Origin of the sequence: Kribbella antiqua (genome assembly GCF_004345665.1) — a bacterium.
Lineage (GTDB): Bacteria > Actinomycetota > Actinomycetes > Propionibacteriales > Kribbellaceae > Kribbella > Kribbella antiqua.
In genome coordinates this window covers 1-55,404 of sequence record NZ_SLWR01000003.1, presented here as the reverse complement: position 1 = coordinate 55,404, position 55,404 = coordinate 1, and the positions used below count along the sequence as shown (strand labels likewise).

Sequence of the window (55,404 nt, the reverse complement as noted above, 5' to 3'; positions counted from 1 at the left end):
AGATACCGGGAATCGACAGCAGCGTTACGCCGAGCGGGACCGGCTGCGTTGAGTGCCTGGACGGAGGCGGATGGTGGTTCCACCTTCGTCGGTGTGCGCAGTGTGGGCACATCGGGTGCTGCGACTCGTCGCCGGCGCAGCATGCTTCCGCGCACGCGGCTGAGACTGGCCACCCGATCGTCCAGAGCTTCGAGCCGGACGAGGACTGGTTCTGGCACTACGGGGAGAACGCCTACTACAACGGCCCCGATCTCGCCCCGCCGCAGTCTCACCCCGACGACCAGCCAGCCCCCGGCCCCACCGGCCGTGTCCCGGACGACTGGGCCAGCAAGCTGAACTGACGTCTACAGCACGAAGCCGGCCGGGAACGGGTCCTCCGGGTCCAGAAGGTACTGCGCCATGCCGGTGATCCAGGCTCGGCCCCGGACCGTGGGTACGACGCCCGGGTAGGAGCCGACCGTGGTTTCCTCGAGCAGGCGGCCGGTGAACGTCGTACCGATAAAGGACTCGTTGACGTAGTCGGTGTTCAGGGCCAGTTCGCCGCGGGCGTGGAGCTGGGCCATGCGCGCGCAGGTCCCAGTGCCGCACGGCGAGCGGTCGAACCAGCCGGGGTGGATCGCCATCGCGTTGCGGGAGTGGCTGCCGTTCTGGCCCGGCGCGGTGAACTGGACGTGCTTGCAGCTGTGGATCCCCGGGTCAAGCGGGTGCACCGGCCGGTCGGTGGCGTTGATCGCGGCCATGATGTCCAGCCCGGCCTTCAGGATCCGGTCCTTCTCGGCCCGGTCGAACGGGAGGCCGAGCTGCTCCAGCGGCAGGATCGCGTAGAAGTTGCCGCCGTACGCCATGTCATAGGTCACCGTGCCAAGGCCAGCGACGTCGACGGAAGCGTCCAGGGCATGGCTGTACGCCGGGACGTTCTGCAGCGTGACATGTTCGGCCCGACCGTTGCTCACAGCAACATCGACGACGACCAGGCCGGCCGGCGTGTCCAGCCGCACCTTGGTGATCGGCTCGGTCACCTCCACCATGCCGGACTCGACCAGCACGGTGGCGACGCCGATCGTGCCGTGACCGCACATCGGCAGGCAGCCGGACACCTCGACGTACAGGACTCCCCAGTCCGCGTCCGCCCGGGTCGGCGGCTGCAGGATCGCGCCGCTCATCGCCGAGTGACCGCGCGGCTCGTTCATCAGGTACAGCCGCAGGTCGTCCATGTGCTTGACGAAGTACTCGCGCCGTTCGGCCATCGTCGTACCGGGGATGACACCGACGCCGCCGGTGACGACGCGGGTCGGCATCCCCTCGGTGTGCGAGTCGATCGCGGTGATCGTCCGGACGGACCTCATCGCAAGCTCTCCACGGCCTTCTTCATGTCCTGCTCCAGTTGGGCGAGGTGCTCGGGCACCAGCGGTCCACGCGGCGGGCGGCACGGACCGCCGTACCGGCCGACGTAGTCCATGCCGTACTTGATCGCCTGGACGAACTCGGTCCGCGAGTCCCACCGGAACGCGGCGACCAGCGGCTCGTACAGCGCCCGCGCCTGTTCCAGCTTGCCCTGTACGGCGAGGTCGTACAACCGGACCGATTCCTTCGGGAACACGTTCGGGAACCCGGCGAACCAGCCGGTCGCACCCATCAGCAGCGCCTCCAGCGTCACGTCGTCGGCACCGGCGACGACGGCCAGATCGGGCGCCAGTTCGCGGATCTCGAGCACCCGGCGGACGTCGCCGGAGAACTCCTTCACCGCGACGACGTTCTCGATCTGCGCGATCTCGGCGAGCAGGTCCGGGGTCAGATCGACCTTGGTGTCGATCGGGTTGTTGTAGACCATCACCGGCAGGCCGGCCTTCGCGACCTCGGTGAAGTGGTGGAGGACCTCGCCGCGGTTCGCGCGGTACATGGTCGGCGGCAGGCAGAGTACGCCGTCGGCGCCGTCCTCGGCCGCCTTCTCGGCCCACGCCCGGGCCTGGTGTGCGCCGGCCGCGTGTACGCCGACGACCACGACGCCATCGTTGCCCACGGCCTCGATCGCGGTCCGGGCGACAGCGCGGCGCTCGTCGTCGGTGAGCGACGAGTACTCGCCCAGTGAGCCGTTCGGCCCGACGCCGCGGCAGCCGTTGTCCACCAGCCAGCGGCAGTGCTCGGCGTACTTGTCCAGATCGGGCCGCAACCCGGCCGGCGCCGACGCATCCTCGGCGTACGGCAGTGCGGTGGCGACGATCACGCCGTCCAACTTCTCGCTCACAGCTCCTCCTGAGCCTCGGCCAGATCGCGCAACCTGACGGGCACGGCGATCGGTCGTTTCATTGATGGTTCTGGTACATCGTTCTGTCCGTTGGAGCTGATCGCGGCGACGGTCCGGGAACACACTCGCCCCTGACACAGCCCGAGGCCAGCCCGGCTGGTGAGCTTCAACCCCCGCCCATCGGCCACACCCCGCTCGGCAACAGCCCCTTCGATGTCGCCCCGCGTCACTTCCTCACACCGGCACACCACCGTGTCCGGCCCACTCCAACTCTGCCACCCGTCCCTCACGGGGTACGCCTTCGCCAACGCCGCCGCGAACCGCCGGCCCTCCTTGACCTTCGTCCGTGCGGCATCCGCCGACTTTGTGCACGACGTCCGTACGTCCGACGCCGTTTCATGCGGCAACGGTGCACAAAGTGGGGCCGATGCGTCCGGTGTGGCGGCGGCCAGCGCGTGGTGGGCGGCGGCGGTGCCGGCTACCCGTCCTTCGGCGGCGGCGAGGTCGGCGCCGCCGATTCCGGTGAGTTCGCCGGCGGCGAAGACGCCGGGGGTGGTGGTCTGCTGGTCGGCGTCGACGGTGACGGCTGGGCCGCCATCGGGGCCGGTGGTCAGCCCGCAGCGTGCCGAGACGGCCAATTCCAGTTGGGCCGTGAAGCCGAAGCCGAGACAGACGGCGTCGACCTCGACTTGGCGCTCGGATCCGGAGATCGGCTTCCAGCCGGCATCGAGGCGCGCGATGGTGACGGCCTCGACGTGGTCCTCACCGTGAGCGGCGATCACCGTCCAGCCGTGTTTGAGCGGAATCCGGTGCCGGGCGAGCATCACGCCGTACCGTAAAGCCTCCGAGAGTTTGCCTTTGGCAACCAACGGATCCGTCGCCCACCCCTGCCGGACAGTCTTCACGCTGTTTGCCTCGAGCAACGCGACGACCTTCGCGCCGACGCCGACCAGCGACTCCGCAACCGGCAGCAGGAACGGTCCGGTGCCCGCGACCAGCACTCGCTTGCCTACCGCAACTCGCTGTCCCTTGGCCAGCGCCTGCGCGGCTCCCGCGCTGTAAACCCCCGGCAAATCCCAACCAGGAAAGGGAAGCACGCGGTCGTACGCACCGGTCGCCAACACAACAGCCTTGGCATCAACCGCGAACACCTCACGCCCAACCCCATCAGCCGGCCCCCGCTGCACCCACACCCGGTTGCCTCGCTCAAACGCCCAAACAGACGCCTCCGCCAGATGCGTGATCCGCTGATGCGCGACCAGCCGATCCCGTTTGGCAACAAACCTCTTCCACCCATGCTGAAACCGCTCTGGCCGCTCATCCCGAACCGCCACCTGCCGATTGAACTGCCCACCCACAGCCGGCGCACTGTCAATCAACACCACACTCGCCCCCGCATCCCCCGCCGCCAAAGCCGCCGCCATCCCCGCCGGCCCTGCCCCGACCACAACAACATCCGCTGTCCGATTCGCAGTCGCCGGTGCGCGTTGCACCACAGTCGACGAAGGCAGCACAGCACCTTGCTGGGTGGTGATTGCGTCGTCTTGGCGGACGGTTCTCTGGCAGGCTCGGATGTCTGGGGTGCCGTTGACTACGACCAGGCAGTCGTAGCAGGCGCCAATGCCGCAGAGGACGCCTCGGGGACGGCCTTCGACTCGGGTGGTGCGCCACGACGAGTGGCCGTTGGTGAGTAGGACGGCTGCGACCGTTTGGCCCGGCTCGGCGTCGACTGATTCGCCGTTCACCGTGATCTTCATGCGGCGATCACCGCCGGACGGTCGACGCGGAACGGCTCTGGAGCAACGTGAGGTGCGAGACCGAGGAAGAGTTCGGTGATCAGGCGGCCGGTCGAGGCGGCGAGGCCGATGCCGGCGCCTTCGTGGCCGGTTGCGTGCCAGAGGCCCTCGACGCGTGGGTCCGGCCCGATGACCGGCAGGTGATCCGGGGCGTACGGGCGGAAGCCGCCGTACGCGCGCATCACCGGTACGTCGCCCAGGAACGGGAACAGTCCGACCGCCTTCCGCGCGAGCTCCCGCAAGACCTTCACCCGCACCGAGTCGTCGAACCCGATCCGCTCCCGGCTCGACCCGATCAGCACCGTCCCGGCCCGCGTCGACTCGACCACCGTCGACGTCTGCAGATCCGCGTCGCCGCTCCCGACCGCGCCGACGTAGTCCGCGTCGTACACCTTGTGCCGCACGCATTCCGGCAGCGGCGCCGTCACGAGGATCATCCCGCGCCGCGGCAGCACCTGGATCGGCCCACCCGCCGTCGCACCGAACTCCCCCGCCCACGGCCCGCACGCGTTCAGCACTGCCCCACAAGCGATCTCACCCGCGGAGGTCGACAACCCAATCAGCCGACCTTGGGCGGATCGTCGTACCGACAACCCCGTGACGCCCGACCACACCTCACCCCCACGGTCCCGTACGGCGGTCAGCAAAGCAGTTGCCGCCAGCACCGGTTGCAGCTGCGCGTCCTCCGGATAGTGCACTCCGACGGTCACGTCCCGCGTCAACAGCGGTTCCAACGAGAAAGCCTCCGCCGCCGTGATCACCCGCGCATCGACCCCAGCCGCCTGCTGCTTGGCCGCAAACGCCCGCAGCGGTCCAGGATCGGTCGTCGCCACGACCACCCCGCCCTTGGACTCCCACTCCACGTCCGCCACCCGCGAAGGCAGCCGATCCAGTACGACGCCCCACTCGGCGCGCGACGCGATCGCCAGCTCCAGTTCCGGCCCGGGCTCCTTGTCGGAGACGAGCACGTTGCCCTCCCCGGATGCCGTCGTACCACTGGCAACCGCGCCACGGTCGACCACGATCACGCGCACCCCGGCAGCGGTCAGCGCCTCGGCGCACGCCGCGCCGATGATGCCGGCGCCGACGACAACCACGTCGGCCGTCGCGGCTCGGGGCATGGCAGGTCTCCTCGCAGGTCGTTCACTAAAATGAACGATATTGAGCGTACGGCGCGATCCCGGCCCAGGTCAACGAGATCACCCAGGCAGATGCGGGCTGCCGGGGGTCACCGGGTACGCATCCGGCGGGTACTCCAGCAGCAGCACCGACCGGACTGGCCCGTCGAGCGCCTCGTACTCATGCGGTCCACCGGCCCGGAAGGCGAGGTAGTCCCCCTCGCTCAGCTCCTCGGTCCGGCCCCGTGTCGTCACCCGCAGCCGCCCGCTCAACACGATGTGATGCTCGGTCCCGGGATGACCATCCGAATGCTGGACAGCTCCGGCCCGCACATCCTGGTTGTAGATCTCGAACAGCCCGCCCGGATGCTCGAGCCGCCGCAGCATCCGCAGGTCGATCGCCTCGCCGGACAGTACGTCGATGTCGCCCGACCGCACCACGACCAGATCCGCGGCCGGCGCCTCACTCAGCAGCGCCGAGACCGGCACCCCGAGAGCGTTCGACAGACTGAACACTGTCTCGATCGTCGGATTCCCCGCTCCGGACTCCAGCTGCGACAGGGTCCCCTTCGCGATCCCCGACCGCCGCGCCAGCTCCGACAACGAGATCCCCTGCTCATCCCGCCGAGCGCGCAAGTTCGCCCCGAGCAACCGACCCGCACCCATCGCCACAGCCCGGAGCATGCCACACATCCCGACCCGCTCGCCGCCGTCGCCCTCGATCGCCGGCGTCTTGTTTGGCTCCCGGAGGCCGCGGGCACGCGGAGTTGATGGCAGACGAATCCGACGGCACCGTCCTCCTCGCCGGAGCGGCCAACCTCGCGATCGCAGTCGCCAAGCTGACCGCAGGCCTGCTGTCTGGGTCGACCGCGCTACTCGCCGAGGCCGCACACTCCGTCGCCGACACACTCAACCAGGCGTTCCTGCTGACCGCCCTCCGGCGCAGCCGCAAACCCGCCGATACGCGCCACCCGTTCGGCTACGGAATGGAGCGCTACTTCTGGTCCCTGCTCGCCGCGGTCGGGATCTTCGTGCTCGGCGCCGGATTCTCCATCGCGGAAGGTCTGCGCGCCGTACTCGACCCGGAGCCGATCGCGGCCCTCGCGGTGATCTACCCCGTGCTGGCGCTGTCCTTCGTGTTCGAGGGCATCTCCTGGCTGCGCGCATTCACCCAGGTACGACGCGAAGCCCGCGCCGAAGGGCTGCCGATCCTGACCCACCTGAGGAACGCCGAACCGGCGGTCAAGACGGTGGCCTTCGAGGACTCGGCCGCACTGATCGGGATCCTGATCGCGGCGGCGGGCGTGACCCTGGCGGTCCTCACCGGACACGACTTCTGGGACGGTACGGCGTCGATCGCGATCGGGCTGCTGTTGATCGCGGTCGCGTTCACGCTGGGCCGGGACAACAAGGCGATGCTGATCGGCCAGGCGCTCCCGGTCGACACCCAGCGCCGGATCCGCGAGGTCATCGCGAAGGAGCCAGGCATCGAGGGCGTCCTCGACCTGCTCAGTCTCCGGCTCGCCCCGGACCAGGTCCTAGTGGTGGCGACCGTCGATCTGGTCGACGCACAGACCACCGGTGCCGCGGTCGAGCAACTCGCCGACTCGATCGACCAAGAGGTACGGCGGCAGTACCCGATGGTCCGGCATCTGTACCTGGACCCGTCGTCGGCCCCTAGTCTTGACCCCAGTTCGCAACGATGACCGCGACCGGCGGCAGCACCGCCGCGACCGCGCTCATACCGATCGCGACGGGCACCGAGAACAGCCGCACGACAAACCACGCCAGCCCGATCAGGACCAGGCAACTCCCCATCAGGATGATGTAGAGCTTGCGGTTGTCGTATCGCCGGGCCATCTCAGACCTTCAGCGGCAGGTTGTCCAAGGCGTCGACCAACGGCGCGAGCTCAGGCAGCTCAGCGGCCTTCTCCAGGGCGGCCGTGAGTACTGCGTCATGCGTCGGCTCGGCTTGCTCGAGCAGGTCGCGGCCGGCCTGGGTGACCTCGGTATAGATGCCACGGCGGTCCGTCGGGCACAGGTACCGCTGCAGCAGCTGGCGGTCCTCGAGCCGGTTCACCAGCCGGGTCGTCGCGGACTGGCTCAGCACCACCGCGTTCGACAGTTGGTTCATCCGCAGGTGGTAGTCGTCCTGCCGCGCGAGTACGTCGAGCACGCTGTACTCACTCACCGACAGCCCATGCTGCTTCTGCAGCGCGCGCTCCAGCTCGTCCTCGATCCGGGCATGCAGAGCAGCCAGGGTCCGCCACCCCTGCGCCCGCGCCTCCGCGGCGTCATCCGGTAGTCCCACAGCTCCTCCTCCGACCCGTGCCGCCGCTCACAGCACGCACCGACTTGATCTGACTGATTGCATGAGCAATCATAGCGCTTGTGCAATAGTAAGCGTGTGCAACTATCGCGCACGCCGGTAGCAGTCACCAGACTACATTCGAGGAGCCACACCACGATGCCCGCAGCCGCAACCCCCAACCCCCAAGCGAAGCGAGGGGTTGCACTTCTGGCGTTAGCAATTGGCGCCTTCGGGATCGGCACAACCGAGTTCGTCATCATGGGTCTGCTCCCTGAGGTCGCCACCGACTTCGGCGTCCGCATCCCATCCGCCGGTCTGCTCATCTCCGGCTACGCGCTGGGCGTCGTAGTCGGTGCCCCACTGCTCACCGCGATCGGGTCGAAGGTCTCCCGCAAGACCGTCCTGATTGCGCTGATGGGCGTGTTCATCGCGGGGAACCTGCTCGCCGCGATCGCTCCGTCGTACGGCGTCCTGATGACCGGGCGGATCGTCGCAGCGCTCTCGCACGGCGCCTTCTTCGGCGTCGGCTCGGTCGTCGCCGCGTCGCTGGTCCCGAAGGCCAAGCAGGCAAGCGCGATCGCGCTCATGTTCACTGGCCTCACCATCGCGAACGTCCTGGGCGTTCCCGGCGGTACGGCGCTCGGACAGCACTTCGGCTGGCGATCGACCTTCTGGGCCGTCACCGCGCTGGGCGTGATCGGGCTGCTCGGCATCATCTTCCTGGTGCCGCGCCAGGACACCTCCGAGGGACCCGGCCTGCGCAGCGAACTGGCCGTCTTCAAGAACCTGCAGGTGTGGCTGGCGCTGGCGATGACCGCGCTCGGCTTCGCTGGGGTGTTCGCGTCGTTCACCTACATCGCGCCGATGATGACCGAGGTCGCGGGCTTCTCTGCCGGTGCGGTCACCTGGTTACTGGTGCTGTTCGGCGGCGGTCTCGTAGTCGGCAACCTCCTCGGCGGCAAGGCAGCCGACCGGTCCTTGATGCCGAGCCTGTACGTGATCCTCGCGGTGCTGGCCGCCGTACTGGTCGCGTTCGTCTTCACCTCGCACGGGCAGCTGTCGTCAGCCGTAACCATCGCGCTGTTCGGTGCAGCCGGCTTCGCCACGGTGGCCCCGCTGCAGAAGCGAGTGATGGACAAGGCACAAGGCGCCCCTGCCCTGGCATCTGCGGCGAACATCGCAGCCTTCAACCTGGGCAACGCGATTGGCGCCTACCTCGGCGGTCTGACCATCGAGCACGGCCTCGGCTACACCGCCCCCAACTGGGTAGCCGCAGCCCTAGCCACCTCCGGCCTCGCCGTCGCGCTGCTCTCCGGCCTCATCGACCGTCGGCAGCGGATCTCCACCACTCATCAATCGCACCCGCACCACCCGGTTCACGCTCAGCCATCGGCTCGGACCAATCCCGACGAGAGGTTGGTGAGTGGCACACGTCCGGTCAGCAGGTGACCGGTCTCAGTCGATGGGGGCGGCGATGACGACGGCGTTGCTCAGGTAGGCGGTGCCGTCCCAGTCGTCGCAGGTGATGAGGACCAGCCTGCCGGGAACGCTTTGGCTGAAGACGTTTGTGGCCGCCTTTGCCAGGGCCTTCTTGCGGTAGATGGTCACGGAGGTGACGCGGTAGTCGATCGTGCCGCGTCCGGTGGTCACCTTGACGGTCGCGCCTTTGGCCACCTGCTCGAGGTCGTCGAACACGCCTCCGCCGTAGTGCACGGTATGGCCGGTGATGACGGCTGAACCCTTCGCCGCACCGGGCTGCGCGCCATCGGACCACCATCCAAGCAAGCGCGGATTGGACGGCGGGTTGAGAACGCCGTTGCGAGCGCGAATCCCGAGCACCGGAGCGGAAATCCCCAGGCTGGGCACCGAAACCTTGATCGGGCTCCCGGGCCGCGCCGGCGTCGTACTTCTGATCTCCGAGGGTACGGACTTTGTCGGTTTGGCAGACGTCGTACTCGCCGGAGCTGCCGAAGGGCCGGCAGCTGTCTGCTGCCGGCCCTCGTTGCCCCTGAACTGCAAGTAACCGCCGGTCAGGAGAAGTGCGGCGCCGACCGCCAGGGCCGCGCAGGTCCACCAGGATGGACGAGCACGCCCGGGGCGGCGGCGCTGTGCGGGCATGTCAGGCCGAGTGCTGACCGCGGCGCTGCCGTGCCTTCAGTACACCGGCGAAAATGAGCACGCCACCGAGGCCGAGCAGTGCGAACCCCCAGGCGTTCTGGTGACCGGTGCTCGTGGCCGTGTTCTGGAACTGCTGCCCGCCGTCCATACCGGCGGGAAACTCGGTCGGGATCGCGACCGGGGTGCTCGACGTGCTGGTCGGAGTCACCGACGGCGACGGAGTGCTGGACGACGTCGGTGACTTGGTCGGCGTGTGCGACGTCGTCGGGGTCTTGGTTGGAGTCTTGGTCGGCGTCTTGGTCGGCGTCTTGGTCGGCGTCGGCGTGGGCTTCTTGCCGACGCAGAAGTTTACGTGGCTGATGCCGTAGTACTTCTGGTTGTTCGGGTTCACCGGCGGGTGCAACTTGGAACCCGAGGTCACCCCGGCCGGCCGGTAGTCGTAGAAGTTTGCCGCCGGGCCGCCCTTCACCAGGGCGCCGAACACGACGCCACCCGTGGCGGTGAAGGCAACGATCTGGCCGCCGGTCTGGTCACCGGCGTGCTCGGGGTCGTCCTGCGTCAAGACGCCCTCGGTCCAGTTCACCGTGACGCCGCCGGCGGTCTTCTGACCCGGCGTCGGCGGGTCGAACTTGATCTCGGTCGAGCCTGGGATGACCTGCGCACAGGTTGGGTTGCCGCTGATCACCTTGCCGTCCGCCGAGGCCGACGGCGCCACCGCGAGGGTGATGCCCCCCAGTGCGAGGGCCAGCGTGCCGGCCCCGCCCAGCAGCGCGACCGCGCGGGAGCGCGTCGACTTCACGCGCGCGTCCACCGATGTCTCGTTCACAGTTGTTTCCCCAAAGTCTGAAGGCCGGCCGATGTGACCGGCGTTTCGTCGGTGGTCCCCGGGAGAAACATCCCCCGGCTTGGACCAGGCGGTTCAAGCCATCCGTCGATAACCGGCCTACGCCGGATGTGTGCCGTCATCCCCGGACCGGTCTGTTCCGGTCCGCCCCACAAGAACGAGGGCTGTCGGCATTCTGGTGGCCCGAGGTTGCCTACCGCAAGTAGCAGGTCCGCGACTCGCCGTGGCCCTTACTTTTTGCAACCGAACCGTTTCCGGACAGGACGCAGAGTAGTTGACTTACGCCACTAACACGATGCTGGCCTGACCATCGCGAAGGTGCTGGGTGTTTCCCGGCGGTACGGCGCTCGGACAAGCACTTCGGGCTGGCGATCGACCTTCTGGGCTGTCACCGCGCCCGGCCGGCGCGGTCACCTGGCTGCTCGCGCCGATCGGCGGCGGGATTTTGGTGAGTGGCGCACGTCCGGTCAGCGGGTGAGGTAGAAACCGGGAGACCGCTGGAAGGACTCTTCGGCTGAAGGCGCCGAGGTCGTATCGAGGAATCTGGTCGCGCGACTTTGGTCGCTGTCAGTCGATGGGGGTGGCGATGACGACGGCATTGCTCAAGTACGCCGTACCGTCCCAGTCGTCGCAGGTGATCAGAACCAACCGCCCGGGAACGCTCTGGCTGAACACCTTCGTCGCCGCCGTCGCCAGCGCCTTCTTGCGATAGATGGTCACCGATGAGACCCGGTAGTTGATAGCGCCACGCCCGGTGGTCACCTTGACCGGGTCCCCGGCGGCGAGTTGATCGAGGTCGTCGAACGCGCCACCGCCGTCGTGCACGGTGTGGCCGGTGATCACGGCCGATCCCTCCGCCGCGCCGGGCTGAGCCCCGTCTGACCACCAGCCGACCAGGCGCGGATTGGACGGCGGGATGAGGGCGCCGTCGCGGACGCGAATCCCGAGCACCCGGGCGGAGACGCCCAGAGTGGGCACCGAGACCTTGACCGGGTTGCCCGGCCGGACCGGCGCCGTGCTTCGGATCTCCGGCGGCACCGTGGTCTTTTTGGTCGTCGACGTGGTGGGCTGTTTCGACGGCGGCTTCGTCGGTTTGGCGGACGTCTTACGCGTCGAGTTGGACACAGACGAGGGGCCGGCAGCTGTCTGCTGCCGGCCCTCATCAGCATCGCTTGTCCTGAGCTGCAGGTATCCGCCGGTCAGGAGAAGTGCGGCGCCGGCCGCCAGGGCCGCGCAGGTCCACCAGGATGAACGAGCACGCCCCGGGCGGCGACGCTGTGCGGGCATATCAGGCCGAGTGCTGACCGCGGCGCTGCCGTGCCTTCAGTACACCGGCGGAGACGAGCAGACCACCGAGGCCCAGCAGCGCGATACCCCAGATGCTCTGGCTGCTGTTGCCGGTGCTCGCGGAGGTGCTCTTCAGACCGCCGTCCAGACCCGCGGGAACCTCGGTCGGAACTCCGACCGTCGGGCTCGTGGCGGTGCTCGTCGGGCTCACAGTCGGCGTGGTGGTCGGCGTCTCGGACGGCGTGGTGGTCGGCGTCTCGGACGGCGTAGTCGTCGGTGTCTCAGTCGGCGTCGGCGTAGTCGTCGGTGTCTCAGTCGGCGTCGGCGTAGTCGTCGGCGTCTCAGTCGGCGTCGGCGTAGTCGTCGGCGTCTCAGTCGGCGTCGGCGTAGTCGTCGGCGTCTCAGTCGGCGTCGGCGTGGTGCCCTCGCCGACGCAGAAGCTCACGTGGCTGATGCCGTAGTACTTGCCGTTGTTGTCGTTGACCGGCGTGTGCAGCCCGACTCCAGCGATCGTTCCGCCTGGACGGTAGTCGTAGAAGTTGGCGTTCGGGCCGCCCTTGATGATGGCGCCGAGCACCGATCCACCCGTCGCGGTGAAGTTGACGAGGTCACCGGTCTTGGTCCACGTCACCGTGACCCCGTCGGCTTCCTTGGACCCCGGCGTCGGCGGGTCGAACTTGATCTCCGTCGAGCCCGCAATCAGGTCCGAGCATTTCGGGTTGCCCGGCACCGTGGTCACAGTCTCGGCCGACGCCGACGGAGCAGTTGCCAGGGTGACGCCGCCTAGGGCGAGAGCCAGCGCGCCGGCTCCACCGAGCAGCGCGACCGCGCGTGAACTCTTCGACTTCATGCGCGGGTCCACCGATGTGTCGTTCACAAATCTTCCCCATGTCTGAGGCCGGTCGGTACGACCGGCACGGTCGTCGGTGGTCCAACCGGAAGTCTGTCCCCCGGCTTGGACCAATCGGTTCAAGCCATCAGTCGATGCCGGCATCAGCCGGTGTGCGCCGTCATCCCCAGACCGGTCTGCTCCAGTCCGCCCGCCCCCGCGTAGAACAATCGCCCTCCGCATCTTGGTGGTGCGGCACTCCGTGCGCAAGTAGCAAGCCCGCGCCTCACACATTCCTTACACTTCGCAACCGAGCGTCCTTCTTCCCCGACGCCGTGTAGTTGCTCATAGCAACTGAATCACTGTTTTAGAATCTGAATCGCTGTATTCGCTATGATGCCGCGAGTGGCACGCGAAGCGGATCAGAAGACCGTGCTCGGATCGGTGTGGCTGCGGGCCGAACCGGCCGGTACGCGGGCGCCGTTGAGCCGGGACGACATCGTCCGTACGGCGGTCAAAGTGCTCGACCGGGACGGCTTGGAGACGTTCTCCATGCGGCGGATGGCGGCCGAGCTCGGGACGGCCGCGACATCGGCGTTGTACTGGCGGGTCGCGAACAAGAACGACCTGCTCGAGCTCGCCGTCGACGCCGTACTCGGGGAGGCGCTGGTGCCGGCGGACTCCGGCGATTGGCGCGACCAGGTGACAGTGCTGGCGCGGGCGGCGTACGAGGCGTTGTGGGCGCATCCCTGGGCGCCGCAGTTGCTCGCCTCGCACGCGGGGCTCGGGCCGAACTACCAGGCGCTGGCTGAGCGCGTGCTTACCATCTTGAGCTCAGCGGGCTTCAAAGGCGTGCATCTGGACGCGGCCGTTTCGGCGGTCTTCCACTACGTCATCGGCGCCGCGGTGACCGACGCCGCGTGGACGGCGACCGTACGGCGTAGTGGACTCACCGAAGCGACGTGGGCAACCGAGGCCGGCGACCAGCTCGGCGTCGGGGCGACGACTCTGGCCGCCTACCTCAGCCGCGAAAACCTCGCCGGCCCCGAAGCCCGCTTCACCACCGGCCTCCGCACCATCCTCATCGGCCTACGCCCCCGCCAGCTCTCCTGACCTCACCTTGAGACCCCCTCGACCATTCTGACCGCGCCGGGATGGTCGGTGCGTTCTCAAGGTCAGAGGTCGGCGAAGACCGACGCCGGGTTCTCGAACGCGTCGGCGACGAAGCGGAGGAACGCAGCCGCGGTGCCGCCGTCGCAGACTCGGTGGTCGAAGACGAAGGACAGCTGCGTCAGCTTGCGGATCGCGACTTCGCCGTTGACCACCCACGGGCGGTCGATGATCCGGCCGACGCCGAGGATCGCGACCTGCGGGTGGTTGATGATCGCCGCGCTGCCGTCCACGCCGAAACTGCCGTAGTTGTTCAGCGTGAACGTGCCACAGGACAGCTCGTACGGCGTCAGCCGGCCGGCCCGCGCGGATTGGGTCAGCCGCCGGATCTCGGCGTCCAGCCCGCGCGTCGTCAGCTGGTGAGCGTTCACCACCGCCGGTACGACGAGGCCCCGGTCGGTCTGTGCGGCGAGCCCGAGGTTGATCCCCTCGTACTGGACGAGTTCCTCACGCTCGGTGTCGACGAAGCCGTTCAGCTCTGGGTACTTCTGCAGTCCGGCGACCACGAATCGCGCCATCAACGCGAGCAGCCCCGGCCCGGGATCCGTTGCCGATCGCAACGACTCACGCAGGTCGATCAGCGCGGTCGCGTCGACGTCCACCCAGGTCGTCGCCTCCGGAATTTCCTGCCGGCTCCGGCTCAACGTCGCCGCGACGACCTTCCGGAACCCACTCATCGGAATCCGCCGCAACTCGGCCAGCCCGGTCCGCGAATCCGTCGCCCCCGCGACGCGCTCACCCTCCGCCGGCACCGCCTGCGCGGCGGCGGGCGTCTCCGGCTTTGGCTGCACGGCGGGCGTCTCCGGCTGCGCAGCGGCGGGCGTCGCCGATTGCGCGGTGGCGGGCGTCTGTGTCCGCTCCAGCCGCTGCGCGATCGCCAGCTCCACGTCCCGCCGCACGATCAACCCGTCCGGCCCGGTCCCGGCCAGCTCCCGCAGATCCACCTCGGCATCGCGCGCCAGCCGCCGTACCAGCGGCGAAATCACCAACGGCACCTTAGGCGCGGTTTCCGGAAGATTGTTTGCACTGGCTGGCAGTGATCTTCCGGAAAGGTGCGGCCGCCGCTTACGACGGCGCCCAACCCCAGCGCCGTCACCTGTTCCGTAACCGATGAGGACGTTGCCCGAGCCCGCGCGCTCTTCCTTCCGGTACGCCTCGGCGGCCGGCTCCTGCGACTCCGCGATGGTGATCAGCGGCTTGCCGACCGGGATGGTGGTGCCTGGTTCGCCGTGGAGTTCTTCGACGATCCCGCCGTACGGCGAGGGGAGCTCGACAAGGGACTTGGCGGTTTCGACCTCGGCGACCGGGGTGTCGACGGTGACGACATCACCGACCTTGACCAGCCAGCGGACGATCTCCGCCTCGGTCAGCCCCTCACCAAGGTCCGGGAGAAGGAAAGTGTTCACGAGTCCTCCCACTGCAGGTCGTCCACCGCGTCGAGGATCCGGTCCACTCCCGGCAGCTGGTGCTTCTCCAGCTTCGGCGGCGGATACGGGATGTCGAACCCGGTTACCCGCCGGATCGGCGCGGCCAGCGAGTGGAAGCACCGTTCGGTGACCCGGGCAACGATCTCCGACGACACACTCGCGAACCCGCTCGCCTCCGCGACCACCACAGCCCGGCCAGTACGACGTACGGCGGCACACACCGTCACGTCGTCGAACGGCACGATCGACCGCAGGTCAACCACCGTCAGCTGCCGACCTTCGGCGGCCGCAACCTCGGCGGCCTCCAGCGCCACCGGCACCGTCGGCCCGTACGCGATCAGCGTCGCGTCCGCGCCATCCCGTCGTACGACGGCGGTCCCGATCCCCGGCTGGGATTCGGTCAGGTCCACTTCTTCCTTGGCCCAGTAGAGCTTCTTCGGCTCCATGAAGACGACCGGATCGGGGAACTCGATTGCCTTGCGCAACAACGTGTACGCGTCCGCGACGGTGGCCGGGGCAACGACGGTGAGACCCGGGGTGTGCGCGTAGTAGCTCTCGGAGGAGTCGCAGTGATGCTCGACGCCGCCGATCCCGCCGGCGTACGGCATCCGGATCACCATCGGCAGGGTGATCTTGCCGCGGGTCCGGTTCCGCATCTTCGCCACGTGCGACACGATCTGCTCGAAGGCCGGGTAGCCGAAGGCATCGAACTGCATCTCGACCACCGGCCGCATCCCGTTCATCGCCAGCCCAACCGCCATCCCGACGATGCCGGACTCGGCAAGTGGGGTGTCGAAGCAACGATCCTCGCCGAACTCCGCGGTCAGCCCGTCGGTGATCCGGAAGACCCCGCCGAGCGCACCGACGTCCTCACCGAAGACGAGCACCGTGTCGTCGGCCTTCATCGCGTCGCGCAGGGCCTGATTGAGCGCCTGCGCCATGGTGATCTTTACGTGCGTCATCGCTCAGGCCTCCTCTCGCGCGAGCTCGTCCCGCAGGAATGCGGCCTGCTCCTTCAACTGCGGCGTCGGTTCGGTGTAGAGGTGCTCGAACAGGTCCGCCGGATCGACCACCGGCTCCGGCATCAAACCGTCGCGCAACGCGGTCGCGACCTGCGCCGCGTCTTCCTCTGCCCGCTGCTTGACGGCATCGTCAAGCAACCCCTCCTGCGTGAGGTACGCCTCCAGCCGCTTGATCGGGTCGCGATCCAGCCAAGGGGTCACCTCGTCCTCGTGGCGATACCGGCCGGCGTCGTCCGCGTTGGTGTGTGCCTGCACCCGATAGGTGTGCGCTTCGACAAGCTGCGGACCCTCACCCGCGCGCGCCTTCTCCACCGCTTGCCCGAGTACGGCGAGCAGCCCGGCAAGATCGTTGCCGTCGGCTTGTTCTCCAGGTACGCCGTACCCGATCCCCTTGTGGGCAAGGGATGGTGCGACGCTCTGCTTGGCGAGCGGCACGGAGATCGCGTACTCGTTGTTCTGGATGAAGAACACGACTGGCGCCTTGAAGACGGCGGCGAAGTTCAGCGCCTCGTGGAAGTCGCCCTCGCTGGTGGCACCGTCGCCGCACATCGCCACCACAACGGTGTCCTCGCCCTTCAACCGGGCCGCGTGCGCGACGCCGACCGCGTGGATCAGCTGCGTCGCCAACGGCGTGGTCTGCGGTGCCACGTTGCGCTCGTACGGGTCATAGCCGCAGTGCCAGTCGCCCCGCAGCAGCGTCAGCGCCTCGATCGGGTCGACCCCGCGGCTGACGATCGAGACGATGTCGCGGTACGTCGGGAACAGCCAGTCGCCGTCGCGGAGGACCATGGTGGCCGCGATCTGGCAGGCCTCCTGACCGTGCGACGACGGGTAGACGGCAAGCCGGCCCTGGCGGACGAGCGCGCTCGCCTGGTCGTTGATCCGGCGGCCTTTGACCAACTGTGCGTAGCCATCGACGAGTAGGTCAGAGGCCGGCTTCAAGTACGACGGATGGTCGTGGAAAACCCCGTCCTGGTCGATCAACCGGACGGGTTCAGCGGACGGGAGCAAACGCTCCTCGACGGTAGTCATGGACCCTCCATGCAGGAGACGGACGGTGGCCTCATCGTCGTACTTCTAGCCAATCGGATCCAGACCTGGGAAAATCACGAGACGCTTGGTCTCCAATCCTGCCATTGAGGAGCAGAATGTCCGACGACGTGATGATCAGCCCCTCCGAACCTGGACAGATGGTCGTCGCACCGGCACTGGACGAGATCGACCGGCAGATCGTCGAGGCGCTCTCCCGCGACGGCCGGCTCTCGATCCGGGCGCTGGCCGACCAGGTGCACATCTCCCGGGCGAACGCCTACGCACGGATGGAACGGCTCACCGCCACGGGCGTGATCACCGGCTTCACCGCCACGTTCGACCCGTTGAAGCTCGGCCTGGCGACGTCGGCGTACGTCACTCTCAGTCTCCGGCAGAGCTCCTGGCGGACGCTGAAGGAACAACTCCAGGCGATCCCCGAGGTCAAGCACATGGCCCTCGTTGGCGGCGATTTCGACGCCATCCTGCTGGTCCGGGCCGAGGACAACGAACACCTCCGCAGGGTCGTCCTGGAGAAGCTGCAGGCGATTCCGGAGGTCCTGGCCACTCGCACGGCGCTGATCTTCGAGGACGTCGGGACGCTCTAACAGCCGCAGGACCGCCGCAGGATGAGTTCGGTCGGGTACGTCACCGCCTCCACGGCGTCCTGACCGTCGATCAACCGCGTCACCGCCTCGTGCGCCATGCGCTCCAACGGCTGACGTACGACGCTCAGCGGCGGCCAGCTGTACTCGGTTTCCGCCGTACCGTCGAACGCCAGTACGGCGATGTCCTCGGGAACCCTCAGCCCCGCCTCGTGAATTGCCCGCAGGACGCCGACCGCCTGGAGATCCGAGCTGGCGAAGATGGCCGTCGGAACCTGATCGAGCAACTCCCGGCCGGCGTCGTACCCGCCCTGCCTGCTGAAGCTGGTGCGCGCGATCGGGCCCTCCTCGAGGCCGGCCTGCTCGAGGGCATCGCGCCAGCCGAGTTCGCGGTCCGGCGTACGGCGGCTGTGCCCGATCACGAGGCCGATGCGGCGATGGCCGTGATTGATCAGGTGCTCGACACCGCGGGCCGCGCCTGCGCGGTACTGCGGGCTGACCGAGCTCGCCGCTCGCAGCACCCGGTTGATCGCGATCACGGGGATGTCGACATCGGTCAAATCGGGATCATCGGTGGGCGCGACCAGGAGCAGTCCGCTCACCTGGCGGGCCAGTAGTTCCGCGATCTTCGCCTGCTCGGTCGCCGGATCGCCGTCGGCGCCGGTCTGCAGAACGACGTACCCGCGAGCCGACGCTTCCTTGTCGATCGCCTTGGCGAGCTCTGCGAACAACGGGTTGCCGCCGTCCGGCGTGATCAGGCCGAACGTCCGGGTCGTCCCCATCCGCAGCGCGCGGGCGGTCGCGTTCGGCCGGTAGCCGAGCACGCGGATCGCCTCCAGCACCTTGTCCCGCGTCTCCGGCGCGACCCGCCGCGGCCCTTCGTTCACCACGTAGCTGACGACGGCCGTACTGACGCCGGCGTACATGGCCACGTCGTTGCGGGTGACTGGGTCCTTCGGCATGAGCCGATGGTACGGCCATTGACCGACGTGGAAAACGGTTGCTAGCGTGCTGAGCTACACGAGTAGAAAGGGTCCGTCTTGCCCAGACGCTACGCAGTCGCCGGCACCGGAGGCCGGGCGCGGGAGTACGTCCGCGCGATCTTCCAGGAGCACCCCGAAGAGGCCGAACTGGTCGCGCTGCTCGACCCGAACCCGGGCCGGCTCGCGTTCCACCAGCGCAACGTCAAGGAGCTCGGCGGCTCCGAGCTTCCGCAGTACGGCGCCGACGACCTGGAACGGATGATCAAGGAGCAATCCGTCGACCGGGTGATCGTGACCAGCCCCGACTACACCCACGCCGGCGTCGTCTCCCGGATCCTGCGCGCCGGCGCGGACGTGATCGTGGAGAAGCCGCTCACGATCGATGCCGACGGCACCCGTCAGATCGTCGACGCGATGAACGAGTTCGGCAAGTCGGTCGTTGTCACCTTCAACTACCGCTACTCGCCACGCAACAGCGCGTTGCGGCAACTGATCCTGGACGGCGAGATCGGCGCGGTGACCAGCGTGGAGTTCCAGTGGGTGCTCGACACCCGGCACGGCGCGGACTATTTCCGCCGCTGGCACCGGGAGAAGAGGTTCTCCGGTGGTCTGCTGGTCCACAAGGCGTCGCACCACTTCGACCTGGTGAACTGGTGGATCGCCTCGACTCCTCGCCGGGTCTTCGCCTCCGGCGGCCTGTCCTTCTACGGCGACGAGAACGCGGCAGCTCGTGGCCTTGGGCAACGACCAGCGCGGGGCACGATCGATGGCTCGAGCAACGATCCGTGGTTGCTTGACCTGCGCAACGATGACGTCAACCGGCAGCTGTACCTGGAGAGCGAGCAGTACGACGGCTACATCCGCGACCAGGACGTGTTCGGTCCGGGCATCACGATCGAGGACAACCTGGCGGTAATCGCCGAGTACGCGAGCGGCGCCCGGCTGAGCTACTCGCTCAACGCCCACGCGCCGTGGGAGGGGTACCGCGTCTCGGTCAACGGCACCGAGGGCCGAGCCGAACTGGAGGTCGTCGAGCGGGCCGCTGTGATCGATGATCAGATCGACCCGAGCTACCCGTCCGAGCGCGTGGTCGCCGGCGACGTACGGACGCACGGCGAGCGGCTGGTACTGCAGAAGCACTGGGCATCCGCCGTCGAGGTGGAGATTCCGCAGGGTGTCGGCGGGCACGGCGGCGGCGACCGGCTGCTCTACAACGACCTCTTCCAGGGACCGGGCAATGATCCGCTCGGCCGCGCCGCCGACGTCCACGACGGCGTACGAGCGATCGCGGTCGGCATCGCCGCCAACGAGTCACTCGCCACCGGCCAGCCAGTCACCATCGCCAATCTGAACCTAGGCGGCTGGTCTTAAGCCTGTCTCACTGACGATGCGCTGGACGGTCATCTCCAACTACCTCGCTTGGTCGATGACCGTCCCGCGCGGCTCGTCGAGCACCTCGTCCCGTGATACAAGGTGGCCATCTCCTGAGGTGTGAAGGCATGGCCTTCGGTCGGGTCGCGCGCCGCCGCACCGTCTCTTCCAATATTTGCGTCGAGGTATGTCAGGTTGCTTGACGGCGGGCTGCTCGTTGGCGGCGGAACCAGATGAAGAGGGCCAGGCACGGGATGACGAGGCCGCCGATGCCGAGGACGAAGAAGTCCCATTCGGCACCGATGTGGTCGACCAGCCAGCCGAAGTTCTGCCCGAAGAAGCCGGTCAGGAAGGTCAGTGGCAGGAACACCGTGGCCAGGATGGTGAGCTGCTCGATGGTCGCGTTCTGCTGGACGCTCACCTTGGTCTGCTCGACCGAGATGACCGCCATGTTCGCCTCCAGCACCGTCGCGAGCAGGTCGCGCTGCGCCGCGACTTCCTCGTTCACCAGCACCAGGTGGTCGTGCACGTCGCGGAAGTACGGCAGCAGTTCGGTGTTGCGCGCACTACGTTCGATCGTCGCCAGTACGGCGATCAGCGGATGGACCGCGCGGTAGAAGTCGGTCACCTCGCGGCGGAGGAAGTAGATCCGCTCGGTGGGCGCGACGGAGCCGGCGAACACCGTGTGCTCGACCTGCTCGATATCGCGTTCCAGCTCGGCAACGACCGGACCGTAGCTGTCGACCACCTGGTCCAGGATCGCCCAGAGGACCGAGTTCGTGCCGACCTCCAGCAGTTCGGGGCGTTGTTCCAGCCGGAGACGGGCGCCGTGCAGATCGCTGGCGACTCCCTGCCGGACGGTGATCACGAACGCCGGCCCGACGAACACGCTGACTTCGCCGAAGTCCACCTCCTCCCGCTGCTCGTCGTACCGGGAAGTGCGCAGGATGACGAGGCGGATGTTGCCCTCGTAGGGCTCCACTTTCGGGCGGAGATGGAAGGTCTGCGCATCCTCGACGGCCAGCTCGTGCAGGCCGAAGCTCTCGCTCACCTGCGCGAGTTCCTCGGGGGACGGCTCGAACAGCCCGAGCCACACGAAGCCGCCGGCCTTGCAGCTGGCCGCGGCGTCCTCGACCGACATCGCCTCGACGTGCTGGCGGCGCCCGTCCCGGTAGTAAGCGCAATCGATGATCATGATGACCTCCTCCCCCGATCGTCGTCCCTGCGACCGCCGCGAAATAGGGTGGAGTGGAAAAGCCGCGATGAACTTCGGTGTCAGTTCGGGTCAGGAGGGCGTATGGGTCTGCCGGTGGTGTTGATGCCGGGTCCGATGAACCAGTCGGTGGCGGCCGGGCTGGCCGGGAAGTGCGAGCTGATCCGGCTCTGGGAGGAGAGCGACCCGGATGCCGTACTCGCGGCGCGGAAGGACGAGATCGTTGCCATCGCCACCGGTGGGACGCGGATCGACCGGGCCTTCCTGGAGCGGCTGCCCGCCGTACGGATCGTGGCGAGCTTCGGGGTCGGGTACGACCAGATCGACGCGACCACCGCGGCCGAGCTCGGTGTGGTGGTGACGAACACGCCCGGCGTACTCGACGACGAGGTCGCCGACACCGCGCTCGGATTGCTGCTGATGACGGTCCGCGAGCTGTCGCGGGCCGAGCGCTACCTTCGCGCCGGCCAGTGGCAGGAACGGCCGTACCCGTTGACCAAGGCAACGTTGCACGGCCGCCGGATGGGCATCCTCGGACTCGGCCGGATCGGCCAGGCGATCGCGGACCGGGTCGCCCCGTTCGGCGTCTCCGTTGCCTACCACAACCGTCGCCGCAAGGACGTCGCCTTCCGCTACTACCCGACGCTGGTCGAGATGGCGCACGACGTCGACATCCTGATGATCGTCATCCCGGGCGGCGACGAGACTCGCCACCTGGTCGACGCCGAGGTGCTGGCGGCGCTGGGCCCGGACGGCATCCTGATCAACGTCGCCCGCGGCTCGGTCGTCGACGAAGCGGCTCTGGTCGACGCGCTCCGCGATGGCACCATTTTGAGCGCCGGCCTGGACGTGTTCGAGAACGAACCGGAGGTGCACCCGGGTCTGCTCGAGCTCCCCAACGCCGTACTGCTCCCCCACGTCGGCTCCGCGTCAATCCCCACCCGCGACGCGATGGGCGGCCTCGTGGTGGAGAACCTCACCAACTGGTTCGACTACGGACTTCCGGTGACCCCGGTCGCGGAGTCCGCAGATCTGGTACGACGGCTATCCAGCTGAGCCCTCTGGCAGATCCCAGATGCGGCTGTGGGTCCAGGCGTACTCCCACGCCTGGATGTCGGGCGGCTGGATGCCGAGGCCGGTCAGGATCGCGCAGACCTGCTCGCGGTGGTGGTTGGCGTGGTTGATCGCCTGGGCGATGAAGATGCCGACCCGGGTGCCGCGGGTGCCGTTGTCGACGATGATGACGCGTTCGACGTCGATCGGCTTGGTGAGGAACTCCTCCCAGAGCGCGCCGGCCTCGTCGTTCCAGCGTTCGAGGGTGGCGAAGTCGGGCATCTCCTCGCTGTCCACGTAGTCGAGCGGGCTGTCGGCGATCCGGCGCAGGTAGCCGCCGTCACACCGGACGATGTGGTCGAGCGTGGCGAGGATCCCGCCGTACGTGCCGACGCCGGTGATTTCGAGCTGCTCGGCGGTCAGGTTCTGATCGCGGCAGAACTTGAGCAGGCTCTTCGTCGCCCAGTTGTTGTGCCGGATCGGGTCGTACAAGACGTCGTTGAGTCCCATGCTTTCAAGCTAGCTCTTCGGTCGCGGATGTCGCTGTGAATTTCAGGACGTCGTCCCAGTGCTCCTGCAGTACGGCGAGATGCGTCGTCTGCTCGCGGATCACCAGGGTCGCCTGCGGGATGCGCTCGGCGAGCCACCGGCCGTTGCGGACGGAGGCGTTCGAGTCCAGGTCGCCGTACCAGAGAGTCACGGGGCATCCGACCTGCTCGGGGCGGAAGTCCCAAGTCCGGAAGGAGATCGCGGCGTCGCGGAGGTAGCCGTCCGGGTTCGCGAGGGCTTCCCGGACGGAGGCTGCGATCGCGGCATCCGATCCCAGTGCTCTGCCGTCGACGGTCGGCCCGGGTTGGGTGATGAGTGCGGCGTCCTGTGGGTCCAGCTGGGCGAGGAATCGCCGTACCAGGGCGGTGTCGTCTGGATCGGCCGGGTTGAGCTGGGCGACGTACTGCTCGAAGTCGGGACGCATCTGCTCGACCGCCTCGCGTGGGGTCGTGTGCGCGAGACGGCTGAAGAAGGCCTGCTGCTCGGGGCCGAGGTCATCGCGGTGATACGGCGGCTCCAGCTCGGGCACTGACGCAGGACTCGCGACCACGCCGACCGCTGTCACCCGGTGCGGATGCCGGGCGGCACACGCCAACGCATACGGCCCACCAACCGACATCCCCAGTACGGCGTACTCCCCGACGCCGAGCAGGTCCGCCAGTGCCGCGATGTCGTCCGCCACTGACCCGTGAGTGGACGCCCCGGCATCGGACAGCCCGTATCCAGGCCTGTTTGCAGCGATCAGGCGCACGCCGAGGCGCCGGGCCGCGGCATCGCCGTTGTAGGCGGCGTGCCGCGTGTCCGGGCACCCGTGCAGGAAGAACACGGCGCGACCGTCCGCCGCGCCACCTTCCCACCACTGCACACGCCTGCCATCCGGCAGGCGTTGCTCAGCTGCTGGCGGCGATGTTCACCATCCAGTTGATGCCGAACCTGTCCGTCACCATGCCGAACTCGTCGCCCCACATCTGCTTCTCCAGTGGAACGGAGACCTTGCCGCCTTCGGACAGTTTCTCGTAGTAACCGCGCAGGTCGTCGCCGTCGTCACCGCTCAGGCTGACCGCGATGTTCTCGCCTGGGTTGTACGACATCCCCTGCGGCGTGTCGGCCGCCATCAACGTGAACCCGCTCGGTGTCTCGAGTTGGGCGTGCATGAGCTTCTCGTCGTCGTCCGGGCCGTGGCTCGCGCCGAACTCGGCGAACGTGTTGGTCGTCAGCTCCCCACCGAACACGTCCTTGTAGAACTCCATCGCCTCCCGTGCACTGCCGTCGAACTGGATGTACGGATTGAGCCGAGACGCCATCTGAACTCCCCTTCCCCCAATGAAAACCACTCTTGGCCGCACCCTAGACCCGCCCACCGACAGTCCGCGAGACCCCAGATCCGGCGGTCGATAAATGAGCCGCCGATTGCCCGCCGGCCCGGCTAGGGTCGCGCCATGATCCTGCGACACATCACGATCGATGCCGGCAATCCGTACGTACTCGCGCAGTTCTGGAGCACCGTGACCGGCTGGCCGATCGCGGACGGCGACGTACCCGGTGACGACGAGGTCCTCGTGGTCGCGCCGTCTCCAGTGCCTTCGCTGTTGTTCATCGCCGTACCGGAGTCGAAGTCGGTCAAGAACCGGGTCCACATCGACTGGGTCCCGACCGAACGCACCCGCGACGAGGAGGTCGACCGCCTGCTCACCTTGGGCGCCACCATTCACGAAGACCACCGGACGCCCGAAGGCCCCGGCTGGGTCACCATGCTCGACCCCGAGCACAACGAGTTCTGCATCGAACGCAGCCTTGCCGAGCGCTCAGCCTGAATTCACAGACAGGCCGTGACCGCCGACATGCTCTGCGTCAGCGCGTGCGGAGCAACCTCTCTCAGCGCCGCTTCATGCCGCGGGGATTTCGCGTAGGCGATGGAGCTGAGGCCGGCGTTGTGGGCGAACTGGACGTCGGTCGGCTCGTCTCCGATCATGCAGCAGCTTGCTGGGCCGCGGTCGAGTAATCGGAGCGCCTGGGTCGCGTTGAAGGGGTCGGGCTTCATCAGCTCTGGCCGAGCGTACGGCCGACCGAGGACCGGGGTGACCAGGCCAGTCAGGTCATGGCAGTCAAGGAAGAGTTCGATGGCCGCGGCCGCGTTGTTGCTGATGATGACCACCGGCCGGCCGGTCCGCGCGCACGCGGCGAGAAAGTCCGCGGCGCCGGGCGTGATCGGAGCGGTCCGGGCCGCCTCGATCTCGCCCTGTACGGCAGCCTGCTCAACCTCGTCGAGCACCTCAGCCGCATGCTCCGCCGCGTATCTGAGCACCCTCAGGTGCTCGACGGTGCTGGCGATCGGTTCCGGCATGGCGATCCCAGCCGCAAGAATCGGCGTACGCACGCCGTCCCCGATCCGCGACCCACTCCCACTCGGAAACAGATCACAAACCGGCCCATCGAAGTCGAGCAGAAACGCCTCCACCCCACCCACAACCGCAGCCAACGACTCAGACACCCCGAAACCGTACCCAGCAGGATTCTCCGCATGGCTTTGTACTTGATAACCGGGACGTCTGGAGTTGGGAAGTCGGCGGTTCGGGGGGAGTTGCGGCGGCGGGGGTACGTTGCCTATGGGTCGGATGAGGATGGGCTTGCGCGGTGGTTCGACAACACGAGCGGCGCGGAGGTGCGGCTGCCTGATCAGCGCGGGGACGAGTGGTTCGCTCGGAATACGTATCGGCTGCCACCGGAGACCGTACGGCGGATTGCGGCGGAGCCGGGGCATCGGTTCATCTGTGGGACGGTCGGGAACGAAGGCGAGATCTGGGAGCTGTTCACCGCCGTCGTCTGCCTCACCGTCGACGCGACCACCTTGCGCCGGCGGCTGAGCGCGCGTACTGGCGGCTTCGGTTCGACCGAGGACGAGATCCGGCGGATCCTCGGTTGGCATCAGACCGTTGCCGAAGACAACGAGCGGTACGGCGCTCTGCTCGTCGACGCGAGCGGCCCTGTCGAGGACGTCGTCGACGCTCTTCTGACGGCTCTCCGGCTACCGCTCGACCTTTGACACCGGGTGCCAACCGGAGGGCGGGTCTTCACCTACCCGGCCGTCGACGGCTTCGCGGATGAGGTCGGCGTGGCCGGTGTGGCGCCCGTACTCCTCGATCAGGTCGCAGACGAGGCGGCGGAGGCTCGGGTGCCGGCCGTCCGGCCAGCTGATGTGCGCGGGCTGGTCGAGCCCACCGTCAGCGATGGCCGCAGCGAGTCTCGCGCGGGAGCGTTCGACCGCGCCGTCCCAGAGCGCGTAGAGCTCCTCAGGTGTGTCGTCGGCCGCGGAGTTGAACTCCCAGTCGTTGTCGTCCTTCCACCCGTTGACCTCCCACGGCCCGCCCATCGGCTCACCACGGAACTTCACGGCGAACATGTAGTCCTCGTTCGCCGCGAGATGCTTGAGCAGCCCACCGAGCGTCATACTCGACGCCCCGATCTTCACCTGCAGCCCGGCCGAGTCGAGCTCGTCCACCTTCCACCGGAACGTCGTACGCAACCGATCAAGCGCCCCAACCAGGTGCTCAACCTCATTCCCAGCCAGCGGAGGCTCCCACCAATAGTCACTCATACCGCCACGCTAACCCCCATTCCGGACAATCCCCTTCCGGTTACCCTGACGCTTAGACGATCGTCACCGAAGCGTGGGCGTTGGATCAGTTGTGGTTGTGCGTGGTTACGGGAGCGACCGGTGGCAGCGAGCTTGCACCGCCGCCGGCAGCGACGCGTTGTGGCATTGGGCTGGCCGTGAAGGCATGCACGGTTGTGCCGGCAGTCGCGGTTACGAAGGCGGCCTCGGACGGCACCTCGGCGGGGAGTGGAACGCTGTGGCTGCCCTTGGCGAGTTCGGTGTTGAGCACCTGCAGCGAGGTGCTCTTGGGCTCGGGTGGGGTGAGGGAGGTGTGCCAATAGGCATCGATGGTGACGTGGGCGGGGTCGTCCAAGTTCAACTGCACAACTCGCCGTTCGGTGTCATAGGAGACCACGCTCTCGTTCGCCGGTTCGCGTTGGCCGGCGCCAGCAACCTGCGCTGCGATGAGGCCGGGGATGCCGGCTAGGCCCTGGATGAAGGTCGTGTCCGGGTTGGTTGCTGCGATCTGTTCACGGAGGTACTGCTTGGTGTCCGGAGGAACCTGACCGCCGAAAACGACGATGTCGAGCTCAGCGACGTCGTACTCGTCCAGGACGCTGTCGAACTGATTGGTGGCATCGGCGAGGAAGCCCCGGCCTCGCAGGATCTCGACGGCTTCGAGGAGCACGCTCGGACTCCTTCCGACGATGAGGACTCGCTCGGGGTCGCTCTGAGGTTTCATCGTTGGATCTCCTTCGTGACGCGCCATTGTTGGCGCGGCCAATGTTGGTGATACCAACGTACGCGATGTTGGCGCGACCAACAACCACGTATGATCCGAACGTGCCCGCGAACGACCACCATCCCCACCTCACTCCGGCGCGCATAGCGCAGCGCCCGACGTGGCTCGTCTCCCGCGTCTTCGCACGCTCGTCAGGGCTCCTCAACGCTGCTTTCGAGGCGCAGGGCGGCGGCCTTCGCGGGTACCACTACCGCTTGCTCGCAGCCCTCGACGAGTACGGCGCCGCCAGCCAAGCCGACCTCGGTCGCAGCGTCAGCCTCGACCGCAGCGACGTCACGGCGGTCCTCTCCGAACTCGAAGCCCGTGGCCTGGTCGAGCGCACTGTCGACCCCGACCACAAGCGCCGCAAGATCGTCACCCTGACCCCAGCCGGCAGGAAGCAACTCCTCGCCCTCGACGCGATCGTCGACCAGACCCAGGCCGACTTCCTCGCGCCGCTCACCACAACCCAACGCCGCCAGTTCACCGACCTACTCACCCGACTCCTCACCCCCGAGTAGGCCGACCGCAGCACCTTCAGCGGCATGCGACCTGTGGTTGACGGTGGCGCTCTGGCACCGGCCGACATCGACCGGATCGTGATCCAGCCGACCGAGGTGAGCCGCTTCAGGTTCGTCACACTCGACGAGGCCGAGCGACTGCTCGATGCCGGGCAGTTCGCACGCGTCGCAGCTGCACTCAAGAGCCGAACGTCGGCGACAACGACGTACCTGGAGAACGGCCTTCCACCTCGGTCTACCTAACCTCGGGACGCGGCCCGGAAACTCAGGGGCACCACCAACGAGCAACGACAAGCGCATCCTCGTGGTGGAGGTCACGCCTGGGCGGTGACCACCCACGCGGCGGCGCCGAGGTGGATCCCAACGCCTTCGTGGTACCGATCCTTGAGCTCGCTCCGCACGGTTCGGAGCACGTCATCCCGGCTGTCCCCGTCGACGAACCCGAGCAGCCCTTTCGGCATGCCCATGTCGAGGAGGAAGTCGACCGAGTCGTCGGGGCCGCCTCCACCTCCGAGGATGATCGCGGGAGTGCACGAGTGGCACGCAACCTGTTCGAACCCGGCGGCACCGAGCAGCGTCGTGATGTCGTCCGGTTGGGCGAGCGCGAACATGCCGGGTCCACGAGACAGCCCACCGAACTCGGGCAGCTCGACGTGCCGACGAACGGCATCCGCGATCAGTGTCAACCACTCGTTCGCGGCCAGACCCTGCCAAGACACGAACGCGGCCCGGCCCCCGGCACGCAGCGCCCGTCGGATGTTGGTGAACGCCGCCACGGGGTCGTCGAAGAACATCAACCCGAACTGGCTGATGACCAGATCGAACGTGCCGGCGTCGAACTGGTGAGTCTGCGCGTCAGCGATCACGAACTCGGCGTTGCCGATCTGCGCGTCCTGCGCGCGACGCCGGGCCAGTTCGACGAGCGGCTCCGAAAAGTCGACGCCGGTGACGCGTCCGGCTCGGGTGGCGGCGGCCAGCGTCGACGTACCGGATCCGCAGCCCACATCGAGCACCACATGGTGTCCCTCGAGCCTTGCCCATTCCAGGAGTGCCTGGGTGAAGGGCTCGAGCTGACGGTCGTAGCGGTCGGCGTGGTCGACGAAGTGCGCCGATTCCCGTCCGTTCCACGCCTCCGCCTGTTGTTGGTTCGCTCGCACCGCGCCTCCGCACCGACGGCTGATGTTGTCGTTCATCTCGAACGCCTCGCTCTTGTCGATCAGCGTGACGTGGACCTCGTCGCCGAACTCGTCGGCCAGACGCGTCGTGTCCTCGAGGCCACCAAAGCCGGCCCCGAGGACCACGAAACGCGGCGGCCATGTTCAGCCCGGTTTCGCAACGATGCCGATGTAGGACGCCGGCCGCGTTACTTGTCGTAGGCCGACGGCGACGATCCAGCGTTGACCCCGGATGTTGCCACTTCCTTCCACCAGTCCGCGCCCTCGATCATCTCCCTGATCTGGCTGTCAGTGAGCTGCGGATGGGCCCGGGTGGTGTGCTCCTTGATGCTGTGGAACAGGTCTTCGTCATCCGCGCCGGTGAACTCGATCCTGTCGTGCGACGGATCTACACAGTGGAATCCGCGCATTGGTCCTCCTCCGATGTGTGACCGATCGATGCGACTGTCCGCATCCATGGCTATGACGCTAGAGAAGCCGTCGGCACGTATCATGAGGGATCTCCCTCAGATCCAGGGGGCACGTGGTACCCGTAAGGTGGCGCGAGTGACCGGGTTCTTCGGGCGCACGGATGAGCTCGAACTAGTTCGCGCTGCGGTTGCCCGGGCGCACGGCGCGCGGCGCCTGACCGCAGTCGTCGTGGACGGTGAACCCGGCGTCGGCAAGACAAGGCTGATCGACGAGGCTTTGAGGAACGTCCGGGTCGATCGGGTTGCGGTGTCCGCGTACGAGCCGGAGATGGGCCTGCCCTTCTCCCTCGGCCACGACCTGACCCGCGCGCTCGCACGCTCATCGCACGCAGCCGGACAGATCCTGGACCCGATACTCGCGCCGGAGCCCGGCGGCCCGTTGCCCGACTGGACGTCCGTGTTCGAAGCGGCCCATCGCGCGGCTGGCGTCCGCGACTCACTCCTCATCACGATCGATGACTTCCAGTGGTCGGACGAGCGATCCACGGCGCTCATCCACTACCTGGTGCGCGGGGCCCAGGCCGACGGTGATCCGCTGGCGCTCGTCGTCGGCGGTCGGCGGTCCACTGCCGTGAGCGCGCTCGTCACGTCCCTGGAGCGCCTGCTTGGCGAAGGGCTGACCCGGGTGACACTCGGACCACTCGACCACCGCTCGACAGTGGCGCTGGCGCGCGCCGTGAACCCGGCACTGGATCCTCGCGGTGCTGCGGCGGTCGCCGACCGGTCCGGCGGCTCTCCCTTCTGGTGCGAGCTCCTGGCCACGGCCCGGAACGTCGAAGCCGATGTGGCGCGCATCGTCGCCGACCGTCTCTCGGCGGCGGGCACCGACGCAGCGGTGCTCCTGGAGACGATCGCAGTGCTCGGACGGCAGGCGCCGGTCGAGGATCTCATCGCGATCCGAGGCTGGCCGGACGATCGGCTCACGGCAGCGCTGGTGGAACTGATGGCAGCCGGATTGCTGGTAGATGAGGGAGGCGCGTTCCGAATCGTCCACGACCTCGTGCGCACCGCCGTCGAGACCCAGCTTCCGGATGAACGGCGACGCGACATCCACGCGCGGGTCGCCACGTGGCTGGAGAGCATTGCGGGCGAGAACGTCACGCTGCTGCTGAGGGCTGCAGAAGCCAGGAATCGGGCAGGGCGCGACCACCTACCGCTTACCCTCCGGATCGTACGGTCACCGATGCGCAGGCTGATAGGGCTCGACGGGCTGCGGTCGATCGTTGCTCTCGTCGACTCGGTGCCGGCCGGCACGCCGCAGGAGTGCGAGCTGCAAGGCGAACTCGCATCCTTGGCCGCGGAGCTCGGTCAGCAGGGGCTTGCGATGGAACGATGGGCGCGCATCGCGGACCGACTGGGTACGCCGCGTGATCGCGCGCGCGCCTGGCTAGGCGCATCCGAAGCGGCACAGCAGCTCGAGCGGACCGATGATGCGCGCGCACACCTCGAGCGCGCGCGCAGTGCGGGCAGCGACGACCCGGTGCTCCTCCTGGAGCTCCAGGCCGCGGACGCAGCGATCACACGGTGGCTCGAGAACCGCCCGCAGGAAGCGGGGATCGTTACGATCGCTGCTCTCGAACGCGCGCGCGCCCTGGCCGCTTCGACCCGCCCAGCGGAGCCGCTCGAGCCACGCTTCCAGAGCGCATACGAACACACCCTCGTGCTCGCCTGTGTGGACGCCATGCAGGCGAACGAGCCGGAAGTCATCCTCCCCCTGGTCGACGAGCTCACCCGAGTTGCAGTAGGGGCCGGCATCGAGGCATCGCTGCAGGCGAGCCTCCGGCGTGGCTCGGCTCTCATGCTCCTGGGTCGCCTCCCCGAAGCCGAGGAGCAGCTCGCAGCGGCGTGGCTGGAGGCGCGCCGCTCGTTCCTTTCAGGGATCGCCCTCGACATCGGTTCGTGGCTCACCCAAACGAGATACCTGCGCGGCCACCTCAGCGAGGCTCAGGAGGTGGCCGAAGAATGCGAGGCGCTCGCGGAACGCATCGGCGAGCCTTCTCGGTCAGCCATGGGCGCGCGGATGTATCGGCTGATCGGCACGATCTCCGCCGGCGACCACCGCGCCGCACTCGCTGGCCTGGTGGCGCAATGCGAGAGCGAACGGGATCCTCATCACCGCATCCCGCTCCATCAGGCCATCTCGCGCTGGCACTCGCGGCTCGGAGGAGCTGCGCGCGCCGACGAGGTGCGCGCTCGAATCGCCACCGCCCGCACGGATGTCGCGGAAGCGCGATGCACCAGATGCCGCCTGGAGTTCACCCGAGCAGCCACTGAGTCGCTGGCGCGCGTCGGAGCCGTCGCCGAGGCCATGCGCTGGTTCGAAGAGGCGGAGAAGGCGCCGCCGCGGGGCGACCTTCAAGCGTGGGACCAGCTACGAGCCCGATCGGCCCTTGCCGCAGCAGGACGAGGGGATCGTGCCTCGCTTCAAGACGCCATCGACACAGCGGACAGACTGGGGATGGGCATCGAATCGATCTGGGCCCGCACGAACATCGCGCTCGTGAAAGCGGGCGACGGCGACACGGCTGGAGCGGAGACGATCCTGTGGCAAGCCTCGGCGATCGCCGAGGCGACCGGGGCCAGGACGGAGCGGGCGCATATCGACCAGCTCCTGCGCCAACTTGGCATCCGCACATGGCGACGCGGACCGCGAGCAGGGCCGACCGGTGACCTCTCCGTCCTGAGCGACCGCGAGCGCGAGATCGCGAACCTCATCGCCGGTGGCGCCAGCAACCCGGATATCGCGGGCGCGCTGTTCCTGTCTCGCAAGACGGTCGAGCGACATGTCTCGAGCATCCTGGAAAAGCTCGAGGTAAGGAACCGTGCCCAGCTTGCAGCCAAGGTGGCAGCCGGCGACGGAGGTCGCTAGCACCGAACGGCCGAGTTGACGCGTCCGCGACGACACCTGACGATCACACTTACGCACGCAGCCCGCTGGAGTCAGCGCCGCTCCTGTACTCGAAGTCACCGGCGCTATAGATCGTCAAGGAGTTGGGGTGAAGGCTTGGTGGATGTGGGGTAGGAGTTCGCGGGCGATGTAGCGCTTGAGGCAGCGCAGGATCTCTTTCGTGGTGAGGCCTTGGGCGCGCCGCTACGCCAGGACGGTGGTCTCGTCGGGCTTCTTCTCGGCCGGGATGCGATGCAGCCCCTTGCGGTCGTACCAGCTCGTCACACCGAACCCGAACAGTGCGGTCACCACGAGCGCGACGGCCATCATCACCCAGCCCCGGGTCAGGCCGGCGTCACCCTGGGCGTCGTAGTAGAGGATGGAGCGGATACCACCGGTGATCTGCCGCAGCGGCTCGAACTCCGCGAGGAAGCGATAGAAGCCGGGCAGCGCCTCGATCGGCGTGGTGGCACCGGCTGTCGGCACCGCCATCCCGATGAAGACCAGCGTGACGACCAACATGCCGGGCGTACCGAAGACGGCAAGGAGGGCGAGCGCACCGACTCCGGCGACGGCTATGGCGGCCACCGAGTAGAGCCACAGCAGCGGCAGGTGGGAAGCGTCCATCCCCATGATGCCGACCGCCGCCACCATCACCATCGTGCCCATCAATAGGGAAAGGCCGATCATCAGGGTGCTGCTGGTGGCGAGGGTCTGGACCCGGGTCGCCCGGATCAGAGGGCGATGCAGCCGCAGCGGGCCCATGTCGTTGTGCGTGTAGCCCAGGGCGTGGTCCACCTGGCCGCTGATGACATTGGCGGCCAGCATGCCGCACACCACGAGGACAAGCGCGTAGTAGAACGCCGTCAGACCCAGGCCGCTGTGCGAGTCGAGCGGATGCCCGTCCTGGACCGTGACGGCGGCCGGGTCGGCCAGCAGCAGGCGGGCCGCGGCGGGTAGCTTCGCTTGCTCGGGCCTGGTCTGGGTGATCAGCCCCTTGCCTACCTGGAGCGAGGCGCTCTCGGCCGCCGCCCTCGAAGCCGCCCGAGCCAGGCTGGAGCCCACGCTGCCGGCGGACTGGTTGGTCAGCACCGTCAGCGTCGGGGGCGAACCGGGTTCTCGATGGCCGCGGTGCTGGTCAATGCGGTGCTGGTCAATGCGGTAACCGAGGAGGTGAAGTTGCCGGGCACGACGAGCGCGCCGTACAGCTTGCCCTCGCGAGTTCCTCCTTCAGCTCCCTCTGGTCCATCACCTTCCAGTCGATCTTGTCCCGACTTGCGGTGGACTTCTTGATCGACTCGGTGATCTGCGCTCCCAGGTTGACCTGCTTGCCACCGACAGCAGCCCCCTTGTCTGCGTTGACCAGACCGACAGGCAGGTTCTCCAGGTGATCGACCGGATCGATGTTGGCCCCGACGTAGAAGACGGTGAACAGCAGGGCGAGTACGCCCGTGATGATGCCGTTGGCGATCCACACGGGTCTGGCGCGAAGTACGCGGAAGGGGTGGATTCCAGTCATGACTCACTCCGGTCTGGACAATGCGGCTACATCAGGAGGAGCGCGGACGGCGCCATTGCAGGCTGGCCGGGCGCTCACCAAGCGATGGGAGATTTCGGGCAGGTCCGTGAGTTGCCTTGCTGATCGTCAGCTACTCGGGCAGTCCGACCTGGTTCTCTCAGGTCGGCTTGGCTCCGGGCCGGGTTCGGGGGACGACAGTGCGGTCGCCGAAGGTGACCATCGCGTGTACCGGTGTGGCGCTGGCGCGTAGGAGTGTCGCGAGGCCGCGGCGGCCCTGCCGGCGGGCGAGGTCCGGCCCGAGGGTGGTCATCAGGGCGGTGAGGGCCGGCATCGGACGCCCGAAGAGCGTGATCTCCCTGATGTGTGACTTGTCGTCGAGCCGCAGCAGTTGCGCCTCCTCGAACGGCTGGTTCCCCACCCGCGCCCGGTAGGCGAGCGCGTACGTGTCGCCCTGGCCGGTCTCGGTGTGGAAGCGGATGTTCTCGATCGCGGTGAACGCCGAGGCCAGGAAGTCGCGTAGTTGGTCGGATCCCTCGAGGCGGAACTGCTCGGTGAGCGGCGAGCTGAGGACGATGTCCGGGCTCAGGCAGGCGACGGCGGCGTCGACGTCACCGCTTTCCGCGGCGCCGCGCCAGCGCGCGACCGTCGTGGCGGCGGAGTGTGAGATGTCGTGCATGAGCCTCTCCCGGTATGAACGGAGCGTTGGGGGTTGGGTAGGGGTCAGCCGGCCAACTGGTTGAGCTTGCGGATCTGACTGTCGAAGGCCCAGGCGGGAACGAAGCGGCGCAACGTGCTGGCGCGTCCGGCCAAGGTGCCGGCGGTGTAGCGCAGCTTCGGCTTCGGGTCCGTTGCCGCCGCGACGATCACCTTGGCGACGATCGCGGGGTCGTCGCCGTCCTTGATCGCCGCCGCCATCAGGCGGCCGAAGGTCTGTCGCTGCTGTGCGTACACCTGCAGCGGCATGTCGGGCTGCGTGCTGTTGGCCTCGAATCCGGTCCTGGTGTAGGCAGGTTCGACGAGCAGTGCCCGGACGCCGTACTCCCGGACCTCGTGGTCCAGGGACTGGGAGTAGCCCTCGATCGCGTGTTTGGACGCGCCGTAGACGGCCATGAAGGGCGCGGGGATGAATCCCTGGACGGACGAGAGGTTGACGATGCGCCCGCGTCCCCGGGCTCGCATGTGGGGCAGGACCTGCTTCACCATGCGCATGACCCCGAAGACGTTGATGTCGAAGACCGCTTGGGCCTGCGCGATGGAGCTTTCCTCGGCCGCACCGATCGAGCCGATGCCGGCATTGTTGACGAGGACGTCGATCCGCCCGAACCGCTCGATCACCTGCTGGACCGTGGCGGCGGCCGAGGTGTCACTGGCCACGTCGAGGTCGAGGAACGTCACCCCGTCCAGCGGGGTGACGCGCGAGGTGTCGCGGCTGGTGCCGACCACCTCGAAGCCCGCTGTGACCAGCGCGAGCGCGGCTTCCTTCCCGATGCCGGAGGACGCACCTGTCACGAGTGCCACCGGGCGAGTTGTCGTCATCATGAACTCCAGAATCCAAGAAGAAGCGGTGTGTTGTGTTTTCCTACCGACAGGCCGTAACGGTAGACCAGTGAGTTGGAAATCGCAACACACCCGACTAGGGTGAGGTGATGACCGATCCCGACCTACGCCCCGGCATCCGCATGGCCGAGCAACCCTTGGAAGTCCGTCCCTGCTCACTCGCAGGCGCTCTGGAAGTCCTTGGCGAGCGGTGGTCGCTCCTGGCCCTGCGCGAGATCGGCTACGGCGTGCACCGCTTCGCCCGTATCGCGGGCTACACCGGGGTGTCCCGCGACATCCTCGCCGACCGGCTCCGCAAGCTGGAGGCTGCCGGCGTCATCGAACGCCGGCTGTACAGCGAACACCCGCCCCGCCACGAATACCACTTCACCGAGGCCGGCCGGGAACTCTTCCCGGTCATGCTCGCTCTCTCCCAGTGGGGCGACAAGTGGGCAGTGGACACCCCGGCCCTCACCCGCCGCCACTCCTGCGGCCAGCCGCTCGAAGTCGACCTGCTCTGCCACCACTGCGGCGAGCCGGTCACTCGCGACACCATCCACGCCGAACCCGCCGAAGCCTGACCGGCGGCAAATCGGCAGGCGGTTACCCCACGCCGGAGAACTCACGCCAGGCCGTCGAGATCATTCAATGCATACTTCAAGAGGCCGCGCAGATAGGCCCGTTCGTGTTCAGTGCCCGCCCCGTGCATGCCGCTGGTCTACGGATGTTGACGCCGCTCGGTGACGGTCGCTCCGAGCGGGGTGTCGTGCAGTGCTTTCAGAGCCGTGCAGGCTGCGGTCAGACTGGCGTTGTCGAGTTTCGCGACGGTGCTGACGCCGTAACTGCGCTTGATCTGATGGGCGCGCATGGCGAGTTCCCGGCCCCGGGGGTCACGGCGAGCTCCACACGTCGACGGTCGTTGGAAGCGGCGCGTCGATCGACCAGGCCGGTGGCCTCTTCGCCTCGGCCTCCGCGTTCGGACCAGCCGGCACGGTCTCGCGCTGGTACATGCGATCTCTTTGGTGACCGGGTCGGTGCCCGCGTAGAGGGGACGGGCTATGAGCGAAAACCCCGGGCTCAGAGTGGCCTCTGACCGGGGGTTTGGCCGCCTGTCGGAATCGAACCGACGACCTTCTCATTACGAGGAGGAAGGTCACCGTCACATCTGCCGCCCTCAGGCGTGATTCGTTGCAAGGAACCTATCTCCGGTGCCCGTATTTCTCATCCGTATCGAGCAGTTCGCTCCACGAATGGCTCCACGCCGCCGCTACAACTCCCACGTCCGCTGCACCACTCGGACCCACGCATGACCGCGCCGACATCCGTGCCGCCATCAAGTTCCTGACCTGGCTCGACGCCAACAGCTCGACCTGACCGCCGTCAACCAAGAAGACCTCGATCTCTGGCTGACCACCCACCCCACGCTGCCCCGCTCGATCGGCTCCTTCATCCGCTGGACGGTCACTCGGCGCCTGACCGGCCAGCTCACCATCCCCACCAGACGGCCCGGTTTACCGTCCCGGTTCCTCGGTGACCAGGAGCACTACGACCAGCTGAAACGATGCCTCAACGATCAAGAACTTCCACTCGAAGTACGGATCACTGGCGCACTGATCGGGCTCTACGCCATTCCCATCTCCCGCCTCGTCGAGCTGACCACCGACCGCTTCCACCGCGACGGAGGAAGCTCGTACCTCACCATCGAACGCAATCCCGTCCTGCTGCCGCCTAAGCTCGCACACCTCATCGAGGAACAATCGCCCAGACGGCATCGATCCCCACGCTCCGACCGCCGAACGACACAGCAGCAGGCTTCCTACTGCCACGACGGCCGCCCACCCGGCCGCTGAGCCAGGGCAGACTCCAGATCCTCTTGGAGCGCCACGGCCTTGCAGCCATCAGCGCACGCAACACCGCCATGCTCGACGCAGCGACCGAGCTCCCGCCCGTCGTGATCAGCGACCTGTTCGGAATCTCACCCAGGACCGCCTACGGCTGGGCCCGCTACGCACAAGACCGCTGGGCCGACTATCTTGTCGCCTGCCAGGACACTGAATAGCCAGCATTCCCCAGAGGTTTGGCCGGCCGTGGACTGGCCGAGACTCGGCTCCGACTTCCCCGAAATTGGCATGCACGGATGACGGGGAAGCACGCGATCGCTCAGTCCTAATACGCTGGCGCCGCTCACATCTTGGTTTGTAGGGTGTTCGTTCCGCTGCGCAGTCCACAGACCTTGCGAAAGGCGTCGACGTGAACGACGGCAGGCTTGGCGACATCGAGGCCATCGTCCCGGCGTCCCTGGCGGACCGGATCCGCTCGTAGCACTCCGCCGGCTCAGCGTGGCTGCAGGAACTGCCGGACCTGATCGCAAGCTGTGTGACCCAGTGGGATCTCACGTTACTGCCCGCGTTCGAGCCGGGTGGCGATTCGAGCTGGACGGCGCCGGTGAAGCGGAGTAGCGGGGACCTGGCGGTACTCCAAATTACGGTTCCGCTGCCGGTCCACCACGATCACATCCCTGCCCTGCAGGCATGGTCAGGGCGAGGCGCGGTGCGGCTTTTCGCCCACAACCCAGCGATCCGGGCCACCTTGATGGAGTGCTGCGTCCCGGGTATCGACGCAGCGGATCTGGCGCCGGACGAGGCCGATGACGTCGCCGTCGAGCTCCTATCGCAACTGTGGGCGGTCACTCCTCCGGCTTCGGGTCTTGAGCCCCTCACCGCGGCCGCCGTGCAGCGCGCGCGAGTCATGGAAGCTCGTGCCGACCAGTTTGGTGACGTTGTTGATCCAGGGCCGTTCCGCGAAGCAGCCCAGCTGTTCACCTCGCTGCTTGCATCGTCGGCTCGTACTGTCCTGCTCCACGGCGACTTCCATCGCCGCAATGTCCTTCTGTCGGGACGAGGCTGGCTGGCCATCGACCCCTCGTCGATGGCCGGCGACCCGTCGTTCGACGTCGCGATGTTCCTCCAGCACGACATGCACAACCCCGCCACGACCACACGCGTTGACGCACTGGCCGACCGGCTCGGGCTCGAACGCCAACGCACGAGGGCATGGCTGTTCGCTCTAGCAACCCAAGCGGCATCCTGGCACCTGTCCATCGGAGACAGGCCGACGCACGACGCATACAGCCGCGCTGCGTCCACACTGCTGTGATACCGACTCGCTGGAGTTGCCGTCAGGCCGCACTCACCGCGGACGACTCGTAATGAGCAGTCGCCCGTGGATGTAAACCGCGATGACCAAATCAGTGGCTCGGACTGCCTTCGGCTGCCAGGGTTGGTCGGATGCTGCTGATACTGACTGGTTCGAGTTGCTCGGGTAAGACGACGCTGGCCCGCGCGTTGGGCGACCGGGTGCCGGGCGTGGTTATCCATGATCACGACGAGATCGGCGTACCAGAGGATGCGGACACGCAGTGGCGAAATCGGACGACAGAACAGTGGATCCACCAAGCCTTGGAGTATCAAGACCGTGGGCTGGACGTTGTCTTGACCGGGCAGTCCCCGCTCGGTGAGATCTTGGCCTCGCCCTCAGCGCCTCAGCTCGATGGCATCGCGGTGTGCCTAGTGCACGTCGCCGACGAGGAGCGACGGCGACGCCTCGATCGACGAGACGACGGTCGCTGGCCACCCGCAGTCCTCGACTCGTTCGTCGGTTGGGGTGCCTGGCACCGTGGGCACGCTGAAGACCCCCGCTACCGGCCTGACGTGATCATTGACGGTAGCTGGGCGGAGATGGCCTGGGATCGATGGTCAGCATGGACCAAGGAGGATCGCCGGTGGGACACCTACTTACTCGACACCACGGGACGATCCATCGCTCAATCTGTCGACGACCTTGAGCACTGGGTCATGGGTCAGCGCACCGCCCACCGATCCGGACAGCTAGCGCTCTCCAAAGGCTGGGTTGACGTCGAACCCTGATCCGAGCGGGTGCTGTCGTTGCCAACAGGCTCGCCCAACTGCGGCCACGGATCGGCCGGACACGGATCACACCCCTAGGAATAGCGCAGACGCGCGCCGCTCGCCGCGTTGGCCGTGGGGCGGCGAGACGTGCTTGCCTTGAACCCTGTTCCCTTGAGCTTGGTCAGGGAGTGACGGCGAACGCCGCTGCCCGTGGCCGTGACTGCCGGGCTCGGAAGAGTATGGCAACGGTGCGGACGGCGAACATCGCGATGGCGAGCAGGACGAAGGTGGGGGCGATGGCGCTGGTGGTGATGGCGTGGGCGGCCATGAAGGATCCAGCGGCGCGCCGGAAGCCCGGATCGTCTTGCAGGGCCCAGACGAGGGCTACGCGGCTGCCCAGGACGATGACCCAGGTGGCGGCGAACGCCGGGCCGCAGCAGGTGAAGAGCCGGCCGGTGGCCCGGTCGCGGTCCAGAGCGGTGGTCGCGGTGGCGGCTAGTCCGAAGCCAGCGCCGAGGACCGCTGCGGCGGCGTAGATGAGCAGGTCCGCGCCGGTGGCCGGGGCGGTGCGCAAGTAGACCACGGCGATGGCGGGGATTGCGACCAGCAGGGGCACCCATTTGTGCCAGGTGAAGCGCCGGCGGCCGTAGTTGGTGAACAGAACGTAGCCCAGGATCGCGGCGCTGGTGAGCAGGGCTTGTCGCATGGGGAGCTCCTCTGGTCCTTGCTGTCCGGGCAGGGGTGCCCGCCGACTGATCACTATAGATGTATCATAGGTGATATGAATGCTGGAGAGCTGCACAAGCTGGCCTCGGTGCTGCGGCAGATCGCTGCGGCGGCCACCGCCGACCCCGGCGAGCGACCGCAGGCGGCGAGCACCGTGGCGATCGTCGAGGACGTCGCTGCGCACCCGGACAGCTGCATCGGCGACATCGCCGAGCGGACCGGGCTGGCGCAGAGCCTGGTCTCCATTACCGTCGCCCGCTTGAAGGATCGCGGAATCTTCACCGCTGCGCCGGATCCCGGCGACCGGCGGCGCACAGTGGTCACCGTTCGACCCAAAGCGGCCACGGCGTTCGGTCAGCGCGGCAGCCGATCCATCACCGCCGCACTCGCCCAGGCCCTCCCGGACGCCGCGCCAGAACAGCTGCGCGCCATCGAGACCGCACTGGCGCAGCTCGCCGAACAACTGCTGCCGGCCAGCTCCCGGCGGCCGGGCCGAGCGTGACCGGACGGGTCCGGCGGCCAGGCTGCCTGCTCACCATCGTCGCGGCGGCCTGCCTGCTGCTCGCTGCGGTCGCCATCGGCGTGCGCTGGTGGACGGCCAGCGAACTCATCGCTCATCTCGTCGGCCGCTCCGGACAGCGGCATCCACATCGGCACAGCCGCCGAGAGCCATCCGGTGGCCGAACCAACGGCCGATCCCGAACAACACGCTACGAGCGGGAACAATGCGTCGTGACATCGCGTAGTCCGGTCAACAGGCTTTACCGTTCTGGGCGAAGGATCCGAAGATCGGTGCCCGGATTCTCTGCACTAGTTAAGCTGTCGCAGGAGAGGTCAGGTTTCGGTCACTGCGTAGTGCAGGCGAAAGGAGCCGCCGGTGTCAGTGTGCACCGAGAGCAACTGCAATCGAGTCGACCGAGCGGCGCGCCGTCGGCCCGCGGCCGTACGGTCAGGGCACTGGCACCGCAGGCGAGCCGCTCCGTGAGAGCGAGCAACTGCGTGTGGTCAGAGCCGTCCCCTTGGACAACGGTCTAGACAGTAGGTTGCAGGCGGCGAGGGGAGATCAGGTGACCAGGATGAGTACGTCGACCGCATTCGGGGTCGACATCGGTGGCAGCGGGATCAAGGGCGCCATCGTCGACCTGGAGAAGGGCGACCTGACCACGGAGCGGGTGAAGTACCTGACGCCCAACCCGTCCACCCCGGAGCGCGTCGCCAAGGTCGTGGCCCGGCTCCTCAAGGAGGCCGAGTGGACCGGTGAGCTGGGTGCCACGTTCCCGGCCGTCATCAAGAACGGCGTGGCCAAGAGCGCGGCGAACGTCGACAAGAGCTGGATCGGGACCGACGTCGACAAGATCTTCACCGACATCACCCACTGCGACGTGACCGTGCTCAACGACGCCGACGCGGCCGGCATCGCCGAGGCCCGGTTCGGCGCGGCCAAGGGCGTCGACGGCGTGGTCATCCTGCTTACCTTCGGCACCGGTATCGGCAGCGCGCTGCTGCTCGACGGCCAGCTCGTGCCCAACACCGAACTCGGTCACCTCGAGCTGGACGGGTACGACGCGGAAAAGAAGGCTTCCTCGGCGGCGAAGGACAACGAGGGCCTGTCGTACAAACAGTGGGCCAAGCGGGTGCAGCGATACCTTCGGCACGTGGAGAACCTGTTCACCCCCGACCTGTTCGTGGTCGGCGGCGGGGTCAGCAAGCACGCCGACAAGTGGGTGCCGCTGCTCGAGATCTCCACCCCGGTGAAGCCGGCTCAGCTGCTCAACAACGCCGGCATCGTCGGCGCGGCGATGGCCGCGCATGAGAAGTCGACCGACTAGGCCGGGCTACAACCCGAGCTCGGCGCGAGTCGGGCTTGGGTTGGTGTCTGACCAGTGTTTCCGCTGGTCAGAGTGGAGCCGCCCGTCGGAATCGAACCGACGACCTTCTCATTACGAGGAGGACCGTCGGCGTCACATCCGCTCTCTACCAGTGGTTTGATCAACATCGCCGCTCTCAGCGGGCGCGAGATTCCCCATGCGTGTCCGCCAATTCGTGCCACGAGTGATGCCACGCAGCACGGCCCACAGGGCACCCAAACTTGCCACGGTGTGAGCGCCCCAGGCGTCACCCGCCGCGGAACTGTCAGTCGACTACGCGGCGACCGATCGGCAGCCGTACGCAACTGGCGCGACAGGCTTGAGACAACGGAACGGCCGCCGGGCGCCACGGCTATGGCGCTCGCGGACCCATGATCACTCACGGTTGCCGGCTGATCGACTGCGGCCTTCGAAGCGTGCAGATGGGATGGCCTCCGACCTGGCGCAACTTGCAACTCCGCACGCCCGCGCCCGGGGGCGACTGACCGCAACGTTACTGACGGATTTGTGGAGACATCTGGGTTGTTTGGGCGGAGACTGCTGGTGTGGGTGGGGGGCCAGGAGCGCAGCTGTCGGGCATCGCGGGCCGTGTCGAGGAGGGGAAAGTCCTCGCGGCGGCGATCAGCGCTGCGGCCGGAGAGCAGCCATGTGCGGTGTTCGTGCATGGTGAGGCCGGTGTGGGCAAGACGCGCTTGGTGCGTGCGGTGTGCGACCAGGCGGCGGCGAACGGCGCGGCGATCCTGTGGGGACGCTGCGTGCGGTGGACACGCCCTACGTCGCGCTGATCGGCGCGGTGGAGGGCTGGCTGGAGTCAGCCGAGAGCGCCGACCGGTCGACTGTCCTGGATGCGGTGCCTGCGGCGAACGAGCTCTTGCCTGCACTGAGCGGGCAGCCCACGCGCAGCATGGTCCGCCTGCTGCCGGTCGTCGATGGGCTGATTCAGGCACTCGTCGCGGTGCGCCCGACGGTCCTGGTCGTGGACGACGTGCAGTGGGCCGACCTGGCTTCGCGGGACGCGATCACCTATCTTGTGGCCGGGTTCCGTTCTCAGCGATTCGCGGTCGTGGCGACGTACCGGGACGAGGAACTCGCACCTGGCGACCCGATGCACGCCTGGCTGGCCGATCTGATGCGGCTGCCTTCGGTGTCGTCGCTGCACTTGGACAGGATGAGTCGCGACGAGACCGAGCAGCAACTGTCGATGCTGTTGGGCGGTAGGCCCGATCCGCACCTGGTGTCTGAGGTGGTCCGGCGCTCGGCCGGTAACCCGTATTTCAGCGAGTTGCTGGCGCGGGGGCTCACGGTCGCCGATGAGGATCTGCCGACCGGCTTGCCTGCTGAGCTGACCGGTGCGCTGCTGGCTGCCTGGCAGCGGTTGCCCGCGACCGCGCGGGAGGTGATGCGGCTGCTGGCCGTCGCCGGGCGACCAGTCACGTCCGCGGACTTGATCGAGGTAGCCGCGTCGCGTGGCATCGGAGCCGAGGCGGTGACGGGCGCCCTGGTCGAAGCAACGCAGGGCGGGATCTGCGTGGCACACGGCGGTGCGATGTGCTGGTTCCGGCATCCGCTGCTTGCCGAGGTCCTGAACGCGACGTTCGTACCGGGTGAGGCGGTGCCGATCCACGCGGCCTGGGCCAAGACGCTGGAGGCCCGGGCCGGTAGTGGTATCGATGGACTCCAGCGACTGGGTGACCTAGCCCGTCACTACGAGGGTGCCGACAATCCGGCAGCGAGCCTGGAGGCCTCGCTGCGCGCGGCGGACCTCGCAAAGCAACTCAGGGCCCTGCCCGAAGAGGCGGTCCACCTCCGCCGCGCAGCGGGCCTGTGGCCGACCGTGCACAATGCAGGCACACAAGCGGTGGATGCTGAGCTCGATCTTCTCGAGCGCTGGGCCTTCGTGTCGAGCCTGGTCGGAGGTGGCGAGGAGACCCTCGCAGCCTGGACCCGCTCGTCTCAGCTCGTCGACGAGGGCCGAGACCCGCTTCGGGCAAGCCGAATCGTGCGAAAGATCGCAGGCTATGAGTGGATGACTGGCCGACGCAGCGGCGAACCGTTCGACGCGTCCGAGCGCGCCGTCAAACTGTGCGAGCCATACCCGGACAGCCCCGAGTACGCCGCCGCATTGGCCGACCTCAGCGAGTGCCACTTTTGGACCGACTCGATTGAAGCAGCGCAGCGTTATGCCGAGGAATCCCTTCAGGCGGCCCGTCGATCAGGATCCCACGAAGCGTTATCAAAGGCCTACATCGCCCTGGCCGACGCATACATCCGGGACGAGCGCGCCGACCACGACTCCGCCGAAGGTGTGCGCCACGCCAAGCTGACCGGCGACTCAAACGAGGTCACGGACGCCCGGAATATCAGAGGGGGCTACCTGCTGCTTCGAGGCCGCCTCGCCGAGGCAATTGAGATCGAGGAGGCCGCCCTTCGGCAGTGCCTGGACCGCGGCGAGTCGAACCTGGCGTCCTTCCACGCCGCCATCGTGGCTCGAAATCTCCTCATGGTCGGACGACAGTCGGACGCCGACCGTGCGGTCCGTGAAGGCCTGACCCTCGCTAGGGTGCCGCACAACAGCACTCACGTCCGACTCGCTGCGGCCTTGCTGGCGGTGCGCTGCGGACACCTTAGCCGAGCCCGCCTGCATCTACAGCGGGCCAAGGAGCTGATACCCGATCTTGAAGATCGACCTGAACTGACTGCACCGCCGGTTTTGGCCGAGTACCTGGTCGCCAATCGTGAGCCGGATCGTGCCCTGGAGTTGCTCGCGCGGACGATGGTCGTCCAGGGCGTTGACCCCCGGATCATCGACGAGATGCTGATGTGGGGCGCACGATCGGCTGCCGAGATGGCCGAGGAGGCCCGTGACAGACGAGATCACGCGCGCATCACACACGCCGGAGAGCTGCTCGATAGGATCGTCGAGATTCGCCACGGGCTGCAACCCCCACCGTTCGAGCCACTCGCCGCCGAGGACCTGATCCTGCCAGCGCTCGAAGCGGTCTACGCGGCCGAGACCGCACGCTGCCTGGCCCAGTCACCAACCTCCGCTCTCTGGGAGGAAGCGGTGCAGCGATGCGCGGCTGCCGGGCTGCAATGGGAAGAGTCTGTCGCCTCCCACCAATGGGCCCGGGCCCTCCTGTCCGAGGGCGCAAGCCGCGCGGTCATCGCAGCCCCGCTGCGATCGGCGTACGGTCTGGCCGGCGAGATGGGTGCCAGCCCACTGCGTCGCGAGATCGAAACCTTGGCCGCGCTGGCCAGGATCTCCCTTGGCGAACCCGAGTTGCCGGCCATCGACAAGGTCCCCAGCGCCTTCCAGGCCCTGACCAAGCGCGAGCAGGAAATCCTCTCCCATCTGGTAGCCGGCCGGACCTACGCCGAGATCGCAGCCGCGTTGTTTATCAGCAAGAAGACCGTCAGCGTGCACGTGTCCAACGTGCTCCGCAAGACCGGTACCACGTCCGGACGCGAAGTCGCCACACTTGCCGGCAGGCTCGGCTACCCACCCGGCCAACCGAGCTAACTGGGCCGCGTCCTAAGGACTTCGGCCCAAAATCTGAGTCCAAGTACCGATGCCCGCCCCGCTCCTTACAGCGGACAGTCAGTGCCATGTCCGACAACAAAGGAGTGGATTCCAATGATGACCAACCTCGACACCAGTCCACCACTGCCCGTCCTAGACGACGCTGTTCCTGCCCGTGCTGGCCGCGGCTGGAAGTGGGATGTCGCGGCGAGCGCTGCGGAGTACGCCGCCACGGAGCCGTCTGTTCGTCCCCCAACGGTGGTTGTTGGAAGCGCAGTTTGGCGGTGGTTCCAAGCCAAGCGGCCAGAGCTCTACCGTCCCCTCTCGCTGTCTGAGGTAGACCAGAGATGGCAGCTGGCGCAACTGCAGTACGCGCGCCGGTGGAGTGGCGAACTGGTTGTGGCGCATGAAGCCGGACACCGCCTGCACGAGGAGGTACCTGGTCTGGTGGCCACGGCTGTTGCTGCCGTCGTCGAGGCTGCAGCATCCGGCACACCGCTTCGCCTGGATCGCGTGCGGGTCCAGCAAAATGGCGGGTCAGTTCGGCCAACTTCGGCCGCTGGCTAGGCGCGTCAGAGGTAGCCCGCAGGCCCTGCAACCGCTGCAACCCAGGACGGCAGCAGCGCCACGTGAATAGCTGACGCTCCACCGGTAGCAGGTCGTCCATGCCTTGCCGCACCTGCCTGTGATCCGCGAGCAGATCTGCGACACATGTCCGCCAACTGATGCGCGACAGGCTAGAAGCCTGGGCGACCTCCTGGCGCGCCGGCCAACGCACGCACATGCCGATGCGAGGGCGACGGCAGGCTCGGCCAATGTGCCGGGATAGCCTGAGCCGTGGCGCACGAAGCGACAGTGATCGACCAGGGTCCCCTCGCGTACCGAGACATCGAGTTGTCCGGTGATCCTGATCTCGAACACGGGCTCCGACACCTCGGCCTCGAACCCGCGGACACGACATTCCGGCTCCTTGAAATCCCGGTCGCGGCCATCGGTGAGACCCGCTTCATGGCGACCTGGACGTGGACTTCACAACCAGTGATCGATGCCATGAGTGCGGGCCACGAGTTCCCGCCGATCGTCGTCTTTCGCACGCCTCTCGGTTGGAATCTGATCGACGGCGTCAACCGGTCCTACGCCGCCTGGCACCTGCGGCTACCCACCCTGCGCGCCTACGAGTTGATAGGCGGCCCGGCATAGGTGCTCGGATCTGCCGCGATCCGAGCTCACTGACATGCCGATGTGCGCGCACCATTGTCTCCGCCTCACGGCCCTGCAGTGTGCTGGCGGGCAGCACCATCAGCGCAACCCGGTGGGTCAGGTCCTCGGGCATTTAATGGGGGAGGACTATGTCGGTAGGCGGGGCTCGTTGCTGTCCGCCTCGACGTGCGGGGGTGACCCACGATGGCCCATTGCGGCATTGGTTTGCGCTGGACAGCCGTGGCATTGATGGTGCTCGTGGCCGGCTGCACCGCGGCTGGTAAGGGCGTGGCACCTCCGTCCACGCCGGGGGCCACCGAACCGCCGGGGGTCGCGTCGCGGTTTCCCGAGCCGGGCACCGGCCCTCTTCTCCCGAACCGGCAGGCCGCGCTGCAGGCCGTTTTGGACCGGGCCGTCCGCGACCACGCCTTCTACGCCGGCATCGGAGCCCCCGGGGTGACCGCAGCGGTATTGACCGATCAGGGTTCCTGGATGGGCGCCGCCGGCAAAGGCGGCGACGGGCGGGCCCTGGTGCCGGAGGCGATGATGGGGATCGCCAGTATCTCCAAGACCTTCACCGCGGCCGAGGTGCTGCACCTGGCCGCCGCCGGGCGGGTCGACCTGCACGCGCCGATGTCCAGGTACGTCCAGCACCGGTTGACCGGCAACGGCGCCACCGTCCGCCAGGCGCTCGGCATGCAAAGCGGCATCCGCTACCACGAGCCTGACACCCGGGCCATGCTCGCCGCCGTGATGGCCGATCCCGGTCGGCACTGGACGCCGCAAGACGCCCTGGTGTATCAGAGGGCAACGCCGTTGGCACCCGGTGGTGGCCCCGCCTACAGCGACGCCAACTACTGGCTGCTGGGCCTTCTGGTCGAGAAGGTCACCGGTCGATCGTTGGCCGAGGCGCTGCGCGCCGACCTGCTCGACCCGGCGGGTCTTGACCGCGTCGCGGTGCAAGACGCCGAACGACCCACGCCACCACTGGGCGCGCCACCCGGCCGCCTGCGCCTAAGACCTGACGGCTACGTGCCGTGCCGGGCGCTGGCCACCGTCGGCGGCGCCGCCGGAGGCATGGCCGCCGACGCGTCCACCCTGGCGCGCTGGGGCTACCAACTGTACGGGGCACGCCTGCTGCCAGCCGAGACTGTGCACGCGATGATGACCCAAGACACTCCCGGCACCGTCTTCCCCGGGATGGGGTACGGCCTGGGCACGATGCTGTTCTACACAGTCGGGACCGAGACCACCGTCGGACACACCGGAAGATCCCCGGCCTACAGCACCATGCTGGCCGTCATCCCATTCCGACACCTCGCGGCCGCCATCCTCATCCCAGACCCAGACCGCGACACCGCGGCCATCATGCAGAACCTCTTCGCGGCCCTGCGCTAAGCGTCCTGAAGCCCCTACCAGAGGACGCGGACGAACGTCCGCATCTGCCGCCGACCGCGCGCTCCACGTCATCACCGACGTGCCATGGTGGACCCGTGTACATGTACGACGGCCCGCCGATTCGGAACGTATATGAGCCCACCGGAGATGAGATCCGAGCCTGAGCGTACAGCGGCGCCCGCTTCCCTGAGCAGGACTGGGACATCTTCATGGCCGAACCGGAGCACCTAGAGCTACTCGTTCGGCTCGTCGAAGATCCGGCCTGCCCTGCACGACGATGGCTACTAGGCAGCCTCTACTGCACGGTCGGCCATACGGACCACACTGACCCACGGATCGCGGCGGCGATCGGCGAAGCGGAGCGTTCGACCGAGCCCTGGCTCACCACCTGGGCCCGCCGGTCGAGGCATGTCCTCGAGAACCCGGAGAACTTCGACCGCGACGACTGGTGTGGCTCGGACACCCTCGCGACTCGACCGGTCGACTAACAGGACCGCCCTCATCTGCCGCCGATAGGAGAGCTTAGGCGTCTGGGGTCGCACCAAACTAGCCTCTGCCTATGAGCGAAGCATTCCGGGCCGAAGGAGTGTGGCGGCCGATTGAATACGCCGAAGCGTGGGCGGCGTTCGACGCTCGCTTCGACTTCAAGCCTGACTACTACGAGCGTGATGTGCCTGCCATCCGGCTGCCTGACATCTGTGTAGTGATCGACCTCGCCCCTGTCTTTGCACACGAGGGCGCTCCGTTCGCGGCCGCCGAAGCGGCGATCACCGCGGCTGCCCTCCGGAACTTTGTTTGGCTCACCGACGAGGAAGAGTTGACCGCGCTGGACTGGCAGCACACCGCATACCGCTACTCGCCGACCAAGCACGCTCTCGCGGACGTCGGATGGCCCGTCCCGCTGTTCCCGAACGGCGACTACTACGTCCACACCACCTCGGACCTGCGGTGGGGCACGTTCGCACACCCGTGGCAGCAGTCGCTGACCGTCTGGGGCGAAGAGCTGGTGCGCACCCTCGGGGCGGAACTGTTGACCTGGCTACCGCGCCACGCGCAGAGCCGGTAAACGCACGGATCTGCCGCCGATCGCGCGGTCATGCCGATGTGCGGATGCGGTAGCTTGCAGCTGATTGGCAGTTGCTGCAGGATCATTTCATCGCCGCCGGTAGGAGTGAGGCAGGCACTTTCCTGCTTGTCCGACGGGGCGGTGCGGCAAGCGGAGGTCGGCTGCCGGGGCGCCATCGAGCGTGCACTCGATCACTGAGGGCTGGCGGCAGGTTACTCCACGGAACGGCTGCGAAAACGCTCCAGCTCTGACACCGGTAGGCGGGTCCCGGCGGCTTTGAGCAGCGAGACGACATCCTGCGTGCGTCGGTCGAGCCGATCCGCGAGCACGAACGCCATATCGGCCACGATTGCCGTTGCGAGGCGTTCGTGGCGGTCCAGGCGGCCTCGGACATCGTCCGCACGCCACTTGATCATTCGCACCGCAGAGCTCGCCCGGGCTGTAGCAGTGCGCGAGGCGGATGGCACGAACACCGAGAGCTCGCCGAGAACCGACCCGGGGCCGAGCGTCGCGAGGATCCGGCCGTGTTTGAGGACCTCGACACTTCCTTCGAGAATGGCGGCGACGCCGTCTGCTGGGTCGCCTTCTTCAAAGAGCGTCGAGCCGGCTGCCGCGTCGCTCATCGTGGTCTCTTGGATGAGCTGGTCCATGTCCTCGTCAACGACGAGGCGAAACGGGCACAGGTCTCGAATCGCTGCTGGTCGCTCCGCATTCAAGCGCGTTCTCCGTGAGTGTCGATGGGATCGGCGAGAACGATCCTGGGACGCGAGGGCAGGGTCGCTCGGCACCACCTTAGCCCTGATCCTTCATGAGATGGACGTTGGACGTTGCGTCTACTGGCCGCCTTCGCGTGCTCTTGGGCGACGGTTGAGGGTGATTTCGGATTCGTATGGATCGCCGGAGCGGCCATTCCGAGTGTTCGGTGGGGTGTGCAGCCTGAGGCGCGCCACGACCTGGTCGCCACCGCGTCCCACCTGCACTCGGACCGTGCTGTTACCGTTCAAGTCGCGAGTTCCTCCTGGCTCGAGAATCCGTCGCGTCGAGAACGTCAGAATCCCTGCCAGGAGGGTGAGCGTCCGCGGATGCTCACCCACGAGTGGCCTCAGTCCCGTGAAGGATCAGGGTTGGGATCATGGGTCGACAGGAGGCGGTGATGGGTCGGGGTCGATCGAGGTTCATCGAGCGTGCGTCATGGCTGTTGCGGCTCCCACTCGAAACTCCAACCATCCCGTTCGAGGATGTGCGGAGCGGATGCACTCTCTGGTTGAAGCTCGACTACCTGCTGCCAAGCGGATGCACCAAGGATCGGATGGCGACGAACATCGTCGCGTATGCGATCGCATCGGGCGAAGTGTCTCCCTCCACCATCGTGGTTGAGGCGTCGAGCGGGTCGACCTCGATCGCGTTGAGCATGGTCTGCGCCACCGTCGGTGTGCCGTTCCGGGCGTACATGCCCAAAACAGTCAGCGGAGAGCGGGTCTTGATGATCCGCCGGCTCGGTGGCGACGTGGTTCTCACCCCTGCTGGGCAGGGCATGGATGGAGCGGTCGCTGCATTGCTCCACGACTCAGGCACAGAGGCGGACCTATATGCCGCCCGGCAGTTCGAGAATCCGCGCAACGTCTTCGCGCATCAGCACACGACCGGACCCGAGCTCATCCAACAGGTCGGCGTCCGGCTTGACGGCTTTGTCGCCGGTGTAGGCACTGGCGGCACGTTGATGGGCGTGGCGCACGCATTGCGGGATCACGGCTACGACACGATCATCGCTCGAGCGATGCCGACTGCGACGTTCACTGCGGACGGCGACCCAGAGGTCGTCGGTGGGATACCGGGCATCGTCGAGGGCATGAGCCGGCTCATCGACCCTGACGCCGTTGGACTCGAGGACCCGGTGCTGGTCCCGGAGCCGGAGGCAATGGCTACAGCGCGCGAGTTCGGTCGTCGCGGCCTGGGCATTGGCCCGTCGAGCGGGCTCAACATCGCCGCAGCGCGGCGGCTTGCCGCCCGCCTTGGCCCCGGGCACCACGTGGGCACAATTCTGCCAGACCGTATGGAGCGGTACTTCTCAACTGCCTTGTTCGACGACGTGACAGCGGAGCTTTAGCGCGCTCGCGGACACCACGTCGTGGGGTGCTCTGGCCTACTCGTCGAGGAGCGAAGTGTGGAGCTCCCGCTCCGGCAAGACTTGGATGAAGTACTCAACGCCGAACATCTCTTGGAGGATCGGATCGGGGAACATTCCCGGATCGATCGGATATTGAGTGCGATGTGCGGCCGTGGCGCGGATCTTGTGGCCGACGAAGTCCGAGACGTCGATGCACGTGCTCACTCGGGCGTCGATCTGATCCCCGGAGGGAAGCGATCTGGTCCGGAGGAGCTGGGCCTGCTCCCCGCGTCCGTCGATGGGGACGGGTTCAGATGCCAAGAAGGTCAGGCTTGTGACGTCATCCACGGCAACCACATGCGCGTTGCGGGGCTGGCCCGTGGCGATGCCAACTTCTCCGATGAACTCCCCCGGGCCCGACCGGTCGACCACTCGCACACGACCGTCCTCGCCCTCTCTCCGGATCTCCACGTGACCGGACAGAAGAAAGTACATCATCGTCGCGGCCTCGCCCTGTTCGATGATGTAGGAGCCGGATGGAAACCATTCGACGTTGACGAAATCCCCCGCATATCCGAGCGCGGTCGTCTCGCTCGAGAAGACCGACAGTGCGCGAACGAAGTCCTTGGTGCCTTTGAAGCGGGTTGTCAGCTCGACGACCCACTCAGCCAGGCGGTCGCGCAGTAGCATCCTGCTTCGCGGCGGGTGGCAGTGGAAGAGTCGGATCGATGTGGCGGATCGCATTTCGTAGCAGGCCGCGGTGACCGCTGCTCCTACTGCTATGTGGTCTGGATGACCGGAGAATCCGTCAGGCCCGAACGTGATCACCACATCGGGATCGATCTCGCTGAGCAGCTCGGACGCGAGCTGGACCAGGATCTGACTGTCGATTTCGGAGAGCCCGCCATCTGGATACTCGAGACATCTCGTCTCAGTCAGCCCGAGCTCCTTTCCTGCCGCATCAAGTTCCTTCTCCCGAACTGCTCTCAAGGTCGCCCTGGTCGCCGCGCTCGCGTCCCTGATCTGGCCGGCTCCACCCTTGGTAAGCGAGATCACGCGGACCTCGGCGCCGGCACTCGCGTACTTGGCGAAGGTGCCGCCGGTGCAGAGGGTCTCGTCATCGGGATGGGCGAAGATTCCCAACAGACGCGGAGGCTGCCGACTGGAAGCGTTCACTGAGGTGTTGTGCGCCACGATTACCATCGAATCTTCTCGTAGGTATGACCTGAACCTGCGGATCGGCTACCTGGTCGAGGCGCACAGTAACTTCCTCGCCGGAGCAAACGAGCGAGCACCGGCGTTGGCGCGCCGGTGAGGAAGGTGACGCCGGTGTTGAGGTAGTGGCCGACGAGGCGGCGAATTCGACGGCATTTGGATGAGATCCTAGCTGAGGGTGCCGGCGGATGTTGGCCGCGGCGTTGGAGGCCGAGGTCGACCCGGCCTCCCCGGAGCGAGCCGGCCAGGCCGAGATACGCGCGCGCCCAGCGTGCTCGGCCGTCGTTGGTTCTGCCGGACCACTCACTCGGCAGACGTCAGAAAGCGGAAGCGGTACGACGTCCGCGGTGTAGGCCCAGCATGTGCGGCAGGCCGGAGCCGGCGATGGCCAAGGTCCTCCCGACGCGTCCGAGCAAGGATGGTTCCGGCAGGGGAGGGAGCGCACCCGTGACGTCCGCCAAGTTCACGAAGTACGCCCGAACCGGGCCGATCCCTTCGAGGTCCTGAGACACCTCGTGCGCGGGACCGGGCATCGGGGTGTTTCCGGTGTGGTAGAGATCCTCGGACAGGAGCAGGTACTCGGGGATCTTGACAGGGTTCTTGAGCAGCCGATGGACGAGGATGACGTCGATTCCGACGAGCTTGCGCCGCTGCCTGATGGTCTGGGTGGCGACCTCGCCGATGTGCGCGACGAACTTGAGCTTCAGGTTGTTCGCCTGGGTGCAACTGTTGCACGGGCACAGGTTGGTCGCGACATAGTGCCGCTCGATGTGGAACGCCCGGTGCATGGCCGTGGCGGCCTGGAGAGTCAGGGCGACCGTTGCGTCACTGTCCAACGTGTCGGCCTGATGAGCGAGAAAGGCCGCATCACCTTCGATTTCGATCAGGTCGAAGTCGGGCACGGCATCGATCACCTTCTCCAGAAGCCGCGCGGTGTTGACCTCGGCATGCGCGAGGCTCATTCGATGGGATCGCATGTACGCGGTGTAGCCGCCGATGTCAGCGATAAGGAGAAGCGAACGCCCAGACGTCATACAAGACCTTACCAAGACCCCGCACTGTCGACGTGGAGTCGAATGCATCCGAACCCACGCCCTAGACGGGCCCGCGGGAACCTGAGCTCCGGCTATTCAGGCGGTTGCTCAGGGTCGTCACGGGGCGTGAAGTGGTCGAGCATCGAATCAACCACCACCCCCGCCTCGCGGGCGCTCGGCGTGTAGCCGAGCACGACTGGGAGGAAGCGGTCGGAGCGCAGGGCCTTCAGTCGGAGCTCGCTGGTGGCTCGCACGGTGGCGGTCCGGCGGATCCGCCGGAGCAGGGCGATCTCTCCGAACCCCTGCCCCGGACCGAGCGTTGCGACGACCTGTCCATCCCCGATCACCTCGGCCTCGCCCGACTCGATCACGAAGTAGTGGTCCCCGACGTCGCCCTGACGGAAGACGACGTGACCAGCGGGCACGTCCACCGGTTCCAGGCCTCGAGCGAGCTGCTCGATGGCGGGCAAGGGCAGGACGTTCAACATGGCCACCCTGTGCAACATGTCGATGTCGTCATCTCGCACGCCGATGGACCGGTCCATTCCTCGCAGCCGCTGCCATGACGCCACGGCAAGGACCGGACAAAGCAGACCGACGGTCACGAGCGCAGAACGTACGCCGGCCCCGTCGACCACCAGCGAGGCGACGAGCGCTCCGACCCCGATGGACAGGGCGACCACGCTCTCCAACACTCCGAAGACCCGCGCCAGCACTTCGTCTGCGGCCAGTCTGGCCAGGAGCGTGAAACCTCCGAGATCGATCAGCGAGTTCCCGACGCCGACAAAGGCCAGCAGGCCCAACGCCGCGACCTGTTGTGGGACGACGCCGATCAGCGTGACCGGCATACCCCAGAGGGCCACCCCAACGGCGAACCACGCGCCGAGGCGCCGAGTGCCGACCAGCAACGACGCGGCGAGTGAACCTAGGACTGCACCCGCCCCGATGGCAGCGGTGAGGATGCCCACGCCCGGTTCGCCGGTCTCCAGCAGTTCGATGGCGACCACCACGTTGAGTACGGTCAGCGCCCCTCGGGTGAATGACTGCGCCGCTGCAAGGCCCATGATGAGTGCAAGGTCGCGGTTCAGGCTGACGACTCGAATGCCTTCGACGGCCGACATCCAGTTGGCCTCTCTCGGGGCAGGTGGCCGCGGAGGTGCGTCGTAGTTCAGCCGCAACAGCAAGGCTGCAGCCCACAACGAGGCGCCCGCAGCCACAGCGAACACGACTGTCACGCCGGTGAACTGCAGCAGCAACGCTGCCAGCAGCGGACCCATCAACGTCGCGGCGGCGTCCAGCAGCCCACGGACCACATTGGCGCTGGCGAGCTCGTATCCGGTGTGGCAGAGCGACGGGAGCAATGCGGAGTGCGCGGGTCGGTAGAGCGTGGCAGCGATGGTCGACAACGCCGCCAACACGTACACGATCTGCGGCGGTCCGCCCACGCCCACGACGACCGCAGCCGCACCGGTGACGACACCACGCAGCACGGAGACCAGGATCAGTACGCGCTCTCTGCGGCCCTTGTCGGCCAGCGGCGACAACAGGGGGGTCAGCATCGCGGACGGGGCCATGCGAAGGAGCCCCACCAGCCCGACGGCTGTCGCACCACCGTCCCGGTAAGCCACGATCCCGAGCCCCACGGTGAACGCCCACTCCGCCGTCCATGCTCCGAGGAAGCTGAGCTGGGCGCGCCGTAGGTTGGGGTTTCGGGCGTTGCTGCTGAACGCGCCCGCGGCATTGCCCAGCCTGCCCCGGAGTCCCTTGCCCGCCATCTGGCGACGATACAGCGCCGTGCCTGGCATCGCGCGACGCAAACGCACTCACATGCCGCATTCCGCTCATGCCGCGATGCGCGCTCATGCCGATGAGCGCGCTTTGCCATCCTGCCGATCACAGAGCATCGAG

The 55,404-nt window shown here is 67.3% G+C and carries 57 protein-coding genes (1 of these 57 only partly in view); 23 read left to right on the top strand and 34 right to left on the bottom strand.

Going from position 1 to position 55,404, the window contains the following annotated elements; genetic code table 11:
* On the top strand, positions 1 to 341 hold the 3' portion of the coding sequence (locus EV646_RS09705; RefSeq protein ID WP_132146357.1) for a UBP-type zinc finger domain-containing protein. It extends 7 nt beyond the left edge of the window; only the last 341 of its 348 coding nucleotides appear in the window; the start codon falls outside the window, past its left edge; the stop codon is at positions 339 to 341.
* Positions 342 to 344: 3 nt separating this feature from the next.
* Here EV646_RS09705 and EV646_RS09700 read toward each other — a convergent pair whose 3' ends face one another.
* The 5 genes from EV646_RS09700 to EV646_RS09680 all read right to left on the bottom strand — a co-directional run bounded on the left by EV646_RS09700 (position 345) and on the right by EV646_RS09680 (position 5,843).
* The gene (locus tag EV646_RS09700) at positions 345 to 1,346 is read right to left on the bottom strand and encodes a proline racemase family protein (protein ID WP_132146354.1); all 1,002 of its coding nucleotides are present in this window, start codon (positions 1,344 to 1,346) and stop codon (positions 345 to 347) included.
* Positions 1,343 to 2,245: a dihydrodipicolinate synthase family protein gene (locus EV646_RS09695; protein WP_132146351.1), complete on the bottom strand. Its 903-nt coding sequence runs from the start codon at positions 2,243 to 2,245 to the stop codon at positions 1,343 to 1,345. The genes EV646_RS09700 and EV646_RS09695 overlap by 4 nt, the downstream gene beginning before the upstream one ends.
* On the bottom strand, positions 2,242 to 4,002 hold the full coding sequence (locus tag EV646_RS09690) for an FAD-dependent oxidoreductase (RefSeq protein ID WP_132146348.1): 1,761 nt from the start codon (positions 4,000 to 4,002) through the stop codon (positions 2,242 to 2,244). Before EV646_RS09690 ends, EV646_RS09695 begins: the two co-directional genes overlap by 4 nt.
* Entirely contained in the window at positions 3,999 to 5,162 is a 1,164-nt protein-coding gene (locus EV646_RS09685; RefSeq protein WP_132146345.1) for an NAD(P)/FAD-dependent oxidoreductase, read from the bottom strand. The genes EV646_RS09690 and EV646_RS09685 overlap by 4 nt, the downstream gene beginning before the upstream one ends.
* A 78-nt stretch (positions 5,163 to 5,240) precedes the next feature.
* A complete protein-coding gene (locus tag EV646_RS09680) occupies positions 5,241 to 5,843 on the bottom strand; it encodes a helix-turn-helix domain-containing protein (protein WP_132146342.1) in 603 nt (200 codons plus the stop codon).
* Positions 5,844 to 5,929: 86 nt separating this feature from the next.
* On the opposite strand from EV646_RS09680, the gene EV646_RS09675 reads away from it, so the two are divergent.
* Complete coding sequence (locus tag EV646_RS09675; protein ID WP_132146339.1) at positions 5,930 to 6,865, top strand: cation diffusion facilitator family transporter; 936 nt, start codon at positions 5,930 to 5,932, stop codon at positions 6,863 to 6,865.
* On the opposite strand, the gene EV646_RS09670 is transcribed toward EV646_RS09675, so the two are convergent.
* Positions 6,837 to 7,019, bottom strand: a complete 183-nt coding sequence (locus EV646_RS09670; RefSeq protein ID WP_132146336.1) for a DUF3099 domain-containing protein — start codon at positions 7,017 to 7,019, stop codon at positions 6,837 to 6,839. The genes EV646_RS09675 and EV646_RS09670 overlap by 29 nt on opposite strands.
* A gap of 1 nt (position 7,020) precedes the next feature.
* A complete protein-coding gene (locus EV646_RS09665) occupies positions 7,021 to 7,470 on the bottom strand; it encodes a MarR family winged helix-turn-helix transcriptional regulator (protein WP_132146333.1) in 450 nt (149 codons plus the stop codon).
* Positions 7,471 to 7,626: 156 nt separating this feature from the next.
* Here EV646_RS09665 and EV646_RS09660 point away from each other — a divergent pair, with 156 nt between their 5' ends.
* Complete coding sequence (locus EV646_RS09660) at positions 7,627 to 8,919, top strand: MFS transporter (RefSeq protein WP_241995691.1); 1,293 nt, start codon at positions 7,627 to 7,629, stop codon at positions 8,917 to 8,919.
* A gap of 6 nt (positions 8,920 to 8,925) precedes the next feature.
* Here the strand turns inward: EV646_RS09660 and EV646_RS39960 are convergent, their stop codons facing one another.
* From EV646_RS39960 to EV646_RS09640, 4 genes are all read right to left on the bottom strand, one after another.
* On the bottom strand, positions 8,926 to 9,336 hold the full coding sequence (locus EV646_RS39960; protein ID WP_241995689.1) for a class F sortase: 411 nt from the start codon (positions 9,334 to 9,336) through the stop codon (positions 8,926 to 8,928).
* A 253-nt stretch (positions 9,337 to 9,589) separates the two neighbouring features.
* Entirely contained in the window at positions 9,590 to 10,414 is an 825-nt protein-coding gene (locus EV646_RS09650; RefSeq protein ID WP_132146327.1) for a hypothetical protein, read from the bottom strand.
* 585 nt (positions 10,415 to 10,999) lie between these two features.
* Positions 11,000 to 11,719, bottom strand: a complete 720-nt coding sequence (locus tag EV646_RS09645) for a class F sortase (protein WP_132146324.1) — start codon at positions 11,717 to 11,719, stop codon at positions 11,000 to 11,002.
* Between the two features lies 1 nt (position 11,720).
* Positions 11,721 to 12,569: a hypothetical protein gene (locus EV646_RS09640; protein ID WP_132146321.1), complete on the bottom strand. Its 849-nt coding sequence runs from the start codon at positions 12,567 to 12,569 to the stop codon at positions 11,721 to 11,723.
* 384 nt (positions 12,570 to 12,953) lie between these two features.
* Here EV646_RS09640 and EV646_RS09635 point away from each other — a divergent pair, with 384 nt between their 5' ends.
* Positions 12,954 to 13,661, top strand: coding sequence for a TetR/AcrR family transcriptional regulator (locus EV646_RS09635; RefSeq protein ID WP_132146318.1), 708 nt, complete (start codon positions 12,954 to 12,956; stop codon positions 13,659 to 13,661).
* Between the two features lie 62 nt (positions 13,662 to 13,723).
* Here EV646_RS09635 and EV646_RS09630 read toward each other — a convergent pair whose 3' ends face one another.
* The 3 genes from EV646_RS09630 to EV646_RS09620 are packed head-to-tail and all read right to left on the bottom strand — an operon-like array spanning position 13,724 to position 17,199.
* Positions 13,724 to 15,124: a dihydrolipoamide acetyltransferase family protein gene (locus EV646_RS09630; RefSeq protein WP_132146315.1), complete on the bottom strand. Its 1,401-nt coding sequence runs from the start codon at positions 15,122 to 15,124 to the stop codon at positions 13,724 to 13,726.
* Positions 15,121 to 16,107, bottom strand: coding sequence for an alpha-ketoacid dehydrogenase subunit beta (locus tag EV646_RS09625; protein ID WP_132146312.1), 987 nt, complete (start codon positions 16,105 to 16,107; stop codon positions 15,121 to 15,123). The genes EV646_RS09630 and EV646_RS09625 overlap by 4 nt, the downstream gene beginning before the upstream one ends.
* A 3-nt stretch (positions 16,108 to 16,110) precedes the next feature.
* Positions 16,111 to 17,199, bottom strand: coding sequence for a thiamine pyrophosphate-dependent dehydrogenase E1 component subunit alpha (locus EV646_RS09620; protein ID WP_132146309.1), 1,089 nt, complete (start codon positions 17,197 to 17,199; stop codon positions 16,111 to 16,113).
* A 116-nt stretch (positions 17,200 to 17,315) separates the two neighbouring features.
* Here EV646_RS09620 and EV646_RS09615 point away from each other — a divergent pair, with 116 nt between their 5' ends.
* Positions 17,316 to 17,804 carry an Lrp/AsnC family transcriptional regulator gene (locus EV646_RS09615; RefSeq protein ID WP_132146306.1) on the top strand — a complete coding sequence of 163 codons (489 nt, stop codon included), beginning with the start codon at positions 17,316 to 17,318 and terminating at the stop codon, positions 17,802 to 17,804.
* On the opposite strand, the gene EV646_RS09610 is transcribed toward EV646_RS09615, so the two are convergent.
* Positions 17,801 to 18,763, bottom strand: coding sequence for a LacI family DNA-binding transcriptional regulator (locus EV646_RS09610; RefSeq protein ID WP_132146303.1), 963 nt, complete (start codon positions 18,761 to 18,763; stop codon positions 17,801 to 17,803). The two genes, EV646_RS09615 and EV646_RS09610, sit on opposite strands and share 4 nt — an antisense overlap.
* 78 nt (positions 18,764 to 18,841) lie before the next feature.
* On the opposite strand from EV646_RS09610, the gene EV646_RS09605 reads away from it, so the two are divergent.
* Positions 18,842 to 20,155, top strand: a complete 1,314-nt coding sequence (locus EV646_RS09605) for a Gfo/Idh/MocA family protein (RefSeq protein ID WP_132146300.1) — start codon at positions 18,842 to 18,844, stop codon at positions 20,153 to 20,155.
* A gap of 190 nt (positions 20,156 to 20,345) precedes the next feature.
* On the opposite strand, the gene EV646_RS09600 is transcribed toward EV646_RS09605, so the two are convergent.
* Positions 20,346 to 21,350, bottom strand: coding sequence for a magnesium and cobalt transport protein CorA (locus EV646_RS09600; protein ID WP_132146297.1), 1,005 nt, complete (start codon positions 21,348 to 21,350; stop codon positions 20,346 to 20,348).
* Positions 21,351 to 21,452: 102 nt separating this feature from the next.
* Between EV646_RS09600 and EV646_RS09595 the strand changes: the two genes are divergently transcribed.
* Positions 21,453 to 22,424 carry a 2-hydroxyacid dehydrogenase gene (locus EV646_RS09595; protein ID WP_132146294.1) on the top strand — a complete coding sequence of 324 codons (972 nt, stop codon included), beginning with the start codon at positions 21,453 to 21,455 and terminating at the stop codon, positions 22,422 to 22,424.
* Here EV646_RS09595 and EV646_RS09590 read toward each other — a convergent pair.
* The 3 genes from EV646_RS09590 to EV646_RS09580 are packed head-to-tail and all read right to left on the bottom strand — an operon-like array spanning position 22,413 to position 24,274.
* Positions 22,413 to 22,931: a DinB family protein gene (locus tag EV646_RS09590; RefSeq protein WP_132146291.1), complete on the bottom strand. Its 519-nt coding sequence runs from the start codon at positions 22,929 to 22,931 to the stop codon at positions 22,413 to 22,415. The two genes, EV646_RS09595 and EV646_RS09590, sit on opposite strands and share 12 nt — an antisense overlap.
* Positions 22,932 to 22,935: 4 nt before the next feature.
* Entirely contained in the window at positions 22,936 to 23,835 is a 900-nt protein-coding gene (locus EV646_RS09585) for an alpha/beta fold hydrolase (protein WP_158290934.1), read from the bottom strand.
* A 25-nt stretch (positions 23,836 to 23,860) separates the two neighbouring features.
* Positions 23,861 to 24,274 (bottom strand): VOC family protein, encoded by a 414-nt coding sequence (locus EV646_RS09580; RefSeq protein ID WP_132146285.1) that lies wholly within the window; start codon positions 24,272 to 24,274, stop codon positions 23,861 to 23,863.
* 135 nt (positions 24,275 to 24,409) lie between these two features.
* Here EV646_RS09580 and EV646_RS09575 point away from each other — a divergent pair, with 135 nt between their 5' ends.
* Positions 24,410 to 24,784 carry a VOC family protein gene (locus EV646_RS09575; protein ID WP_132146282.1) on the top strand — a complete coding sequence of 125 codons (375 nt, stop codon included), beginning with the start codon at positions 24,410 to 24,412 and terminating at the stop codon, positions 24,782 to 24,784.
* A 2-nt stretch (positions 24,785 to 24,786) separates the two neighbouring features.
* Here EV646_RS09575 and EV646_RS38820 read toward each other — a convergent pair whose 3' ends face one another.
* Positions 24,787 to 25,461, bottom strand: coding sequence for an HAD family hydrolase (locus tag EV646_RS38820; RefSeq protein ID WP_158290933.1), 675 nt, complete (start codon positions 25,459 to 25,461; stop codon positions 24,787 to 24,789).
* A gap of 30 nt (positions 25,462 to 25,491) precedes the next feature.
* Between EV646_RS38820 and EV646_RS38815 the strand changes: the two genes are divergently transcribed.
* Entirely contained in the window at positions 25,492 to 26,013 is a 522-nt protein-coding gene (locus EV646_RS38815; protein WP_158290932.1) for an AAA family ATPase, read from the top strand.
* Here the strand turns inward: EV646_RS38815 and EV646_RS09565 are convergent.
* The gene (locus tag EV646_RS09565; protein WP_132146276.1) at positions 25,996 to 26,565 is read right to left on the bottom strand and encodes a mycothiol transferase; all 570 of its coding nucleotides are present in this window, start codon (positions 26,563 to 26,565) and stop codon (positions 25,996 to 25,998) included. The genes EV646_RS38815 and EV646_RS09565 overlap by 18 nt on opposite strands.
* Positions 26,566 to 26,650: 85 nt before the next feature.
* On the bottom strand, positions 26,651 to 27,307 hold the full coding sequence (locus EV646_RS09560) for a hypothetical protein (RefSeq protein WP_132146273.1): 657 nt from the start codon (positions 27,305 to 27,307) through the stop codon (positions 26,651 to 26,653).
* Between the two features lie 101 nt (positions 27,308 to 27,408).
* Here EV646_RS09560 and EV646_RS09555 point away from each other — a divergent pair, with 101 nt between their 5' ends.
* A complete protein-coding gene (locus EV646_RS09555) occupies positions 27,409 to 27,867 on the top strand; it encodes a MarR family winged helix-turn-helix transcriptional regulator (protein WP_241995687.1) in 459 nt (152 codons plus the stop codon).
* Between the two features lie 24 nt (positions 27,868 to 27,891).
* Positions 27,892 to 28,110: an NUDIX hydrolase gene (locus tag EV646_RS09550; RefSeq protein WP_132146267.1), complete on the top strand. Its 219-nt coding sequence runs from the start codon at positions 27,892 to 27,894 to the stop codon at positions 28,108 to 28,110.
* A gap of 71 nt (positions 28,111 to 28,181) precedes the next feature.
* Here EV646_RS09550 and EV646_RS09545 read toward each other — a convergent pair whose 3' ends face one another.
* Complete coding sequence (locus EV646_RS09545; RefSeq protein ID WP_132146264.1) at positions 28,182 to 29,168, bottom strand: class I SAM-dependent methyltransferase; 987 nt, start codon at positions 29,166 to 29,168, stop codon at positions 28,182 to 28,184.
* Between the two features lie 62 nt (positions 29,169 to 29,230).
* On the bottom strand, positions 29,231 to 29,452 hold the full coding sequence (locus EV646_RS38810) for a hypothetical protein (protein ID WP_158290931.1): 222 nt from the start codon (positions 29,450 to 29,452) through the stop codon (positions 29,231 to 29,233).
* Between the two features lie 136 nt (positions 29,453 to 29,588).
* Here EV646_RS38810 and EV646_RS09540 point away from each other — a divergent pair, with 136 nt between their 5' ends.
* Positions 29,589 to 32,381 carry a helix-turn-helix transcriptional regulator gene (locus tag EV646_RS09540; protein WP_158290930.1) on the top strand — a complete coding sequence of 931 codons (2,793 nt, stop codon included), beginning with the start codon at positions 29,589 to 29,591 and terminating at the stop codon, positions 32,379 to 32,381.
* A 222-nt stretch (positions 32,382 to 32,603) separates the two neighbouring features.
* Here EV646_RS09540 and EV646_RS09535 read toward each other — a convergent pair whose 3' ends face one another.
* The 4 genes from EV646_RS09535 to EV646_RS09525 form a co-directional block, all read right to left on the bottom strand.
* Positions 32,604 to 33,491 (bottom strand): DUF3533 domain-containing protein, encoded by an 888-nt coding sequence (locus EV646_RS09535; protein WP_199236912.1) that lies wholly within the window; start codon positions 33,489 to 33,491, stop codon positions 32,604 to 32,606.
* 61 nt (positions 33,492 to 33,552) lie between these two features.
* Complete coding sequence (locus tag EV646_RS40575; protein WP_199236911.1) at positions 33,553 to 33,918, bottom strand: YhgE/Pip domain-containing protein; 366 nt, start codon at positions 33,916 to 33,918, stop codon at positions 33,553 to 33,555.
* 157 nt (positions 33,919 to 34,075) lie between these two features.
* Complete coding sequence (locus EV646_RS09530; RefSeq protein ID WP_132146258.1) at positions 34,076 to 34,594, bottom strand: nuclear transport factor 2 family protein; 519 nt, start codon at positions 34,592 to 34,594, stop codon at positions 34,076 to 34,078.
* A 44-nt stretch (positions 34,595 to 34,638) separates the two neighbouring features.
* Positions 34,639 to 35,457: an oxidoreductase gene (locus EV646_RS09525; RefSeq protein ID WP_199236910.1), complete on the bottom strand. Its 819-nt coding sequence runs from the start codon at positions 35,455 to 35,457 to the stop codon at positions 34,639 to 34,641.
* A 107-nt stretch (positions 35,458 to 35,564) separates the two neighbouring features.
* On the opposite strand from EV646_RS09525, the gene EV646_RS09520 reads away from it, so the two are divergent.
* The gene (locus EV646_RS09520; protein ID WP_241995681.1) at positions 35,565 to 36,035 is read left to right on the top strand and encodes a winged helix-turn-helix transcriptional regulator; all 471 of its coding nucleotides are present in this window, start codon (positions 35,565 to 35,567) and stop codon (positions 36,033 to 36,035) included.
* 137 nt (positions 36,036 to 36,172) lie between these two features.
* Here the strand turns inward: EV646_RS09520 and EV646_RS38805 are convergent, their stop codons facing one another.
* Positions 36,173 to 36,322 carry a hypothetical protein gene (locus EV646_RS38805; RefSeq protein ID WP_158290929.1) on the bottom strand — a complete coding sequence of 50 codons (150 nt, stop codon included), beginning with the start codon at positions 36,320 to 36,322 and terminating at the stop codon, positions 36,173 to 36,175.
* A 1,508-nt stretch (positions 36,323 to 37,830) separates the two neighbouring features.
* Here EV646_RS38805 and EV646_RS09515 point away from each other — a divergent pair.
* Positions 37,831 to 38,610 (top strand): aminoglycoside phosphotransferase family protein, encoded by a 780-nt coding sequence (locus EV646_RS09515; RefSeq protein WP_277875097.1) that lies wholly within the window; start codon positions 37,831 to 37,833, stop codon positions 38,608 to 38,610.
* A gap of 933 nt (positions 38,611 to 39,543) precedes the next feature.
* Here EV646_RS09515 and EV646_RS09505 read toward each other — a convergent pair.
* A complete protein-coding gene (locus tag EV646_RS09505; protein WP_132146249.1) occupies positions 39,544 to 40,068 on the bottom strand; it encodes a hypothetical protein in 525 nt (174 codons plus the stop codon).
* Between the two features lie 75 nt (positions 40,069 to 40,143).
* Between EV646_RS09505 and EV646_RS09500 the strand changes: the two genes are divergently transcribed.
* From EV646_RS09500 to EV646_RS09465, 8 genes are all read left to right on the top strand, one after another.
* Positions 40,144 to 40,590 (top strand): MarR family winged helix-turn-helix transcriptional regulator, encoded by a 447-nt coding sequence (locus EV646_RS09500; protein WP_132146246.1) that lies wholly within the window; start codon positions 40,144 to 40,146, stop codon positions 40,588 to 40,590.
* A gap of 574 nt (positions 40,591 to 41,164) precedes the next feature.
* The gene (gene ppgK / locus EV646_RS09495; protein WP_132146243.1) at positions 41,165 to 41,917 is read left to right on the top strand and encodes a polyphosphate--glucose phosphotransferase; all 753 of its coding nucleotides are present in this window, start codon (positions 41,165 to 41,167) and stop codon (positions 41,915 to 41,917) included.
* Positions 41,918 to 42,501: 584 nt separating this feature from the next.
* On the top strand, positions 42,502 to 42,741 hold the full coding sequence (locus tag EV646_RS09490) for an ATP-binding protein (protein ID WP_158290927.1): 240 nt from the start codon (positions 42,502 to 42,504) through the stop codon (positions 42,739 to 42,741).
* Positions 42,742 to 43,061: 320 nt separating this feature from the next.
* Positions 43,062 to 45,476: a LuxR C-terminal-related transcriptional regulator gene (locus EV646_RS40570; RefSeq protein WP_277875096.1), complete on the top strand. Its 2,415-nt coding sequence runs from the start codon at positions 43,062 to 43,064 to the stop codon at positions 45,474 to 45,476.
* A gap of 837 nt (positions 45,477 to 46,313) precedes the next feature.
* Complete coding sequence (locus EV646_RS09480) at positions 46,314 to 46,676, top strand: hypothetical protein (RefSeq protein WP_132146237.1); 363 nt, start codon at positions 46,314 to 46,316, stop codon at positions 46,674 to 46,676.
* A 249-nt stretch (positions 46,677 to 46,925) separates the two neighbouring features.
* The gene (locus EV646_RS09475; RefSeq protein ID WP_241995812.1) at positions 46,926 to 48,074 is read left to right on the top strand and encodes a serine hydrolase domain-containing protein; all 1,149 of its coding nucleotides are present in this window, start codon (positions 46,926 to 46,928) and stop codon (positions 48,072 to 48,074) included.
* A 209-nt stretch (positions 48,075 to 48,283) separates the two neighbouring features.
* On the top strand, positions 48,284 to 48,562 hold the full coding sequence (locus EV646_RS09470; RefSeq protein WP_132146231.1) for a hypothetical protein: 279 nt from the start codon (positions 48,284 to 48,286) through the stop codon (positions 48,560 to 48,562).
* Positions 48,563 to 48,633: 71 nt separating this feature from the next.
* The gene (locus EV646_RS09465) at positions 48,634 to 49,140 is read left to right on the top strand and encodes a DUF2716 domain-containing protein (RefSeq protein WP_132146228.1); all 507 of its coding nucleotides are present in this window, start codon (positions 48,634 to 48,636) and stop codon (positions 49,138 to 49,140) included.
* 212 nt (positions 49,141 to 49,352) lie between these two features.
* Here EV646_RS09465 and EV646_RS09460 read toward each other — a convergent pair whose 3' ends face one another.
* Positions 49,353 to 49,856, bottom strand: a complete 504-nt coding sequence (locus EV646_RS09460; protein WP_158290925.1) for a Crp/Fnr family transcriptional regulator — start codon at positions 49,854 to 49,856, stop codon at positions 49,353 to 49,355.
* Between the two features lie 416 nt (positions 49,857 to 50,272).
* Between EV646_RS09460 and EV646_RS09455 the strand changes: the two genes are divergently transcribed.
* The gene (locus tag EV646_RS09455) at positions 50,273 to 51,247 is read left to right on the top strand and encodes a pyridoxal-phosphate dependent enzyme (protein WP_132146222.1); all 975 of its coding nucleotides are present in this window, start codon (positions 50,273 to 50,275) and stop codon (positions 51,245 to 51,247) included.
* 36 nt (positions 51,248 to 51,283) lie between these two features.
* Here EV646_RS09455 and EV646_RS09450 read toward each other — a convergent pair whose 3' ends face one another.
* From EV646_RS09450 to EV646_RS09440, 3 genes are all read right to left on the bottom strand, one after another.
* On the bottom strand, positions 51,284 to 52,450 hold the full coding sequence (locus EV646_RS09450; RefSeq protein WP_132146219.1) for a PIG-L family deacetylase: 1,167 nt from the start codon (positions 52,448 to 52,450) through the stop codon (positions 51,284 to 51,286).
* Positions 52,451 to 52,779: 329 nt separating this feature from the next.
* Positions 52,780 to 53,439 carry a DUF2652 domain-containing protein gene (locus tag EV646_RS09445; protein ID WP_199236909.1) on the bottom strand — a complete coding sequence of 220 codons (660 nt, stop codon included), beginning with the start codon at positions 53,437 to 53,439 and terminating at the stop codon, positions 52,780 to 52,782.
* 149 nt (positions 53,440 to 53,588) lie between these two features.
* Positions 53,589 to 55,271, bottom strand: a complete 1,683-nt coding sequence (locus EV646_RS09440) for an MFS transporter (protein ID WP_158290923.1) — start codon at positions 55,269 to 55,271, stop codon at positions 53,589 to 53,591.
* Positions 55,272 to 55,404 lie beyond the last annotated feature (133 nt).

Excerpts from the sequence above, each read along its gene's own strand:
- EV646_RS09700 (WP_132146354.1), bottom strand. The coding sequence starts at position 1,346 with ATGAGGTCCGTCCGGACGATCACCGCGATCGACTCGCACACCGAGGGG.
- EV646_RS09690 (WP_132146348.1), bottom strand. The coding sequence starts at position 4,002 with ATGAAGATCACGGTGAACGGCGAATCAGTCGACGCCGAGCCGGGCCAA.
- EV646_RS09685 (WP_132146345.1), bottom strand. The coding sequence starts at position 5,162 with ATGCCCCGAGCCGCGACGGCCGACGTGGTTGTCGTCGGCGCCGGCATC.
- EV646_RS09680 (WP_132146342.1), bottom strand. The coding sequence starts at position 5,843 with ATGCTCCGGGCTGTGGCGATGGGTGCGGGTCGGTTGCTCGGGGCGAAC.
- EV646_RS09675 (WP_132146339.1), top strand. The coding sequence starts at position 5,930 with ATGGCAGACGAATCCGACGGCACCGTCCTCCTCGCCGGAGCGGCCAAC.
- EV646_RS09670 (WP_132146336.1), bottom strand. The coding sequence starts at position 7,019 with ATGGCCCGGCGATACGACAACCGCAAGCTCTACATCATCCTGATGGGG.
- EV646_RS09660 (WP_241995691.1), top strand. The coding sequence starts at position 7,627 with ATGCCCGCAGCCGCAACCCCCAACCCCCAAGCGAAGCGAGGGGTTGCA.
- EV646_RS09645 (WP_132146324.1), bottom strand. The coding sequence starts at position 11,719 with ATGCCCGCACAGCGTCGCCGCCCGGGGCGTGCTCGTTCATCCTGGTGG.
- EV646_RS09640 (WP_132146321.1), bottom strand. The coding sequence starts at position 12,569 with ATGAAGTCGAAGAGTTCACGCGCGGTCGCGCTGCTCGGTGGAGCCGGC.
- EV646_RS09625 (WP_132146312.1), bottom strand. The coding sequence starts at position 16,107 with ATGACGCACGTAAAGATCACCATGGCGCAGGCGCTCAATCAGGCCCTG.
- EV646_RS09620 (WP_132146309.1), bottom strand. The coding sequence starts at position 17,199 with ATGACTACCGTCGAGGAGCGTTTGCTCCCGTCCGCTGAACCCGTCCGG.
- EV646_RS09615 (WP_132146306.1), top strand. The coding sequence starts at position 17,316 with ATGTCCGACGACGTGATGATCAGCCCCTCCGAACCTGGACAGATGGTC.
- EV646_RS09610 (WP_132146303.1), bottom strand. The coding sequence starts at position 18,763 with ATGCCGAAGGACCCAGTCACCCGCAACGACGTGGCCATGTACGCCGGC.
- EV646_RS09600 (WP_132146297.1), bottom strand. The coding sequence starts at position 21,350 with ATGATCATCGATTGCGCTTACTACCGGGACGGGCGCCGCCAGCACGTC.
- EV646_RS09595 (WP_132146294.1), top strand. The coding sequence starts at position 21,453 with ATGGGTCTGCCGGTGGTGTTGATGCCGGGTCCGATGAACCAGTCGGTG.
- EV646_RS09590 (WP_132146291.1), bottom strand. The coding sequence starts at position 22,931 with ATGGGACTCAACGACGTCTTGTACGACCCGATCCGGCACAACAACTGG.
- EV646_RS09580 (WP_132146285.1), bottom strand. The coding sequence starts at position 24,274 with ATGGCGTCTCGGCTCAATCCGTACATCCAGTTCGACGGCAGTGCACGG.
- EV646_RS09575 (WP_132146282.1), top strand. The coding sequence starts at position 24,410 with ATGATCCTGCGACACATCACGATCGATGCCGGCAATCCGTACGTACTC.
- EV646_RS38815 (WP_158290932.1), top strand. The coding sequence starts at position 25,492 with ATGGCTTTGTACTTGATAACCGGGACGTCTGGAGTTGGGAAGTCGGCG.
- EV646_RS09565 (WP_132146276.1), bottom strand. The coding sequence starts at position 26,565 with ATGAGTGACTATTGGTGGGAGCCTCCGCTGGCTGGGAATGAGGTTGAG.
- EV646_RS09560 (WP_132146273.1), bottom strand. The coding sequence starts at position 27,307 with ATGAAACCTCAGAGCGACCCCGAGCGAGTCCTCATCGTCGGAAGGAGT.
- EV646_RS09550 (WP_132146267.1), top strand. The coding sequence starts at position 27,892 with ATGCGACCTGTGGTTGACGGTGGCGCTCTGGCACCGGCCGACATCGAC.
- EV646_RS38810 (WP_158290931.1), bottom strand. The coding sequence starts at position 29,452 with ATGCGCGGATTCCACTGTGTAGATCCGTCGCACGACAGGATCGAGTTC.
- EV646_RS40575 (WP_199236911.1), bottom strand. The coding sequence starts at position 33,918 with ATGACTGGAATCCACCCCTTCCGCGTACTTCGCGCCAGACCCGTGTGG.
- EV646_RS09530 (WP_132146258.1), bottom strand. The coding sequence starts at position 34,594 with ATGCACGACATCTCACACTCCGCCGCCACGACGGTCGCGCGCTGGCGC.
- EV646_RS09525 (WP_199236910.1), bottom strand. The coding sequence starts at position 35,457 with ATGATGACGACAACTCGCCCGGTGGCACTCGTGACAGGTGCGTCCTCC.
- EV646_RS09520 (WP_241995681.1), top strand. The coding sequence starts at position 35,565 with ATGACCGATCCCGACCTACGCCCCGGCATCCGCATGGCCGAGCAACCC.
- EV646_RS38805 (WP_158290929.1), bottom strand. The coding sequence starts at position 36,322 with ATGCGCGCCCATCAGATCAAGCGCAGTTACGGCGTCAGCACCGTCGCG.
- EV646_RS09505 (WP_132146249.1), bottom strand. The coding sequence starts at position 40,068 with ATGCGACAAGCCCTGCTCACCAGCGCCGCGATCCTGGGCTACGTTCTG.
- EV646_RS09500 (WP_132146246.1), top strand. The coding sequence starts at position 40,144 with ATGAATGCTGGAGAGCTGCACAAGCTGGCCTCGGTGCTGCGGCAGATC.
- ppgK (WP_132146243.1), top strand. The coding sequence starts at position 41,165 with ATGAGTACGTCGACCGCATTCGGGGTCGACATCGGTGGCAGCGGGATC.
- EV646_RS40570 (WP_277875096.1), top strand. The coding sequence starts at position 43,062 with ATGCACGCCTGGCTGGCCGATCTGATGCGGCTGCCTTCGGTGTCGTCG.
- EV646_RS09475 (WP_241995812.1), top strand. The coding sequence starts at position 46,926 with ATGGTGCTCGTGGCCGGCTGCACCGCGGCTGGTAAGGGCGTGGCACCT.
- EV646_RS09470 (WP_132146231.1), top strand. The coding sequence starts at position 48,284 with ATGGCCGAACCGGAGCACCTAGAGCTACTCGTTCGGCTCGTCGAAGAT.
- EV646_RS09465 (WP_132146228.1), top strand. The coding sequence starts at position 48,634 with ATGAGCGAAGCATTCCGGGCCGAAGGAGTGTGGCGGCCGATTGAATAC.
- EV646_RS09455 (WP_132146222.1), top strand. The coding sequence starts at position 50,273 with ATGGGTCGACAGGAGGCGGTGATGGGTCGGGGTCGATCGAGGTTCATC.
- EV646_RS09450 (WP_132146219.1), bottom strand. The coding sequence starts at position 52,450 with ATGGTAATCGTGGCGCACAACACCTCAGTGAACGCTTCCAGTCGGCAG.
- EV646_RS09445 (WP_199236909.1), bottom strand. The coding sequence starts at position 53,439 with ATGCGATCCCATCGAATGAGCCTCGCGCATGCCGAGGTCAACACCGCG.
- EV646_RS09440 (WP_158290923.1), bottom strand. The coding sequence starts at position 55,271 with ATGGCGGGCAAGGGACTCCGGGGCAGGCTGGGCAATGCCGCGGGCGCG.